Here is a 55,625-nt window from a genome sequence, read left to right as displayed (position 1 = left end):
CAGCACACGCACGCTGCGCCCGCGCCACTGCAGTACGGCGGCGGTGAACGGTGCAGTATCTTCAGTGGCGCCCGGTAGTGTGAACTCCAGGCGATGAATACCGTCGATCTCGTCCACCGCCAGCACCACTGGCCCGCCTGCCGCCGCCAGAATCAACATGCGCGGCATCGCCCGGCTGCTGCGCGCAGGCTCCGGCAAGCGCGCCAGCCCCAGCATTTCGCTCAGCAACAGGCACGGCACCAGTGCGCCACGCACATTGGCTACCCCTTGCAGCACCCTGGAACGCTGATGCGGCAATGAATGTACCGGCTGCACCGGGGCGATCTCGGCCAGGCAGGCGGTCGCCAAGGCCAGCCACTCCTCACCCAGACGAAACAGCAGCAGCGAGCGCCCGACGCTGGACTCGACCTGCGCCGCCTCGTGCAACTGATCGTCCTGAGCCAGTGCATAGCGGTCCAGCAGACGGGTAGCGGCCGCAGCATAGACTTCACAGTTGCGACAATGGATATGCCTTTGCAGCAGCGGGCATTGCTTGTCGCCGTGCACGCCGATCCGGTTCCAGCAATCGTCGATGCGCTCATCGTCCTGGGCGAGCAGCGCAATTGCGTGTTCGACGCTCATCGTTCAGCCCCCCTGCCAGCGCGTGCCGCGCGTTCGTGCAAGCGGCGAGCGCCGGCTTCGTCGCCTTGGGCCGCCAGCAACATGGCCAGGTGCAGCAACGCCTCAGGGTGCTGCGGCTCCAGGTACAGGGCTTTGCGGTAGTGCGTCTGGGCTTGCCGGGCATCGCCTTCGGTATCGCTGAGCAGTCCCAGCCAGTAATACACCTGAGCCTTGGGCTCGAACTGCTGCAGATAGCGCTGGCAATTGGCACGCGCTTGCGTGCCCTCACCCGCGTTGGCCTGCCTCGCGATGAGGGCCAGCAACTCACTTTCGCTCTCGCGCTGCACCACTGTGGGCGGGGCAACCGCAACCGAGCGCAAGGGCCGCGAAATGGGCGCAGGGGCAGGCACGGGGCGGCTCGGTGCGAGTGGCGCCGGCGGGATGAGCCGAGGCTGTGCTGGCGCATCCAACGGCTGGCGAACGTAGGCGAACGACTGGGCAATGCCCAGCGGCCGCATACCCAGCCTTGCCAGAAGGCTGCCCTCGGCCGGCCCGATAAACAGTACGCCATGCTCGTGGGTAAGGCGCTTGAGCACCTCGAACACGCGCTGCTGGGTCGCCACGTCGAAGTAGATCAGCAAATTGCGGCAGAACACGAAGTCGTAATAACCGTCACGGCTGCCCAGCGCCGGGTCGAGCACGTTGCCCACGGCCAGGTTCACCTGTGCACGCACCCGCTCGTTCAGCTCATGGCCTTCGGCGAGCGCGTGGAAGTGGCGCTCGCGAAAGGCCAGATCAACGCCGCGGAACGAGTTGCGACCGTAGACCGCCTGCACGCCCTTGGCCACCGAATTGGGGCTGATGTCGATACCGTCGATGCGAAACGCAGCCGGGTTCATGCCTGAATCGAGCAGTGCCATGGCCAGGGAATAAGGTTCTTCACCCGTGGAGCACGGCAGGCTCAGCAAGCGTAGCGGCCGCTCGCCGGCAAGTTCGGCCAGGCGTTTGTGGGCCAGCCCGACCAGCGCGGTAAACGACTCCCGGTAGCGGAAGAACCAGGTTTCCGGGACGATCACCGCTTCGATAAGCGCCTGTTGCTCATCTGCCGATTGCTGCAAGCACAGCCAATAGTCGTGAAGGTCTTGGGCGTTGACCGCGACACGGCGCTGCTGCAAGGCACGCTCGACCATGGGCGCGCCGACCGATTCGACATCCAGGCCGATGCGCTCTTGCAGAAAGCGGAAAAACCGTTGCTCGCTCATGCCGACACCTGCCCCGACTGTTGTGGGAACAGCAGTTCGCGCACAGTATCAGACAGCAAGTCATCGACCTCGATACGCTGTAGCAGGCCGTTGGCGTCCTGGCGAACCGGGCCCAGGTAACGCGCTTCGGGGTTGTCCAGCCCATACGGCTGAAACTCCTCAGCGAGGCAGCGCAAGGTCTCGGTAGCCTGTTCAAGGATCAGCCCCAACTGATGCTCGCCGCGATAGCGCACCAGCACCAGCCGTGTGCTGGTGCGCGCAGTGGCAGGCTGACCAAAGCTCAGGGCCGACAGGTCGACCACCGGCACCAGCACGCCACGATGGGCAACGATGCCGGCAACCCAGGCCGGCGCCTGGGCGATCGGCTTGAGTGGCAGGCGAGGTAGCACTTCGACCACCTGGCGCACATCCAGGGCGAAACGTTGGTCGTTGAGACGAAATAGCAGGTACAGCTTGCCCTTGGCGCTGGCCGCTGCTGCCGCATGCGTGTGCAGGTCAGTCATGGCGGTCAGACTTTGAAGCGCGATACACCACCGCGCAAGCCCGCGGCCACCTGGCTCAACTCGTCGATGGCGAAGCTGGCCTGGCGCAGCGATTCCACCGTCTGCGTGCTGGCATCGCTGAGCTGGGCCAGTGCCTGGTTGATCTGCTCGGCGCCGGTAGCCTGGGCCTGCATGCCTTCGTTGACCATCAACACCCGCGGCGCCAGCGCCTGTACCTGATGGATGATCTGGCTCAGTTGTTCGCCCACCTGCTGCACTTCGAACATGCCACGGCGCACTTCTTCGGAAAACTTGTCCATGCCCATGACCCCTGCCGATACCGCCGACTGGATTTCCCGAACCATCTGCTCGATGTCGTAGGTGGCCACGGCCGTCTGGTCCGCCAGACGCCGCACCTCGGTGGCCACGACGGCAAAGCCGCGCCCGTACTCACCGGCCTTTTCCGCTTCGATGGCGGCATTGAGCGACAGCAGGTTGGTCTGGTCGGCGACCTTGACGATGGTCACCACCATCTGCGTGATGTTGCTGGCCTTTTCGTTGAGGATCGCCAGCTTGGCATTGACCAGGTCGGCTGCGCCCATGACCTGGTGCATGGTGTCCTCCATGCGCGCCAGGCCCTGCTGGCCGGAACCTGCCAGGCTCGAAGCCTGGTCGGCGGCACTGGTGACTTCGGTCATGGTGCGCACCAGGTCGCGCGAGGTCGCGGCAATCTCACGCGAGGTGGCACCAATCTCGGTGGTGGTCGCAGCGGTTTCGGTGGCGGTGGCCTGCTGTTGCTTGGAGGTGGCCGCAATTTCAGTGACCGATGTGGTCACCTGTACCGAAGAGCGCTGGGCCTGGGACACCAGCTTGGCCAGCGCCTCGGCCATCTCGTTGAAGCCGCTTTCGATGGCGCCGAACTCGTCCTTGCGGTCCAGGCTCAGGCGCATGCTCAAGTCGCCCGAGCGCAGCTTGTCGAGGGCATGCACCACGCGCTGTACGGGGGCGGTGATGGCGCGCATCAGCAGCAGGCCGCAGATACCCGCCGCGACGATTGCCAACAACAGCGAAACGATCATGCTGCCTTTGGCGGTGCTCACGGCACCGACAATCTCGTGGTTAGCGGCGTCGGCGGCTTCGCGGTTGTACTCGATCATCGTGTTGAGATGACTGCGCCCCTGCGACCAGACCGGTGTCAGAACGTCCTTGATCAACCGCTCTGCCTCGGCATAATCCTGCCGTCGATAGGCTTCCATCACCTGGCCGATGACATGGGTGTAGTTTGCCTCCATCTGGAGAAAGGTGTCGAAATGGGCCTGGTCGTCCTTGTCGTGAATGGTGCCTTGGTAGCTGGCCAGGTGTTGCTTGAGGCGTTCGTCGAAGCTTTTGAACAGCTCCATGTCGGCTGCCGTGATCTCGCGGTGGTCGGACAACCCCACCAGCTGCTGGCTGGTGACGTAGCTGTCGACCCAGGCACTGCGGATCATCGAACTGTAGTAGACCCCCGGAATGCTGTCGGTACCTACTGCCTCCTCGGCACTTTCGATCGCCACCAGCCGCGAGTAAGCAGCTACGACCATCAGCAACATGATGGCGATGATCACGGCGAAACTTGCCAGGATCCGTTGGCGCAAGGTCCAGTTCTTCACATTCAGCCCTCAGGAATTCACAACGAGCGGGAAAAATCGCCGAAGTATAGCCCAGGCTTCCTACGCTTATGCGGCTGAATATGCGGGGTTAACCAGGCATCCCTGCCTTATGGTAAGGCCATTTACCCGTCATTGACCTGCGGCAAGTCGGGCCTGGCTCTCCAGTTCCTGGCGCAACGCCGGGTCCAGGCGAAGCTGGCGGGCCAGTTCGTCCAGGTATGCACGCTCCATGAAGTTCTCCTGATCGACCATCATCAGGCTGGCCAGGTACATCTCGGCGGCCATTTCCGGCGTTTGTGCGGCGCGCGCGACTTCGGCCGGGTCCAGTGGCTTGTTCAGCTCGGCGTGCAACCAGTGCTGCAGTTCGCGGTCGCTGTCCAGGCGGGTGAATTCGCCTTCGATCAGCGCGCGCTCGCGCTCGTCGATGTGGCCATCGGATTTGGCCGCCGCCACCAACGCCCGCAATACCGCCTGGCTATGCTGCTCGACCTGGGCCGGCGGCAGGCGATCGAGGGTTTGCGGTTCGGTCCCCTGCCCTGCGCCCTGGCGGGCCTGCCAGTTGCCATAGGCCTTGTAGGCCAGCACGCCGAGCGCGGCGAGGCCGCCGTAGGTGATCACTTTGCCCCCGTACTTGCGCGCCTTCTTGCTGCCCAACAGCAAGCCCAGGGCGCCAGCCCCAAGCGCCCCGCCCCCGGCGCCGGAAAGCAGGCTGCCCAAGCCTCCTGAGCCTGTGGCCGGCTTGCCTGCGCCGGACTGTTTGTTCAACAGTTCCTGGCCGGATTTGAGCAGTTGATCGAGCAGACCCCGAGTATTCATTCGCATGTCTCCACGCAGCGGAAAGTAACGTCCAGAGTAAGGCTTGCAAGGCCAAGGGCCACCCGTGGATTTGCTTCCGGATGTTGCATTGGCAGGCAAAAAGCCAACTAGACTCGAGATCGTCACAAGCACCCCAGGCTGGTAGCAATCGCAACACTGCGGTCTGGATGACTGCCCGACCACGCCCCCAAACGCAGCCGCCCAGGCGCCGGCCGCAGACACAACAGGAGCCCCCGATGCAAACCAACATGCTGATCAACGGTCGCCTGGTCGCAGGCGATGGCCCGGCCTGGACCGTGCTCAACCCCGCTGAAGGCAGTGCCTTGGCACAGATCAACGAAGCCACCGAGGCCCAGGTCGATACGGCGGTGCGTGGCGCCGACCATGCCTTCGACAGCTGGTCGCAGACCAGCCCTAAAGAGCGCTCGCTGGCCCTGCTGGCGCTGGCCGACACGATTGAGGCGCATGCCGATGAACTGGCCAGGCTGGAGTCGCAAAATTGTGGCAAACCCTTCGCTGCGGCCCTGAACGACGAAATACCGGCCATCGCCGATGTGCTGCGCTATTTTGCCGGCGCCGCCCGTTGCCTCGGTGGCTCGGCGGCCGGTGAATACCTGCCAGGGCACACCTCGATGATCCGCCGCGACCCGCTGGGCGTAGTGGCCTCGATCGCACCCTGGAACTATCCAATGATGATGCTGGCGTGGAAGATCGCCCCAGCCTTGGCCGCTGGCAATACCGTGGTCATAAAACCGTCCGAGCTGACCCCGCTGACCGCCCTGCGCCTCGGCGAACTGGCCAAGGACGTACTGCCTGCCGGCGTGCTCAACATCCTCTTCGGCCGCGGCCAGACGGTCGGCAACCCACTGGTTACCCACCCCAAGGTGCGTATGGTCTCGCTGACTGGCTCGATCCCTACCGGCGCGCACATCATCGGCGCCACGGCGGGCAGCGTTAAGCGCATGCACATGGAACTGGGCGGCAAGGCGCCTGTGCTGGTGTTCGACGATGCCGACATCGATGCCGCCATCGACGGTATCCGCACCTTCGGTTTCTACAACGCAGGCCAGGACTGCACCGCGGCCTGCCGCCTGTATGTGCAGGCCGGCATCTACGAACGCTTCGTCGAACGCCTCGGCAAAGCCGTGGCCAGCCTTAAAACCGGCCTGCAGGATGCCGAAGACACCGAACTCGGCCCGCTGATCAGCGCCCAGCACCGTGACAAGGTGGCCGGCCTGGTCGGGCGCGCCATCGCCCAGCCGCACATTCGCCTGGTCACCGGGGGCAAGGCACTACCGGGGGATGGCTTCTTCTTCGAGCCAACGGTGCTGGCCGATGCGCTGCAGGATGACGAGATCGTGCGCCACGAAGTGTTTGGCCCGGTGGTGTCGGTAACGCGCTTCACCGACGAAGCACAGGCGCTGGAATGGGCCAACGACTCGGAGTACGGCCTGGCTTCGTCGGTGTGGACCCGCGACACAGGCCGCGCCCACCGCCTGGCGGCACGGTTGCAGTATGGCTGCACCTGGGTCAATACCCACTTCATGCTGGTCAGCGAAATGCCCCATGGCGGGCAGAAGCATTCAGGGTATGGGAAGGACATGTCGATGTATGGGTTGGAGGATTACACCTGCGTGCGGCACGTGATGATCAAGCATTGAACGTGATGTGAAGCTACCGGCCTCTCCTGAGACAAGTCAGCAAGGAGGCCGGTACAAAGTGGCGATCGTCCTCGCATGAATACCTAGGACCTTTCCTTCAAGCACGGTCCCCTATCTCCTACAGTCCGGCTGTTGTGAAAAAAACGACTGGTATCATAGTCTGATACCATGAATAATCATCAAAGATCGGCCCTTGAAGCCATTTTCAGGAAACCAGTGCCCAAGACCTTGGAATGGGTCCGGCTGGAGTCACTGTTGAGATCAGCTGGCGCAAATGTCATCGAAGGTCGAGGTTCGCGAGTTCGCTTTGAGCTCAATGGGGCCGTTGCCACCTTCCATCGGCCTCACCCGGACAAACATGCCAAAACCTATCAATTGCGCGACGCCCGCCAGTTCCTTGAGCAGGCCGGAGTAACACCATGAATGTCATGACCTACCGCGGCTATGCCGCAAGAATCGAATACAGTGACGAGGACCAGTTGCTGATTGGACACGTTGCGGGCATACGTGACGTGATTGGTTTTCACGGCGAATCGATCAGTGAATTGCGACAAGCATTCGAGGAGGCCGTTGATGACTATCTCGAAACCTGTAAACGCCTTGGCCGTGAGCCGCAAAAGACCTATTCAGGGAAGCTGAGTCTGCGCCTTGAGCCCACCCTTCACGCCAGCGTGGCCGCAAAGGCCGAGCTGGCGGAAAAAAGCATCAATCAGTGGGTCAGCGATATTCTGAGCAAGGCCGCTTACAGCTGAGGTGGTCAATCAGTCCCGCAGATCCGACTCATGTATCGGATTCGCCCGGCTGGTAGCCCGTTGATACTGCGCCGGCCACGTAGCCCTGTTACCGCCCAGGTCATCATCGGCATGCAACGGCCAGTAAGGGTCGCGCAGCAGCTCGCGGGCGAGGAAGATCAGGTCGGCCTGCCCGGTGCGCAGGATGTGTTCAGCCTGGGCCGGTTCGGTGATCATGCCCACCGTACCGGTGGCGATTTCCGATTCCTTGCGTACACGCTCGGCGAAGCGGGTCTGGTAGCCGGGGCCGGTGGGGATTTCGGCATTCATCGAAGTACCGCCGGAGGACACATCGATCAAGTCGACTCCGAGCGCTCGCAGGCGACGGGCCAGTTCTACTGTTTCGTCGGGGTTCCAGCCGTCTTCCACCCAGTCGGTCGCCGACACGCGAACGAACAGCGGCAGTTCCTTCGGCCAGACCTTACGCACCGCCTCGGTCACCTGCAGCGTCAGGCGGATGCGGTTTTCGAAGCAACTGCCATATTCATCGCGGCGCTGATTGCTCAGCGGCGAGAGGAACTGGTGCAGCAGGTAGCCATGGGCGGCGTGGATCTCGACTACCTTGAAGCCCGCTTGCAATGCCCGTTCGGTGGCTTTGACAAACTCGGCTACAACATCCTGGATCTCGTCTTTGCTCAACTCACGCGGCACCGTGTGTTCAGGGTCGAAGGCAATCTTCGACGGCCCCACCGGCTGCCAGCCACCTTCCTCGATCTTGACGCTGCCATGCTTGCCCAGCCACGGGCGATAGGTGCTGGCCTTGCGCCCGGCGTGGGCCAGCTGGATGCCCGGCACGGCGCCCTGCGCGGTGATGAAGCGGGTGATGCGTTGCAGTGGGGCGATCTGTTCATCGTTCCACAGACCAAGGTCCTCGGCAGTGATCCGGCCATCGGCGGTCACAGCGACCGCTTCGGTGATGACCAGCCCGGCACCACCGACGGCGCGGCTACCCAAATGGACAAGGTGCCAGTCGTTGGCCAGGCCATCGACAGCGGAATACTGGCACATCGGCGAGACGGCGATGCGGTTGGGCAACGTCAGCTGACGCAGGGTGTAAGGCTCGAGCAGCAGGCTCATGAGGGCACCTCCCAAGGACTCCAATGGTGATCCGGCCCGGGCATTCAAGTGCACATCCCTGGCCCGGTGCCGGTCATTAATCAGACTAGACCAGATTGGTGGGAGGGAGGTTCGATGGGATTGTTGACTGCTCTGACGCGCGCATCAGATGTTTCCTACACATATGAGCTAGCGATACCTAGATCAGGAAAATATCCTACGAATCCTGTCGACTCGCGGCTGATTGTCCCTGGAAACCCCACCCTTTAGGCTTTTCGTGTCGCTGATGTTTGGCGTCCGGGAGTGGAATCCTGTCAATTACTGAGTTGCTGTCGTCATGGCAGTTGTGCGCGGGAGGCCGCAAAGCCTACCGGGTTTACTCGTAGCCTGGATTCCACACCGCGTACAACTGCCACCCATCCGTGTGGAATCGGACAGGTCGGTCAATCAGTAACCTTACGAGTCGTTCACTATGAAAAAACTAGTCCCCGATCCGCCCCACCATTTCGACCTTCCCTCCGACAAGACCCTGACCAACGCCGTGAGCGATGGCATCGTGCCAATCGATCACGTGTTGATGAACGTCACCCATTACCTGATGCTCGCTTACAACCATTGCCATCGAGTCCTCGATGCCGTCGAAGATGACAGCTCCCGGGAATCGCTTATGAATGGGCTGCGTGCCCTGCAGATTGCCTGGGGCCAAGCGGATGCGCTGTCATTGGCCGTGGAGCGTACTACTACCCTGCATTGAGGTTGGATTCACTGGCCTCTTCGCGGGTAAACCCGCGGCCACAGGGGCATCGCAGACCTCAAAACTTGCAGATGACCTGTGGGAGCTGGCTTGCCCACAAAGAGGCCAGAACAGGCAATCGAGAAACTTCAGGAGGGAATTCGATGACCACAGACGACACCCACTTTACTGTAGGGAAGACCACCTTCTTTCAGGGTGAACACCAGACTCACCCACTGTTCCGCATCGAGCCAGGGATTCCCTGCCGCGATGCCCGTGAGCAGGCCTCGGAATTGATGGGCTATGTACGAGAGCTGACCATCATTGGCCTGATGGATGAAAAACCGATGATGATCTGGGCATCCCATTACCTCAGTGCCATGGCCAAGGCACTGATGGATGATGCAGAGTTAGGCATGACAGGCTAACTTCTTCCTGATGGCTAAAGTGTTAGAGAGCTTAGGTCTTTACCGGTAGGTTTGCGGCGCCAGGGAAACCGAGCGCCGCCCCCGCAAAGACCAAGTCAGGCACTTGTAGTGCTCCTCAGCGCGGCTCCATATGCGCAATCATCAGCTGCACACTTTCATTACCTCGAAACTCATTCACATCCAGCTTGTACGCCAGCTCCACCCAACGCACGGTGGGGTTCGGCCACACCTCGCGGTCGATGCCGAAGGCAATGCCATCCAACCGTACCGAACCACATTCGCTCTTGAGCACCACCTTCAGGTGGCGCTCGCCGACCACGCGCTGTTCGACCAGCTGGAACACACCATGGAACAGCGGTTCGGGGAAGTGTTGCCCCCAAGGCCCGGCATTACGCAGGGCCTTGGCCAGGTCCAGGTGAAATTCCTCCACCGCCAGGCTGCCATCCGAAAGCAGACGGCCGGTCAAATCCTCTTCGCGCAACTGGCGACGGACTTCTTCATCGAACGCTTCGGCGAACGCCGGGAAATGACTTTCGGGCAACGACAGGCCCGCAGCCATGGCATGCCCACCGAACTTGCTGATCAGTTCAGGCTGGCGCGCTGCCACTGCATCCAGCGCATCACGGATGTGAAAGCCCGGTACCGACCGCGCCGAGCCCTTGAGCATGCCGTCACCAGCATCGGCGAAGGCGATGGTAGGCCGGTGGTAACGCTCTTTCAGGCGTGAGGCGAGGATCCCGATCACACCTTGGTGCCATTCGGCATCGAACAGGCATAGGCCGTAAGGCATGGACTCGACCGGCAAATCCTTGAGCTGGGCCAACGCTTCGCGCTGCATGCCCTGCTCGATCGACTTGCGGTCCTGGTTCAGGCCATCGAGCTGCTGTGCCATGTCCTGGGCTAGCGCCTCGTCCTCGCACAACAGGCACTCGATACCCAGGCTCATGTCGTCCAGGCGCCCGGCGGCATTGAGCCGCGGGCCTAGAATGAAACCCAGGTCAGTGGAGGTGATACGCCGGTGATCGCGACGTGCCACCTCCAGAATAGCCTTCAGCCCTGGCCGCGCCCTGCCGGCACGGATGCGCTCCAGGCCCTGATGCACGAGGATGCGGTTGTTGGCATCCAGCGGCACCACGTCGGCTACGCTGCCCAGCGCGACCAGGTCGAGCAGCTCACCGATGTTCGGTTGTGCTTGCGTCTGGTAGCGCCCCAAGCTGCGTAGGCGCGCGCGCAAGGCCATCAGTACGTAGAAGATCACCCCGACGCCGGCCAGCGATTTGCTTGGGAAGTCGCAACCTGGCTGGTTCGGGTTGACGATAGCGTCGGCGTCCGGCAATTGCTGGCCCGGCAGGTGGTGGTCGGTGACCAGCACTTTGAGCCCGGCCGCTTTGGCTGCCGCCACACCCTCGACACTGGAAATGCCGTTGTCGACCGTGATCAGCAATTGCGGCTGGCGCTGCAGCGCCACCTCGACGATCTCCGGGGTCAGGCCATAGCCATATTCAAAACGGTTGGGCACCAGGTAGTCGACATGGGCCGCGCCCAGCAGGCGCAGGCCGAGCACGCCGACAGTACTGGCGGTGGCGCCGTCGGCATCGAAGTCGCCGACGATGATGATGCGCTGGCGCTGGTCGAGCGCTTCGACCAGCAAGTCTACCGCGGCATCGATGCCCTTGAGCTGCTGGTAGGGCAACAGCCGCGCCAGGCTCTTGTCCAGCTCGGCCTCGGACTGCACGCCGCGGGCGGCATACAGGCGGGTCAGCAACGGAGGCAGGTTACCGAGAAACGGCAGGGTCGGCGGCAGCGGGCGGGGTTCGATACGCATGGGTCGGTTGGCTCAGCCACGCTCACCGAGCAGCCACTGCAACTGCACTTCGTGCTGACCACGGTCATCAGTGACGAACACTGTGCCTTCACTGATCATCACATCCCACTTGATGCTGCGCGGCATGTCCGTGGCAAGCACCTCGAGCACCTCTTGCGGCACAGCGGCGATGTTCAGGTTCTTCAGGTTCTTGACCGCGCCAACCACCTTGGTCTCCCATACACGCAGGCTGCCGTAGGCCAGCAGGCTGGTGCGCTCGGTACGGCGCGAACACCAGGTCAGGCGATCAGCGTCCGGCTGGCCCACTTCGATCCAGTGCAGTACGCGGTCGTCCAGGCTCTTTTCCCACAGGGCAGGCTCGTCGACATCCGACAGGCCGCGGCCGAACGACAGATTCTCGTTGTACCAGAGTGCGTAGGCCAACAGCCGCACGGCCATGCGCTCTTCGGTTTCCGAAGGATGACGGGCGATGGTCTGCTTGACGCTTTCGTACACGCCGCGATCGAGATCGGTCAGATTCAGTTCGAATTTGTAGGTGGTGGACGGCTGGGCCATGGTCGAAGGGCTACTTGCGCAAAGAAAAGTCACACAGTCTACCCGATCCTGATCTTCGTTGCGCCGCAGCAGTATCTGCCGCTACCGACCTATGATAAAACCACGGTTCTGCCCAATTGCCACGGATGCCCCATGCCTACGCCCAGCAAACCCCTCGCCGGCCTGAAAGTCATCGAGCTTGGCACCCTGATCGCTGGCCCGTTCGCTTCGCGCATCTGCGCCGAGTTCGGCGCCGAGGTGATCAAGGTCGAGTCGCCCGACGGCGGTGACCCGCTGCGCAAATGGCGCAAGCTGTACGAGGGTACTTCGCTGTGGTGGTTCGTGCAGGCGCGCAACAAGCAGTCACTGACGCTGAACCTCAAGCATCCCGATGGTCGCGAGATCCTCAAGCGGCTGCTGGCCGAGGCCGACATTCTCATCGAGAACTTTCGCCCGGGCGTGCTGGAAAAGCTCGGCCTGGGCTGGGATGTGCTGCATGAGCTCAACCCGAAACTGGTGATGGTGCGCCTGTCAGGCTTCGGCCAGACCGGGCCGATGAAGGATCAGCCAGGCTTCGGCGCCGTAGGCGAGTCGATGGGTGGCCTGCGCTATATCACCGGCTTCGATGACCGCCCACCGGTGCGCACCGGCATCTCCATCGGCGACTCGATCGCTGCATTGTGGGGCGTGATCGGCGCACTGATGGCGCTGCGCCACCGCGAGGTCAACGGCGGCCAGGGCCAGGTGGTGGACGTGGCGCTGTACGAGGCAATCTTCGCCATGATGGAAAGCATGGTCCCCGAGTTCGATGTGTTTGGCTTCATTCGCGAACGCACCGGCAACATCATGCCGGGCATCACGCCCTCTTCCATCCACACCAGCGCCGACGGCAAGCACGTGCAGATCGGTGCCAATGGCGATGCGATATTCAAACGTTTCATGCAGGCCATCGGCCGTAACGACCTGGCCGACGACCCGACGCTGGCCAGCAATGATGGCCGCGATGCGCGGCGTGACGAACTGTACGGGGTGATCGACCGCTGGGCCAACAGCCTGCCCCTGGAGCAGGTGATGCAGGTACTGACAGCCGCCGAAGTGCCGGCAAGCCGAATCTACTCGGCAGAAGACATGTTCAACGACCCGCAGTACCTGGCCCGCGAGATGTTCCTGCAGGCCCGCCTGCCAGACGGTAAAGCGTTCAAGATGCCAGGCATTGTACCCAAGCTGTCCGAAACACCCGGCTCGGCCGAGTGGGTAGGCCCGGCGCTGGGCGAGCACACCGATGCCCTGCTTGGCACCCTGGGTTATGACGCCGCCGCCATCGCCAGCTTGCGCCAGGCAGGCACGGTCTGAGGTCGCCCCCGCCCGTGCGCGCGTTCCTGTCCCTGCTGTGCGGGCTGCTGCTCGCCATGGCCATCGCGCCAGTGCAGGCCAAGGAACGCCTGATATGGCTGGTCCGCGACCTGCCGCCCTTCACCATCCTGGAGGGTGCGGCCAAGGGCCAAGGTGCGATCGACCGGATGCTGGCGCTGCTGATCGAACAGATGCCCGAGTACGACCACGACATCGTACGGGTCACTCGGGCGCGCGGCATACAGATGCTGCAGGACCCTACCAGCTTCACCTGCGATCCGACCATGCTGTGGACACCGGAGCGTGCGAAGTTCGTGCATTTCTCCGAACCGGTGCTGGGGGCGATGAGCGGTGGCCTGGTCGTACGCAAGCAAGCCGGATCTCTGCTGGCACCGTTTCTGGATGGTGCGCAGGTTGACCTCAAACGCTTGTTGAGCGACACGCAACTGCAGCTTGGCATCGTCGCCGGACGCAGCTACAACACACAGATCGACGAGATCCTGCACCAGCTCCCCGACGCAGTCCTCAGCCGCCACTATGGTAACGATGCCACTGCCAATCTGCTGCAGATGCAGCGCCTGGGGCGCCTGCAACTGGTGCTCGGCTACTGGCCGGAAGTGCGCTACCTGATCCAGCAGCAAGGCGGCTCGCTCGATGAGTACCAGTTTCACCCGATACAAGGGGTGAACCGCTACCAGTTCCTGCATGTGGGCTGCTCCGATTCCCCCTTGGGGCACGCAGCGGTCGCGCATATAGACCAACTGCTGCCCCCGCTACGCCGGGATACTCTGCCCGCGCTTTACGCCAAATGGCTGGATCCGGAGCTGCAAGAAGAATATCTGGAACAGAGCAGGCATTTTTTCGAAGGGCGGTAAAAAAGAAACCCCGGGACGCTGGGGAGGACGCCCGGGGCCAATCGAAAGTCCTCATGGACTTCCCGCGACAACCCGCCATCACCGGAGCTGTGTGCTGGCTGGCTGCCCTACTGTCTCTGATGCGCCACTCAGGCAAAGGTTCCTTGAGGATGCTGACGTTGCTGCAACGCGGCGATGACACAGGGCTGCAGGCGCCCCTCGGCTATCTGCAGGTCACGGTGAAGGCCATCGACCAGGTCGATCAGCAGGCTTTGCTCCTGCAACTGGCGCTGGCTGACCGTTCGGCGCAAGGTAATGCCACCGAGGCTGTCGAAAACGGTGAGTTGCCGGTTGCCAATGGCATCGGCGGTGCCTAGCTGGGTCTGATAGGGGCTCAGGGCGTCATTAAGCAGTCTGCAGATTCTTTCCATCCGGATCACTCGCTGCGTGGTGGTATATGAAGGAACTGACCAGCAAGCGCAGCGGAAAGTTCGTTGCGCTGCAGCTGTTTCAGTGAGCATGCGTGGGTGATGTGACCGTTTGAATACGCTGCAAGGCCTGCTGCCAACGCCGCACCGGTAGCGGCCAGGGCAGGTCGGCCAGCACCCAGAGGCCACGCTCGCGAGCTTGCTCGGCAAGGTTGGGCCGGTGCTTGCTGGCACAGCCGACGAAAAGCAAAGCGCGTGAACAGCGGTTGCGCTCCAGGCGTTCGAGCAGGGCCTGGCCGCCTTTCATCGCATGGTCGAGGATAAGCAGATCGGCACCGCGCTTGCGTGCCAGGCAGGCATTGAGGTCAACCAGATCATGGGTGATGCGCACATCGAAAACGCCCAGGGCATTGCACGCCTGATGCAGGAGAATCTGGTGGGAAGGCCGAGCCTGGTGAATCAACACGTAGGGCTGATGCATGAGCCGCTCCTGAGGGAAGGACGGGCCACTGTATGCAGCGCTCAACGCGTTTTACATAGGAAAAGTCTGAATGAAACCGGGGAAAAATCTAAAAAAGGGGCCGCGCAGCGGCCCCTCTCATCACGATTAAAGCGGCTTGCCGCGATTACCGTGCTGGCTGACGAAGGCCTGGACTGCCTTGAGGTCGTTGGCCAGCACCGTGCAGCGCTCCTCACGGCCGAACAGGTCGCTCAGGTGCGCAGGCAGCTCCAGCGCCTTGCCGACGCCCGCTTTCTCCACAGCCTCCGGGAACTTGACCGGGTGCGCAGTGCCCAGCACCACCATAGGGGTATCCAGGCTGCGACGGCATTCGCGCGCGGCCTTTACGCCAATCGCGGTATGCGGGTCGAGCACTTCACCTGTGCTGGCGAAGACCTCGGCGATGGTCTCGCAAGTCTGCTCGTCGCTCACTGCCAGCGAGTCGAACAGCTTGCGCGCCTCTGTCCAGCGGTCCTGGTCGACGCTGAAACCGCCGCCCTGCTTGAAGTTGGCCATCAGTTCGCCGATAGCGGCACCGTTGCGACCGTGGAGGTCGAACAACAAGCGCTCGAAGTTGGACGAAACCATGATGTCCATCGACGGCGACAAGGTCGCGTGCAGGGTTTCCTTGACGTACTGGTTGCCGCTCATGAAGCGGTGCAGGATGTCGTTGCGGTTGGTGGCAACCACCAGCTGGCTGACCGGCAGGCCCATGTTGCGTGCCAGGTAGCCGGCGAAGATGTCGCCAAAGTTGCCGGTCGGCACCGAGAACGCCACCGAACGCGCCGGGCCACCGAGCTGCAGGGCAGCGTGGAAGTAGTAGACGATCTGGGCCATGATCCGCGCCCAGTTGATCGAGTTGACTGCGACCAGGCGGGTGCCTTTGAGGAACGACTGGTCGGCGAAGCTGGCCTTGACCATCTCCTGGCAGTCATCGAAGTTGCCTTCGATGGCGATGTTGTGGATGTTGTCGCCGAAGATGGTGGTCATCTGACGGCGCTGAACTTCCGACACACGCTGATGCGGATGAAGGATGAAGATGTCGACGTTGTCGCAGCGACGGCAGCCTTCGATGGCGGCCGAGCCGGTGTCGCCACTGGTGGCGCCAATGATCACCACGCGCTCGTTGCGCTTGGCCAGTACGTGGTCGAGCAGACGCCCGAGCAGCTGCAGGGCGAAGTCCTTGAAGGCCAGCGTCGGGCCGTGGAACAGCTCAAGAACCCACTCGTTGCTGTTCAGCTGGCGCAGCGGAGCGACCGCAGCGTGGGCGAACTCGCCGTAGGTCTCTTCCAGGATTTTCTTGAAATCGGCGTCGGCAATGCTGCCCTCGACGAACGGGCGCATCACACGGAAGGCCAGTTCGTGATACGGCAGGCCTGCCCAGGAAGCGATTTCTTCCTGGGTGAAGCGTGGGAGGTTCTCTGGCACGTACAGGCCGCCATCGCTGGCCAGGCCAGCCAGCAGGACGTCTTCGAAATTCAGGGCCGGTGCCTGGCCGCGGGTGCTGATATAGCGCATATGCAAACCTTCGGTTCGAGCGGCAAGTTGCAAGCTGCAAGCGCCAAGAAAAAGCTGTTCGGCATTTTTCTTACGCGCTGCACTGCCCTTGCCGCAAATTTAAACTGTTAGAAGCCCCAACACCGAACTGCTTTTTCTTGCAGCTTGCAGCTTGAAGCTTGCCGCTTAGTTGAGCTGTTCGACGCGGATGCGCACGACCTTGCCGACCACGTCCTGCAAGGCTTCCAGAGCAACGATGGCGTCGTTGATGCTCTGCTCGACCACACGGTGGGTCAGCAGGATCATCGGCACCAGGCCGTCCTGTTCCTCGACTTCTTTCTGCATGATCGACTCGATGTTGATGCCGCGCTCCGACAGGATGCTCGCCACCTGAGCCAGCACGCCCGGGTGGTCCTTGGCATGGATGCGCAGGTAGTAGGCGCTCTGGCAAGCTTCGATCGGCAGAATCGGGTGCGCCGACAGCGAGTCCGGCTGGAAGGCCAGGTGCGGCACGCGGTTTTCCGGGTCGCAGGTCATGGCGCGGACCACGTCAACCAGGTCGGCGACCACCGAGGAAGCCGTGGGCTCCATGCCGGCGCCGGCACCGTAATACAAGGTCGAGCCGGCCGCATCGCCATTGACCATCACGGCGTTCATCACGCCGTTTACGTTGGCGATCAGGCGATCGCTCGGGATCAGCGTCGGGTGCACGCGCAGCTCGATGCCTTCGGCAGTGCGGCGGGCTACACCCAGGTGCTTGATGCGGTAGCCCAGGGCTTCGGCGTAGTTCACGTCGGCAGTGGTCAGCTGGGTGATGCCTTCGGTGTAGGCCTTGTCGAACTGCAGCGGGATGCCAAAGGCGATGGACGCCAGGATGGTCAGCTTGTGCGCAGCATCGATACCTTCCACGTCAAAGGTCGGGTCGGCTTCGGCATAACCCAGCGCCTGCGCTTCGGCCAGCACGTCGGGGAAGGCGCGGCCTTTTTCACGCATCTCGGTGAGGATGAAGTTGCCGGTGCCGTTGATGATCCCGGCCAGCCAGTTGATGCGGTTGGCCGACAGGCCTTCGCGGATCGCCTTGATCACCGGGATGCCACCGGCCACTGCGGCTTCGAACGCAACGATCACGCCCTTCTCACGGGCTTTGGCGAAAATTTCGTTGCCGTGAACGGCGATCAGCGCCTTGTTGGCAGTCACCACGTGCTTGCCGTTTTCGATGGCCTTGAGCACCAGGTCGCGGGCGATGGTGTAGCCACCGATCAGCTCGATGACAACGTCGATCTCCGGGTTGCTCGCAACGTCGAACACATCAGCGGTAATGGGGGTACCGGTAATCTGGCAGTTCGGGTTCGGCGAGCGCATGGCGATCTGTGCCACTTCAATACCGCGCCCGGCACGGCGGGCAATCTCCTCGGCGTTGCGCTGAAGTACATTGAAGGTTCCGCCACCGACGGTCCCCAACCCACAGATGCCTACTTTGACCGGTTTCACTGTGAACTCCCCATTGAACGGCCGGCACCTGCGCCGACCGTGAAACATGCCGTCACCCCATGACGACGGCGTACTGAATGATTTACTTGGCGGCCTGCTGCTGGCCGGCCAGGGCCAGTTTGGCCACTTGCGGTGCCGGTTGATAACCTGGAATCACCTGGCCGTTTTCGAGCACGATCGCCGGCGTGCCGTTGACGCCGATCGACTGGCCCAGCTGGAACTGCTTGCCGACCGGGTTGGCGCATTTGGCAGCCTTGATTTCCTTGCCGTCGATCATCTTGTCCAGCGCTGCGCGGCGGTCACTGGAGCACCACACGGCCTGCAACTGCTCGTCACCCGGCGAGCCGAGGCCCTGGCGCGGGAAGGCGACATAGCGCACTTCGATACCGCGACGGTTGAGCTCCGGCACTTCGGCGTGCAGCTTGTGGCAATACGGGCAGGTGGTGTCGGTGAACACGGTGATGTGCGACTTGGTCTGGCCCTTGGCAGGATAAACCACCATCTCGGCGGCTGGAATGCCATTGATGAGCTTGGCTACGCCTTGGCGCTCGGTCTTCTCGGTCAGGTTGACCGGCTTGCCGTCCTGGATCTGGTACAGGTAGCCCTGCATGACGAACTGGCCATCGGCGCTGGCGTACAGCACACGGCCGCCCTGCAGCTTGACTTCATACAGGCCGTTGAGCGGGCTGCTGGCCACGCTCTCGACCGGCACTTCCAGCTCAAGGTTCTGCAACGACTTGCGAATCGCCTGCTCGGCAGCGGCATTGCTGTCGGTCGCCGCGGCAACGGCAAAGGTACTGGCCAGCGCCAACGCGGCGGCGGCGAAAATCTGGGTCACGCGCATGGGAACTCCTGAGGGCGGACAGGGGCCGGAGGGCGTCACCTGCGCAAAAACGCGGCGACCGTGCGGCCCTTGGTGCAAACCGCCCAAGCCTACCACAACACGCTACCGGTGAAGGGGTCTGCGAGTACCGGCCGGCGGAACATGAAAATCATTCATCCACGCGGGTGGTGCTGTGCGTGCAGTTGCTGCAGGCGTGCCTTGGCCACGTGGGTATAGATTTGTGTGGTCGACAGGTCGCTGTGCCCCAGCAGCATCTGCACCACGCGCAGGTCGGCACCATGATTGAGCAGATGGGTGGCGAAGGCGTGCCGCAAGGTGTGCGGCGACAGCGGCTTGTCGATGCCGGCAATCCGGGCGTGATGCTTGATGCGGTGCCAGAAGGTCTGACGGGTCATCTGTTCACCCCGCAGGCTGGGGAACAGCACATCGCTCGGGCGCCCGTTGAGCAGCTCGACGCGGCCGTCGCGCAGGTAGCGCTCCAGCCACAGCACCGCCTCTTCGCCCATCGGCACCAAGCGCTCCTTGCTGCCCTTGCCCATCACCCGCAGCACGCCCTGGCGCAGGTTCACCTGGTCCAGGGCAAGGCTGACCAGTTCGGTAACGCGCAGACCACAGGCGTACAGGACTTCAAGCATGGCACGGTCGCGCTGGCCAATGGCTTCGCCAAGGTCCGGGGCCTGCAACAGGGCCTCGACGTCGGCTTCTGACAACGACTTGGGCAAGGGTTTGCCCAGCTGAGGCATCTCTATTTGCAGGGTTGGATCGACGGCAATGAGCTTTTCCCGCAGCAAGTAGCGAAAAAAGCCACGCAGACCTGAGAGAAAACGCGCAGTGGAACGCGGCTTGTAGCCTTGATCCAGACGCCAGGCCAGGTGATCGAGGATCAGCTCTCGACCGGCGGCAGGCAAGGCCAGGCCGTGATCCTGCAGCCAGCCATTGAACAGCGCCAGGTCACTGCGATAAGAGACGCGAGTGTTGTCTGAAAGGCCTTTTTCCAGCCACAGGGCATCAAGGAACTGGTCGATCAAGGGGTGGTCAAGGGCTGGCATGAAAACTCGGTGGCAAACGACGAAATGACGCTTAGTCTTTCATAACAACGCCGGCATAGGGAGCCCGCATGAACGAACAGCAGATCCTACTCAGTGTGGGCGGTATCGGTGCCGCCGCCCTCGCCTGCCAGTGGCTGGCCTGGCGCCTGAAGCTGCCAGCGATTCTCTTCCTGCTGCTGGCCGGGATAATGGTCGGCCCGTTGCTCGGCTGGCTCGACCCGCAAGCGCTGTTCGGCCCGCTGCTGATGCCGCTGGTGTCACTGGCGGTGGCACTGATCCTGTTCGAAGGCAGCCTGACCCTGCACCTCTCGCAATGGCGGGACATCGGCAGCGTGGTGCACCGCCTGGTCACCGTCGGCGCTCTGTCGACCTGGCTGGTGATCGCCCTGGCAACACACTGGCTGCTGGGTTTCGACTGGCCGCTGGCGATCCTGTTCGGCACCTTGACCCTGGTGACAGGCCCTACGGTCATCGTGCCCATGCTGCGCGTGGTACGGCCGAAGGCGACCATTGCCAACATCCTGCGCTGGGAAGGCATCGTCATCGACCCGATCGGTGCCCTGCTCGCCGTCGTGGTGTACAGCTTCATCATCGCCAGCGCCGATGGCGATGGCCTGAGCCAGAGCCTGGGGACCTTTGCCGGGGTGATCTTCTGCGGCAGCGCCCTGGGCGCCGCCGGTGGCTGGTTACTGGGGCAAATCATGCGCGAGCAATGGCTGCCGGAATACCTGCACAACCTGGCGTCGCTGGCCGCCGTACTGGGTATTTTCATCGCCGCCAACCAGATCGTTCACGAGTCCGGGCTGCTGGCGGTGACGGTAATGGGCATGTGGCTTGCCAACATGCGTGGCGTCGATGTACGGCAGATCCTGCACTTCAAGGAGAACCTCAGCGTACTGCTGATCTCCGGCCTGTTCATCCTGCTTGCCGCGCGGCTCGATCTGCATGCCCTGTTGGGGTTGGGCCCGGCCGTACTGGCACTGCTGCTGGTGATCCAGCTGGTGGCGCGGCCGCTGAATGTCTTGCTGTCAACGCTGGGGTCCTCGCTGAACTGGCGGGAACGGGCCCTGCTGGCCTGGATCGCACCACGCGGCATCGTTGCCGCCGCAGTGTCGGCGATATTCGCCATCCGCCTGCATGAGGCCGGGCATCAGGACGCACTGCTGCTGGTGCCACTCACCTTTGCCGTGATCATCGGCACTGTCGTGCTGCAGAGCGCTACGGCGCGCCCCCTGGCGCGCCTGCTCAAGGTGGCCGAGCCGGCGCCCAGCGGCTTTCTCATCGTCGGCGCCAACCAACCCGCACGCGCCATCGGCAAGGCCCTGCAGCAACTGGGCTGCCGTGTGTTGCTGACCGATTCGAGCTGGGAAAACATTCGTGCGGCACGCATGGAGGGGCTGCCGACCTACTTTGGCAACCCGGCTTCGCAGCATGCCGACGCACACCTGGACCTGGTAGGCCTCGGCCACCTGCTGGGGCTGTCGCCTGCCGGGGAGATCAACGCCTTGGCCAGTGCGCGCTTTCGTCATGACTTCGGCCACGGCCGCCTGTATGTGCTGGCCAGCGGCCTGGAGAAGCAGCGCAGCGACAAGCACCGGGCCAGCGAAGAGCACCGTGGCCAACTGCTGGGCTCAAGCCCGATGACCTACCAACAAATGGCCAATCGCCTGCATCATGGCGCGGAACTGTACAGCACCAACCTTACCGAGGGCTTCGACTGGGACAATTACCAGGCATTGCATGGCGAGCGCGCACATCTGTTGTTTGCCCGGGATGCCCAGGGCTGGGTGCATGTATCAAGCCCCGAGAACCCGCTTGCGCCGCAACCTGGCTGGACCCTGGTGGCGCTGGTGGAACCGGCCCCCATCACCGAGAGCACTGCCGCGCCGGGTTGAGCCTTCAAGCTTGTGGCAACACCGGCACCGGGCGCTTGTCCTCGTCGATGGCGACAAAGCTGAACACACCATGGATTGCCCGCTCGCGCCCATCCAGATACATGTTCTCGACGAATACGTCCACTTGAACCTGCAAACTGGTGTTGCCGACCTTGATCACCGTTCCCACCAGCTCGACGATCGAGCCTGCCGGGATCGGGTGTTTGAAATCGATACGGTCTGTGGACACGGTCACCAGCGGCAGCCGGCAGAAGCGCGTAGCGGCGATGAACGACACTTCGTCCATCCAGGCCAGCGCAGTGCCGCCGAACAAGGTGTTGTGGTGGTTGGTGGTGTTGGGGAACACCGCTTTGGTCACGCGGGTCACCGACAACTCGGTGCGGCGCTGAATTTCCTGGTCTCGGCTGGTCATGTCCGTCACTTCTTTCGGGTTTCAAAACGCAAAAAAGCAGCCCGAAGGCTGCTTTTTTCTCGCTAGGCGGCCAGGGCCACCGGGCAAACTGTACTCAGGACAGTTTTTCCTTGATGCGAGCGGCTTTGCCGGACAGGTCGCGCAGGTAGTACAGCTTGGCTTTACGCACGTCACCACGACGTTTCACGGCCAGGCTGTCGATCTGCGGGCTGTAGGTCTGGAAGGTACGCTCAACGCCAACGCCGCTGGAGATTTTGCGCACGGTGAAAGCGCTGTTCAGGCCGCGGTTACGCTTGGCGATAACAACGCCTTCGAACGCCTGCAGACGGGAACGCTCACCTTCCTTCACTTTAACCTGAACGACGATGGTGTCGCCTGGTGCGAAGGTCGGGATTTCCTTGCTCATCTGCTCGGCTTCGAGCTGCTGGATGATCTTGTTGGTCATGCTGTGCTCCTAAGATGGATACGTGATCCACCATCGATACGTTTAACTATCGTCCCGCTCGCGGAGATATTCCTCGAGCAGCTTCTTCTCTTCTCCAGAAAGCGAGCGACTTTCCAGAAGATCGGCGCGTCGTTCGAAGGTCCTACCAAGGGACTGCTTCATTCTCCAACGCCGGATGTGTGCATGGTTGCCACTTAGCAACACGTCGGGAACACGCTGATCCGCATACACCTCAGGTCGGGTGTAGTGCGGGCAATCGAGCAGACCGTCGGTGAAGGAGTCTTCCTCCGCCGAGTCCACATGCCCTAAAGCTCCGGGCAGCAGCCGTGTAACCGCATCGATCAGTACCATGGCCGGCAGCTCGCCACCGGAAAGCACATAGTCGCCAATCGACCACTCCTCATCGACATGAGCCTCGATAAAGCGCTCGTCGATGCCTTCATAACGACCGGCGATCAGGATCAGCGATTCCTGTTCGGCCAGGCCTTTGACCGCTTGCTGAGTCAGCTTGCGGCCTTGCGGCGAAAGGTAGATCACCTTTGCCGATGCTCCGGTCGCTTGCCTGGCGCTAACCAGGGCGTCTTCCAGAGGCTTGATTTTCATCACCATGCCCGGGCCACCGCCAAACGGCCGATCATCCACTGTGTGGTGGCGATCTGTGGTGTAGTCCCGCGGGTTCCAGCAGGTCACCTGAAGCAACCCCTGTTTTACCGCGCGGCTGGTAATGCCGTACTCAGTGATGGCCGAGAACATCTCGGGGAACAACGTGATGACGTCTACGCGAAGGTTACCCATCGTTTAGAAGTCCGCGTCCCATTCAACCCGCATCACGCCTGCTTCCAGGTCGATTGCCAGCACACATTGCGCCGTATAGGGCAACAGACGCTCGCGATCATCCAGGCTGCCTGCGCAGGGCTTGACCACCATTACATCGTTCGCACCGGTCTCCAACAGGTGATCGACCTTGCCGAACAGCTGTTCGTCCTGGTTGATGACCTTCAGGCCCTGCAGTTGGTACCAGTAGTACTCGTCTGCGGCCAGGTTGGGCAAAAGGCTCCGCGGGATGCAGATTTCGAAGCCGCTCAGAAGACGCGCTTCATCACGATCATCGAGGCCTTTCAGTTTAACGACCAGGCCCTTTTGGGAGCCACGACCGCTGACCAGCTCGACCTGCTTTACCTTGCCTTCGTGCCGAAGCGTCCAGCGTGGATAATCCAACAGGTTTTCAATCGGATCGGTAAAGGAATACACCTTCACCTCGCCGCGAACGCCGTGAACCGAAAAAATCTTGCCAACGACGATGAGGTCGTCAGCCTTTTCTGGCGTCGCGTTCATATTGCTCAGGCAGCGGCCTTGGCAGCGTCCTTCAGCAGCTGAGCAACACGCTCAGACGGCTGTGCGCCTTGGCTCAGCCAGTAGCTGACGCGCTCCTGGTTGACCGACAGCTTGACTTCAGCGCCAGCAGCGATCGGGTTGAAGAAACCTACGCGCTCAACGAAACGGCCGTCACGGGCGTTACGCGAGTTGGTCACGGTCAGGTGGTAGAAAGGGCGCTTTTTCGAGCCGCCACGGGCAAGACGGATGGTTACCATGTGAACATCGTTCCTATAGTCGGTGCTGCAAATCTGAATGCCAAATAGGCACACGGGTGCCCAAAAGGCCGCATATTCTCGGGGAATACACGGACATTTGCAAATGACTTTTTCGACAAGGCCTCGCCCTGCCGTCCAGATTTGCCGGTTGAGCCACGGATTGCGTGGCCATTGCCCCGCCGCAGCGGGGGTTCTGAGCGCTCATTCTTCAAAAGACAAGCGCCCGGAATAAGGGTTACAGCTTCGGCATGCCGCCGCCAGGCAACATCCCGCCCAGGCCGCGCATCATCTTGGCCATGCCGCCCTTGGCGGAGAATTTCTTCATCATCTTCTGCATCTGCTTGTGCTGCTTGATCAGCCGCCCGATGTCCTGCACCTGGGTACCGGAACCCAGGGCGATCCGGCGCTTGCGCGAACCGCTGATCAGGTCAGGATCGCGACGCTCGGCCGGGGTCATGGAGTTGATGATCGCCTCCATCTGCTTGAACTGTTTCTCGGCTGCGCCCTGGGCATTGCCCATCTGCGACAGGTTGACCCCGCCGATGCTCGGCAGCTTGTCCATCAGGCCGCCCAGGCCACCCATGTTCTTCATCTGTTGCAGCTGGTCGCGGAAGTCCTCGAGATCGAAGCCCTTGCCCTTCTTCAGCTTCTTGGCCAGCTTGTCGGCTTTGGCCTTGTCGATGGTCTGTTCGGCCTGCTCGATCAGGCTGAGCACGTCGCCCATGCCGAGGATGCGCGACGCCACACGGTCCGGGTGGAAGGGCTCGAGAGCCTCGGTTTTCTCACCCATACCGATGAACTTGATCGGCTTGCCGGTGATGGCACGTACCGAAAGCGCGGCACCGCCACGGGCATCACCGTCGACCTTGGTCAGCACCACGCCGGTCAGCGGCAGGGCTTCACCGAAGGCCTTGGCGGTATTGGCGGCGTCCTGGCCGGTCATGGCATCGACCACGAACAGGGTTTCAACCGGCTTGACCGCGGCATGCAGCGCCTTGATTTCGTCCATCATGTCGGCGTCGATGTGCAGACGGCCGGCGGTGTCGACAATGACCACGTCGATGAACTTGAGCTTGGCCTCGCGAATCGCCGCTTCGGCAATGGCCACAGGCTTCTGGCTGATATCGGACGGGAAGAAGGTCACGCCAATGTCGTTGGCCAGCGTTTCCAGCTGCTTGATCGCAGCCGGGCGGTAGACGTCGGCCGAAACCACCATCACGCTCTTCTTCTTGCGCTCCTTGAGGAAGCGCGCCAGCTTACCGGCGGTGGTGGTCTTGCCCGCGCCCTGCAAACCGGCCATCAGCACCACGGCAGGCGGGGCGGCATTGAGCGCGAGGTCTTCGTTGGCCGCACCCATCAGGCTTTCCAGCTCGGCCTGGACGATCTTCACGAACGCCTGGCCCGGGGTCAGGCTGCGCGACACCTCGGTGCCGACCGCACGCTCCTTGACGCTGTTGACGAAATCCTTGACCACCGGCAGGGCAACGTCGGCCTCGAGCAGGGCCATGCGCACTTCGCGCAACGTATCCTTGATGTTGTCTTCAGTCAGCTTGGCCTTGCCGGTGACATGGCGCAGCGTCTGTGACAGGCGGTCGGTCAGGTTTTCGAACATGGTGATCCTTTCAGGCCAAGTAAAAGCCGAGGTTTGTCAGGCGCCCAGGTGAATATGCACACGCGCTGGGCACAGCAAGGCGGCGATTATAGCGAAGAGCGGCGGCGGCGCACACCTCGGCTTCCCGGCGGCAACTTTCAAGCTGCAAGCCTCAAGCCGCAAACCATCAGAAAATCCCGCCCCCCGTACGAATCTGCCTTCGCTTGCAGCTTGCAGCTTGCAGCTTGCAGCTTGCAGCCTGAAGCTTGCAGCTCACTAGCCCCCCCAGCGCGATCTATGCCAAACTCCGTCTCTTTAAGGCTTGCCCACCAGGACTTATGGTCTCCTCACCCAGCCTCATCCCCAACCTGATCGCCGCCGGCCTATATATAGCGGCGACCGTTTATCAGGGTTCGCGCCTGGCCCAGTCGAGCAAAGCCGACAAACGGCTGCTCGGCCTGCTCGGCGCCCTCGCCGTGATCGCCCAGAGCGGCGCGCTGTTCTTTCAGCTGATCACCCCGCTGGGCCTGAGCCTGGACTTCTTCAGCGCCGCCAGCCTGATCGCCGTGGCGGTGATCACCCTGACCCTGCTGGCCTGCCTGCGCATACCGGTGGAAAACCTGCTGGTGCTGCTGTTCCCGCTCGGCGCCATCACGGCCCTGCTGGCCCAGTTCGCCCCACCCGGCACCGTTCCGCTGATCGATGAAGAGCCGGGGATCCTCGCTCATATCCTGCTATCGATCCTGGCCTATGGGCTGTTCACCATTGCGGTGTTCCAGTCGCTGCTCCTGCTACTGCAGGACCACCAGCTGAAAAACAAGCACCCTTCCGGGCTGATCCGCAACTTCCCACCGTTGCAGACCATGGAAAGCCTGCTGTTCGGCTTCCTTTGGGCGGGCTGGTGCCTGTTGTCGCTGTCGCTGATCTCTGGCTGGCTGTTCCTGGACAACCTGTTTGCCCAGCACCTGGTACACAAAACCCTGCTGGCCTGCGTGGCCTGGATCGTCTTCAGCGTACTGCTGTGGGGCCGCACCCGCCTGGGCTGGCGTGGGCACAAGGCGATCCGCTGGACACTGGCCGGTTTCTGCCTGCTGATGCTGGCCTATTTCGGCAGCAAGCTGGTCCGCGAATTCATCCTGCATATCTGACGGTCGCCCATGGACACCCTGCCGTACGCTCCGCTACTCGGCACTTTGGCACTGGCGCTGCTCTGGTCGGCGCTGTTCACCGCGGTGGATGCCGCCCGCCTGCAACTCAACGGCTCGTTGCGCCCCGGCGATGACGGGCAACCGGTACTGCCAGCCCAGGCCCTGGTGCTGTGCGCCAGCCTGGGCAAGCTTCTGGTATTGGGCCTGGCCTGCCTGATCGGCCAACGCCTCAACGGCGAGCACGGTTTCTGGCTGGCCGGCCTGGCCGCCACCTCTGGCCTGCTGGTGTTCGCCGAATACCTGCCGCGGCGCCTGGCTCGGCGCAACCCGCTGGCCTTCATCAGCCTGGGCGCCAGCCTGCTGAAGCTCCCATTGGCACTGGTGCAACCCTTGGCTTGCCTGCTGGACGGCTGCGCCAAGCTGATGTTGCGGCCGTTTCGCGTACCGCCCACCGCAGTGGCCCTGCACCCGCAGGCAGATGACGACTTTACCGAGGATGAAGACCACGACATGCCGCGCCACGGCCTGCTCGATGGCCTGCACTCGCTGGACAAGGTCACCGTCAACGACATTCTGGTGCCGCGCAACGAGGTCGATGGCATCAACCTGGATGAGCCGATCGAGCGCATCATCGAGCAACTGATCCTCAGCCGCCACACGCGCCTGCCGGTCTACCACAACGACATCAACCAGGTAGAAGCCATCCTCAACACCAAGCTGATCAGCCACCTGCTGCCCAAGGCCGAGCTGACGCTGGAGAAGCTCCACAGCGCCTGCTACGAGCCTTACTTCGTCCCCGAAAGCACCCCACTGCAATTGCAACTGCTGAACTTCCACAAGCAGCAGCGCCGGCTGGGCGTGGTGGTGGACGAATACGGTGAGGTACTGGGCATCGTCACGCTGGAGGACATACTCGAGGAGATCGTCGGCGAGTTCGAGGAAGAGCACAGCCTCGACAACCCCCATGTACACCCCCAGTCCGACGGCACCTTCGTCATCGATGGCGCCGCTTCCCTGCGCGAAATCAACCGCACCCTCGGCTGGCACCTGCCCAGCGACGGCGGGCCGAAGACCCTGAACGGGCTGGTCACCGAGGCCCTGGAAAGCATCCCGGAAAGCGCTGTTTGCCTGAAGATCGGCCGCTATCGCCTGGAAATCCTCGAAACAGAAGACAATTGCGCCAGCAAGGTACTGGTGTGGACCGTGACCCGCTAGCTATACTCGGGTCACGCTTACCCAGCCCTGCCGTCCCGCCCGCTATCCGCACCCGGCGCCACACGGCCAGCGCGCTCCACTGACGCGCCCTGCGGTCCTGCTTCAACACCCCGAACAGTGCCCGCTCCCGCCCCTATCCCCCTTGGGCTATCGTCAGTCGGGCGAACAAAAGAACAATACGCTCCGGCGTCCGCGAACCGTACCTGCCCTTCGCTGGCCAGTGCATACCGTCGCGGGCCAAGCCCATGGAGCACGACCAGACTGTTAGGGACCTACTTAATGACAACCAGCAGCACTTATGCCCAAGCGCCTGCCGCGCCGGTCAACTCACCCGCGCGGGTGGCCACCGCCAGCTTCATCGGCACGGCCATCGAGTTCTACGATTTCTACGTGTATGCCACTGCCGCCGCGCTGGTGATCGGCCCCGTATTCTTCCCTTCAGGGTCAGGCACCGCGCAGATGCTGGCGGCCTTCCTTACCTTCGGCATCGCCTTCCTCGCCCGCCCGCTGGGTTCAGCACTGTTCGGACACTTCGGTGACCGTATCGGGCGCAAGTCGACGCTGGTTGCCTCGCTGCTGCTGATGGGGGTGTCCACCACGCTGATCGGTGTATTGCCAGGCTACGACAGCATCGGCATGTGGGCACCGATCATTCTTTGCCTGCTGCGCTTCGGCCAGGGCCTTGGCCTGGGCGGTGAATGGGGTGGCGCGGCGTTGCTGGCCACCGAGAACGCCCCGGCGGGCAAGCGTGCCTGGTTCGGGATGTTCCCGCAGCTAGGCCCTTCGATCGGCTTCCTGGCGGCCAACGGCCTGTTCCTGACCCTGGCCCTGCTGCTCAGCGACGAGCAGTTCCGTGAGTGGGGCTGGCGCATTCCGTTCCTGCTCAGTGCCGCGCTGGTGCTGGTAGGCCTGTACGTACGCCTGAAGCTTGAAGAAAGCCCGGTGTTCGCCAAGGCCGTGGCCCGCCACGAGCGGGTCAAAATGCCGGTGGTCGACCTGTTCAGCAAGTACTGGCTGCCGACCCTGCTGGGCGCCGCCGCCATGGTGGTGTGCTATGCGTTGTTCTACATCTCGACGGTGTTCTCGCTGAGCTACGGTGTCACTACGTTGGGCTACAGCCGCGAAACCTTCCTTGGCCTGCTGTGCTTCGCCGTGGTCTTCATGGCCCTGGCCACGCCGCTGTCGGCCTGGCTCAGCGACCGTTACGGGCGCAAGCCGGTGCTGATCGTCGGCGGCCTGCTGGCGGTGGCCTCGGGCTTCACCATGGAGCCTTTGCTGACCTCCGGCTCGACCACGGGTGTTGCGTTGTTCCTGGCCATCGAGCTGTTTTTGATGGGCGTGACTTTCGCACCGATGGGCGCGCTGCTGCCAGAGCTGTTCCCTACTCACGTGCGTTATACCGGGGCGTCTGCGGCGTATAACCTGGGCGGCATCGTCGGGGCTTCGGCGGCGCCGTTCTTTGCCCAGAAACTGGTGAGCATGGGCGGTTTGAGCTGGGTGGGTGGGTATGTATCGGTGGCGGCGGTGATCAGCCTGATTGCAGTGCTGTGCCTGAAAGAGACCCGCAATACAGAGCTGTGATCCTTGAGCTGCAAGCTTCAAGCTGCAAGAAAAGGCATCCCTTAGCAGCTTGTAGCTTGTAGCTTGTAGCTTGTAGCTTGAGCTTAGAACTCGACCTTGACCGCCTGCGCCGCACGGGTCGCCTTGGCCCGCGCCGCTTCGATCGATTCATCACGTGCCAGGCACACGCCCATGCGGCGCTGGCCGTTGATTTCCGGTTTGCCGAACAGGCGGATCGCGGTATCCGGCTCGCTCAACGCTGCGCCGAGGTTGGCGAAGCTGGTCTGCTGCGACTGGCCTTCAGGCAGGATCACCGCCGACGCAGACGGGCCGAACTGGCGCACCACCGGGATCGGCAGGCCCAGAATGGCACGGGCATGCAGCGCGAACTGCGACAGGTCCTGGGAAATCAGCGTGACCAGGCCGGTATCGTGCGGGCGCGGCGAGACTTCGCTGAACCACACCTGATCGCCCTTGACGAACAACTCGACGCCGAACAAACCACGGCCGCCCAGTGCATCGGTGACAGCCTTCGCCACACGCTGCGACTCGGCCAAGGCTTTCGGGCTCATCGCCTGGGGCTGCCACGACTCCTGGTAGTCGCCTTTCTCCTGGCGGTGACCGACCGGCTCCAGATACGTGGTGCCACCAACATGGCGCACGGTCAGCAAGGTGATCTCGTAGTCGAAATCGATGAAGCCTTCGATGATCACGCGGCCCTTGCCGGCGCGGCCACCCTCCTGGGCGTAGTCCCACGACTTCTGCAGGTCGGCATCGCTGCGCAGCAGGCTCTGGCCCTTGCCGGACGAGCTCATCACCGGTTTGACCACACACGGGTAACCGACATCGGCCACAGCCTTTGCATAATCTTCAAAGGTATCGGCGAAGTGGTACGGCGAGGTCGGCAGGTCCAGCTCTTCGGCCGCCAGGCGGCGAATGCCCTCGCGGTTCATGGTCAGCTGCGTGGCGCGGGCGGTCGGCACGACGGTGAAACCTTCGTTCTCCAGCTCGACCAGCGTAGCGGTGGCGATGGCTTCGATTTCGGGGACGATGTAATGCGGTTTTTCAGCCTCGATCACCGCGCGCAGGGCGACACCATCGAGCATGTTGACCACGTGGCTGCGGTGCGCGACCTGCATGGCCGGCGCATTGGCGTAGCGGTCCACGGCGATCACTTCGACGCCCAGGCGCTGCAGCTCGATCACCACTTCCTTGCCCAGCTCGCCACAGCCGCAGAGCAGTACACGGGTCGCGGTAGGCGACAATGGGGTTCCGATACGGGTCATTTCAGGTCCTCGAAGGCGTCCGGGGCCGCGCCAGTCTTAGCGCCGCCCGCTGAAAAAGGACCCGTATTCTACACCATCAGCCAGCCACGGCAGCCCGCCGCGCACGAAATGCCATGGCCAGCCACACCGCAGTCACGCCTGCGAACTTGGAGGCCATCGCGGTGCCGATCACGGCCGGGGTCAGGGCACCGATCATGCCGAAGAAAATGAAGGTGTCCACCGGGATGCTCAGTGCCGAGCTCAACCACAAGCGGTCACGCAAGGGGCGCCGGGTGATGCTGAACACCAGCCAGTCGATCAGCTCGGAAACGAAGAACGCCGTGGCACTGGCCAGGGCAATGGCCGGCTCGGAAGTGACATACGACAGCACCAGCGCCAGCAGCATGGCGATCAGCGCGCCATGGCCGTAGCGGGTCTGCACCATGTCACGCAGGATGAACACCAGCCCACCCCAGGCCGACCAGATCACGTCCAGATGCGGGGCGCTGGAAAAGGCAAAGTTGATCAGTACAACGCTGCTGATGTAAACGATTAGAAAGAACATGGGCAGTGACCGTCCGACAAGCGGCACAGATTACCTGATTTTCGAGTCAACCGCAGCGCTTACAAGATCAATCCGGCCGCCACCGCCCGCTCATGGCACAGCTTGAGCACCGCCCGGCGTTCGGTATTGTCCATCCGCCCCCAACGGCCGATCTCCGCTACGGTGCGCTGGCACCCGGTGCAGACATCCTGCTCGTCCAGCGCGCAGATGCTCACGCAGGGTGAAGCGACCGGGCGTTCGGTAGCGATCACCTCACTCATCGTCCACCACCAGGTCCCGCGCATAACGCTGGGCGTTGTGAACATAGTGCGCGGCGCTGGCCTCGAGCATGCGCTTCTGCTGCTCGGTCAGCTCACGCACCACCTTGCCGGGCGACCCCATTACCAGCGAACCATCGGGGATTTCCTTGCCTTCGGGGATCAGTGCATTGGCGCCGATGATGCAGTGTTTGCCGATGCGCGCACCGTTGAGGATCACCGCATTGATGCCGACCAGGCTGTAATCGCCAACCGTGCAACCGTGCAGCATGGCGTTGTGGCCCACGGTCACGCCTTTGCCCAATGTCAGCGGCGAACCCATGTCGGTATGCATCACGGTACCGTCCTGGACGTTGCTGTCCTCGCCGATATCGATCAGCTCGTTGTCGCCGCGCAGCACCGCGCCGAACCACACACTGGCGCGCGCCTGCAGGCGTACCTTGCCAATCAGCATGGCATTGGGTGCGGCCCAACTGGTGGCATGGCTCTCGACCCGCAGGTCGCCCAAGCGGTATTTCATTCTCGCTCCTCAGGTATCAGCGGCGACGGGGTGTGCCCCGTTCAGATCTCTATATAACGCTCGGGGGGCTGATGCAGGCTGATGCCTGCGTCGTACAGCAAGTTGACCAGTTCGACGATCATGATCGCCGACAGCCCCCAGATCTTGTATTCGCCATAACGATAGCTGGGCACATACCAACTGCGGCCCTGGTAATCGATACGGTGGGTGTGGTCGCGCGGGTCCTGGCGGAAAAATTCGAGCGGCACGCTGAATACTGCCGCGATCTCCGCATCATTGGCGCGGTATTCGACGAAATCAGGGATCACCCCGACGAATGGCGTCACTTTCAGCCCATGCAGGGAAATCAGCGGGCTCAGCGGGCCGAGCACTTCCACCAGGCCTGGCGGCAGGCCGATTTCTTCTTCGGCCTCGCGCAGCGCGGTGAATATCAAGTCGGGGTCTTCCGGGTCGCGCCTGCCACCGGGGAAGGCGACTTCACCGCCATGGGTGGAAAGCCCTTTGGCACGCAGGGTCAAGACCAGTTCGGGCGCTTCGCTGCGAGTAATGGGCAAAAGTACCGCCGCCTCGGGGAACCGTCGGTCGGTTTCCAGTGAAGCTGGTTGGTGGTTGCTCATTCGGCGAAGTAGCTCGTCCAGCATTGCGCACTCTCGTTTCCAAGGCCTGCCCTGCATGATGCACCAAAGCCGCGAAGCACCCAAGCCCTGTACGCTTGCGGCAGGCCTGCCTGGCACGCCAAGATAGCGTGGGCTCAAGGGAAGAACAGCATGAAATTCTGCAGCGCGTGCGGCCAGCCGGTCATTCAGCGGATACCCGAAGGCGACAGCCGCCTGCGGTATGTCTGCAATCATTGCCAGACCATTCACTACCAGAACCCGAACATCGTTGCCGGGGTGCTGCCGGTCTGGGGCAGCCAGGTGCTGCTTTGCCGGCGAGCCATCGAGCCTCGCCGCGGCTTCTGGACCTTGCCCGCCGGCTTCATGGAGAACGGCGAAACACTGGACCAGGCCGCCCGCCGTGAAACTGTCGAAGAAGCCTGCGCCCGGGTCGGCACGATGGCCCTGTACCAGTTGTTCGACCTGCCGCACATCAACCAGGTGCATGTGTTCTTCCGCGCCGAACTGGCCGACCTGGACTTCGACATCGGCGTCGAGAGCCTGGAGGTGCGGCTGTTCGACGAACACGAGATACCGTGGGGCGAGCTGGCTTTCCGGACCGTCACACGCACACTAGAATGCTATTATCGCGACCGCATCGGGCAGCATTACCCCATAGGCCATGAGTACCTGCCACCGATGAGCGTTTCGCCCACCACTTAAGTTTGCAGGTACCGCTTCATGCGCTGGTTGTTCGCCCTTTTCTGCCTTTGCGTTACCTCGGTGTCCCAGGCGGCCTTCACCGAGACCATCATTCGCAAGCCACAGCCGCCTTTGCCGGCACAATCGCAATCGCAGGCGGCCATGCAGCCACTGATCGACAAGGTGCTGGTGATCAAGTCCGAGCGCCGCCTACAGTTGATCAGCCGTGGCGAACCGCTGAAAACCTACCGCATCTCGCTGGGCAAGCAGCCCAAGGGCGCCAAGCAGCGCGAAGGCGACAAGAAGACCCCCGAGGGCCTGTACTGGCTGGACTGGCGCAAGCAAAGCGACCGTTTCAACCTGTCCATGCACATCACCTACCCGAACATCAGCGATGCAGCCCGGGCCACACGCGAGGGCTGGAGTGCCGGCAGCATGATCATGATCCACGGCACCCCGATCAACGACGAGTATCCCGAATGGTATTTCCATACGCTTGACTGGACCGACGGCTGTATCGCCATGCGCAACTCGGACATGCGCGAGGTCTGGGACCTGGTGCCGGACGGCACATTGATCGAGATTCGGCCCTGATAGTCCGGCATTCCAATTGAGGCTGTAGGAACCTTCCCACTTCAATTAAACATCTGCCCTACTGCCGTGTAGGCAGCAGACTGCATCCAATCGACTGGCAAAGTTTTTAGCATCCACGCAAACGAGTACTCAGGCCGTACGCCATTTGCGGGGTTCTTCCATGCCAGCCCGATACCGCCACATCGCCAGCAGGCTGCTTGCCTGCTGCATGACGACCTTGCTGGCCATGCCGCAGGCATGGGCGGACGACCCTGCCAGCCAGCAACTGCGTGATCAACAGCGAACCTTGCGCCAGCTCGAGCAGCAACAGCGGCTGCAGCGCTGGCAGCGCCCTCCAGCGGCGCAACACAGCGACGCCCTCGCACCGAACCCACCCAGCGACAGCCGCTGCTGGGAGATAGCCGGCGTTCGCCTGGCCGGCAACCGGCAGCTTTCGGCACAGGCGCTTGAGCCGGCCATCCAGGCGCTGATAAAGCCCTGCATGGGCATCGCCGACATCAACCACCTGCTCAAGGCCATCACCCAGCGCTACGTGCACGCCGGTTACCCGGCCAGCCGCCCCTATCTGCGCCAAGCGCCAGCGCATGACGCGCCGCTGGACATCGTCATCATCGAAGGCTTCGTCGAGTCGATCGAGCTGGCTGCCGAGCTGCCGCTCTCCCTGAACAGCGCATTCCCCCATCTGCTGGGCAACCCCCTGTACCTGCCAGACCTTGAGCAGGGGCTGGACCAGCTCAACCGCCTGCGGGCCTTCGAGCTCAGTGCCGACCTGTTGCCAGGCGAACTGCAGGGCGGCACCCGGGTGCTGCTGCAGCCTCGCCAAGTGGCTTCACGCTGGCACCTGGACAGCCGCTTCGATAACCGAGGCAGCCCGCTGACCGGGCGTCACCGCCTGAACCTCGGCATCGGCCTGGACAGCCCCTTGGGCCTGAACGACGACCTGCGCCTGTCACTGTCGACAACGGTCATCGATGCTCCGGGGCGCAGCCAGGGCGTCACCCTGTACTACAGCATCCCCTACGGCCCATGGAGTTTCACGCTCAATGTCGGCCAACTGCGCTACAACGCGCCGATTCCGCAAGGGCGGTACGACAGCAACGGCAACAGTAGCTACCAGAGCGTCAGCGCCGAGCGCATGCTCTGGCGCAACCAGTACGGCATGCTCAGCGCCAGCGCCCGGCTGGACCGCAAACAACTGATCAACCGCACCGGCTCTGCAGTCATCGGCCTGCAGAGCCCCACCCTGACCAGCGTGGAGGCCGGGCTCAACCTGCTCTGGCTGGACCACGGCCTGTGGAACGCCTACATCGGCGTCGCCCAGGGCACTCACTGGCTGGGCGCCGAGCAACCCGCCCAGCACGCAGCTGCGCCGCAGCTCGACTTTAGAAAGTACCGCGCCAGCCTGCTGCACCTGCGCCAAGGGCCAGCGAACTGGCCGTGGCGCTGGCAAAGCGAACTTGGCCTGCAGTACAGCACCGATGTCTTGCCGGCCGTCGAGCAAATGTTGTTGAGCGACGATTCGGCGGTGCGTGGCTTTCGCCTGCGTACCTACAGTGGCGCCAGCGCCGCCACCTGGCGCAATACCTTCAGCCAACCGCTGGCATTGCCCTGGACCACACTGGCTACGGTGCGCCCCTACCTGGGCCTGGACCTGGGCTGGGAGCGGCTGGCGCAAGGCGCTTCGCCGCGCCGGCTGGCAGGTGCCACGGCGGGTATCGAAGTGAGCCTGCCGCACAGCCGCCTGCGCCTGGACTATCAGCGCGCCCTCTATGCCAGCGACCTGCAGCGCCCGCTGCTCGAACCCGGATTCTGGGTACTTGAATGGGCCCTGAACATCTGATTCACCCACAACAAAGAGAACGAGAACATGCAGACACTCTCGCAGATACCCGCAATCCGCCCCGATACCTTGCGCTGGGCCATTTTCCTCGCCCTGCTCGCCTCCACCAGCGCGCTGGCCGAACACGGCCTGGAGGCAGCCACCGGCCCTGGGGGTACGCCGCTCATCAGCAACAATCATGGCGTACCTGTTATCGACATCGTCGCGCCCAACGCCAGCGGCCTGTCGCACAACCAGTTCCTGGACTACAACGTCGCCCGCCCCGGCGTGGTACTGAACAACGCCCTCCAGGCCGGGCAGTCGCAACTGGCCGGCGCGCTGGCGGCCAACCCCCAGTTCCAGGGCCAGGCGGCCTCGACCATCCTCAACGAGGTGATCAGCCGCAACGCCTCGCTGATCGAAGGCCCACAGGAAATCTTCGGCCGCCCGGCCGACTACATCCTGGCCAACCCGAACGGCATCACCCTCAATGGCGGGACCTTCATCAACACCACCCGGGCCGGTTTCCTGGTAGGTACACCGGAGCTGCAGGACGAACAGCTCAAATACCTCAACACCCTAAATGCCAGTGGCACCCTGCAAGTGCTCACAGGCGGCCAGCACAATGCCGAGGGCGCGCTGGACCTGATCGCGCCGAAACTCGACAGCAAGGGCGTGCTCTCGGCCAGTGGCGATCTCACCGTGACCGTTGGCCGCAACCGCATGCGTCACGACGACGGGCAGGTCATCGAGCATCTGCCGGGCACGCCGTCCAGCATCGACGCCAACCTGTTCGGCGCCATGCGTGCCGGGCGCATTCGTGTGGTCAGCACTGCCGAGGGCGCGGGTGTGCGGGTGGGGCCGGTGCAGATCAAGGCCGACCAGGGCATCACCCTTCAATCTGCCGGCGCGCTGCAGGTCAGCGGGCATGAAAACCGGCCCGGGGAACTGCTCAGCGAACACGGCGCATTGCAACTCACCGCTGCCGATGACCTGCGCCTTGGCGCCGTCGACGGCAAAGCCGAGCGTATCGAGATAAAGGCTGGAAAGAAGCTCACTCTGGATGCCGAAAGCCGCCAGAGCATCGCCCGCGAGCAGGAAAGCTGGAACAAAAAGTTCCTCTTCGTTACCCGCGAGACCTACCAGCGCGAACGTACCACCACCGCCGACCAACTGCGCGGGGCGCAGCTGCAAGCCAGTGACAGCGTGCTGTTGCAGTCCGGCGCCGACATGCGCCTGTTGGCAGCCAATGTGGATGCGGGCGGCGACCTGACACTCGACAGCGCTGCCAACCTGGATATCAGTGCAGGCACCAACAGCCAACGTATCGAGGAGCAGGTACGCCACCGCAAAGACCTGTGGCGCGGCGACAGTGATACCAGCCAGTACAAGGAATCAGCACAAGGCAGCACGCTCAATGCCGCACGCATGACGGTCAAGGCCAATGACACGCTCACCGTCCAAGGCAGCAAGCTGCACAGCCGCGCCGGCCTGGACATCAACGCCAGCAACGTCGAAATCGGCACAACGGCGCTGCAGGAACAGGGCACACGCCGCAACTACCGTGGCGACCTGGTATCGGGCACCTTCTTTGGTGACCGCAAAGGCAACGATACCCAAGGTAAGCGCGTAGCCGGCAGCGCCGTTACAGCCGATGGCAAGCTGAACGTTGCGGCTGAACAGGTGAGCATCAAGGGCAGCACCGTCCACGGCGCCCAAGACGCGGTGTTGTACAGCGAAAAAGGCGCCCTGGCGATCGAGGCAGACCACGCCAGCACTGTGGCCACCGACCGCGACAGCAGCAGCAAGCTGTTCGGCCTGATCGGCAACGATCGCGAGCGCACGCAGCGCAAGCAGCAGGTGCTGAGCAGTGACGTCAGCTCTGCCAGCAACCTGCGGCTGGCCAGTGCTGAAGAATTGCGCATCCAGGGTTCGAAGGTGACGGCCGGCGGGCATCTGCAGGTCGAGGCCAAGGGCGACCTGTTGATCGGTAGCACACAGTCAAGCGATGAGAGCGAAACACGCAGCCAGCAGCGCGGTTTCACGGCCAGCGCCAAACAGACCGCAGAAGCCGAAGACGGCAAGCCCGAGTCGCGCCAGTACGCCGCCGGCGTTGCTTACGAGGTGGTCACCAGCACAGGCCAACAACGCGAAACGTCGCAGGTGGCCAGCGAATTGACGGGCGCTACGGTTGGCCTGGACAGCGGCGCGCAGCTACAGGTCAACGGTTCCAGCGTACAGGCCAATGCGGGCGACCTGAACGTGCAGGCCAAACAGGTGAGCCTTGGCGTCACACGCAACGAGCGCGTGTCGTCCGGCAGCTCTACCCAAAGCGGTGGTGGCCTGACGGTGACCGGCGGTATGGATCGGCTGGGCAGCCTGTTCGAAGGCCATCGCAACAACGAAGTCACCACCGAACGCGACAGCAAGACGCAACGCACCGGGCTGCAGGCCAGCGGCGACCTGAAGCTCAGCGCCGACGAGTTGATCACCGAAGCTGCACGCGTCAACGCAGGCGACACCCTTCAGGTAACTGCCAAGCGCATTGAGAACCGTGCCGTGCAGGACACCCATGAACGTGAAGTGCAGCGCAATGACTGGTCAGGCAGCATCGGCGCCAGCCTGGAGTACCGTGACGTGACCCGGCCGATCGAACGCTTGGTACAGGGCGAAGAAGCGGCGCGCTTCCAGCAAGCCTCGCCCGAAGACGCAATGGTGGCACCGAGCGTTGGCGGCGACATGACCCTGGACCACCTCAAACGCTTGGAAAACCAGCGCCGCGGCTTTGCCCAGGTGAGCGAACTGGCAGGGGGGCACGTGAAGGTCAAGGCCGATACCCTCGATGACCAGGGCACCACCTGGCGTGCCAACGCCGGCGCCCTGCAGGTCGACGCCCAGCAGCACCACCTGCGCGCCGCCGAAAACACCCGGGAAGATAACGTGCAGCGCCTGGCCTACGGCGGTGACCTGCGCGTGGATACCAGTTCGGGGAGCGACCTGAACGTCCGCGCTTCCGGCAAGGGCGGCTCGCAGGGCAAGCAGGATACCGCCAGCACCGCAGTGCCGGGCAGCCTTTATGGGCAACAGGGCATTCAGGTGCAGTTGGGTAGCGACGGCCGCTACGAAGGCACGCGCATCGATGGCGGTGAAGGCGACGTAGTGATCCAGAGTGGCACTACACTGTCGCTGGCCCAGGCCACCGACCACGCTCAACAGCGCGCTCGCCAGCTCGATGGCAACGCCTGGGCCAAGGTCGGCAACCGCCCGGGCAGCACCGGCGTCGACGGCCGAGGCTATCTCGACCATGCCCAGCAGCAGGCTACACAAAACAATGCCCAGGTGGCGCAGGTCGACGCCAAAGGCCAAGTGCGCCTGACCAGCGGGGGCGACATGCTGCTCGAAGGCACGCGTATTGGCAGCCGCGAGGCCAAGGTCGGCGATACGCGCCTGCAAAGCGATGGCCGCCTGCAGGTCAAAGCTGCGAGCAATACCCGACAGGCCACTGGCGGGAACCTGGGCGGCGGCCTGGAGCTGGCCGTGAAGACCGGCACCACCCAAGGTGGCGCCATCGGGGGCCATTTCAACCATGGCAAGAAGAACGAGGACGCCCGCCAGGCAATCGATGCGCAGTTCCAAAGCGCAGGCAAACTGACCCTCGACAGCCGCGCTCGCGAGGACCTCGCCGTGCATCTGCAGGGCCTGCAGGCATCGGCCGAGCACATCGGCATCAATGCCGCCAAGGGCGGCATGCTGATCGAAGCGTCATCCAACGTCGAGCGGCGCGACAACCTGGACATCACCGCCGGCGCCGGCTTCAACACATCCAAGGGCGGCACCGACACCCTTGGGCTGCACGGCCGTGTTCAGGTCAACCTCGACAAGCGCGACAACCTCATCTGGAACGCCGGCAACCTGCGCGCCGAGCGTATCGACCTGCAAAGCCGCGGCGACACCCGCATCGAAGGCGTAAGCCTGGAAGCCGGGCGCATCAGCGGCGCAATCGACGGCGATCTGCGCATCGCCAGCCGCAAGGACAGCGTCGATACCCTGACCGTAAAAGGTGATGCACGGCTGAGCAAAGAGAAAAACCCGCAAGGCTATGTGAACGCTGCCACGGCCGTCGCAGGGCCGCTGGGAAGCAAGGTCAGCGAAAAAGCAGGTTCCGCCCTGGCCAAGGCCGACCCGGGCGTTTCGCCAACCTTCAGGCTCGATGTGTCGCATGTTCAGCGTGATGGCGTAGCCCAGCAGACGGCGCTCAAGGGCAGCGATGGGGTAGACCTGACGGTTGGCGGTGACGCTCACCTGACGGGCGCCCGCCTGCACTCGGCCAAGGGTGAGGTAAAACTCACCGCCAACGCGGTGACCAAGGAAACGCTGAGCGGCAATGATTACCGCCGGGATGTGTCGATCGATGCGTCGAACTCGCCGGTAGACCTGGGTACCGCCATTGCCCAGATCAGCAAAGGCAAAGGTGCCGCAGACGGCGAGAATGCACTGGACCTTGGCTTGCTGCGCACCAGTGGGCATAGCCGAAGTGAGCAGTGGGCATCGGGGATTGAAGGGAAAGCCAACTGATCCACAGGCCCTGTCGTCGGCAAACCGGCGATAGGGCCATGAACGTCACGTCAACCGCTGCTTACCAACGCCACTCCCCCTGCCCCGTCAATGCCTGTGGCCCCAGCAACCGAGCAGCGCGCAGCAGCGGTGTAAGCGCCGCGTCCGGCTGCAGTTCGGCCGCCACCACTGCGTGACGCCCCAGAAGGTCTGCATCCAGCGCCAACTGATGCTCGCCCTGTTGTATCAGTTGCCCATGCAGGCGCCAGCCTGTGCGGCAATCCATTTCTACCCAGCCCTGCCCCAACCCCAGCGACCAAGGTTCACTCAAGGCGAGGTCGGTGACCGCGATGCGGCCTTCGCTGGTTCGGCACTGCCCCCCCGCGCCTTGCAGGCGCAGCGTGCCCTGCCACTGCCCGGCCAGCCGATAGGCCGTCTGCACACTCGCCTGGGGAGCCTGTGCAGTGACGTCCAACCGCCAGCGCCATGGCCAGCCTTCGGCATGCAACTGCCAGCCCTGGCCCTGAAAGCCCAGCTGTGCGTTGGCCTGCAAGCGCCAAGGCTGCAAGGCCCAGCGTACGGGGCCGGCAGGCCCGAACTGCTGCGCCTGCCCCTGCCACAGGCTGCCGCTGACCGCATGCATCGGCAGGCCCAAGCCCTTTGCAACCCAGGACGCCGGCAACTGCACCAGCAAGGTCAGGCTGAACACCAGCCCGGCCCACAGCAGCCCACGGCGGCTCATGGCTGCACCACCAGGTCGAAACGCAGGCCCTTGGCATCCTGTTCCAGGGCCCACTGCAGCGGTTGCGCACCCTCTGCGCGCAAGGCCTGCAGCCAGCGCTGCAAAACCTGCTCATCGGCCACCTGGCCGCGCAGTTGCCACACCTTGCCTTGCACCTCGACCTCGGCAACTTCGACCCGCCGCGCCTGGGCAGACTGACGCAGCCGCTCCAGGCTCACGCCTGGCCCGCTGGGGAAGGCGGCGGCCTGCACTGCCAGCCCATGCCACTGACTGAGCTCGCGCCATTGCGACACGCCTTGGCGCAGTGCCAGCAACGCCAGCAGAAAGCCGATCAGGCACCAGGCGAGCAACAATCGATGACGCTGAAACCACGCTCGGGTCATGTTGGCGCTCCCAGATCGAAAACCACGTGCGCCGCTGGCGCAGCGCTCAGTACCTGCACCGCCGCTCCGGCGGCGCTTGCCATTTCTTGCCAGGGCGGCTCGCTCCCCTCGCCCTGCAGGCGCAGGTGCCAACGCTGGCCGTCGAAGCGCACCGCTTGCAGACGCCAGCCTGGGTGCTCATGCAGCCACACCTGCAGGTGTGCCTGCAGGTCTTGAAGCTGACGCTCCCGCAGTTGCTGTTGCAGTTCGCTTTCGCGCAGGCGCTTGAGGGCCTGCGACGCTTGCCGAGGGCTGGCCTGGGTGCCGGTCACGGCCAGCACCTGCGTGCGCCAGGTTTGTACCTGCCGCCACTGCTGGCCCGCCCATAACCCGCACCACACCACGGCCAGCACCAAACAGGTGACAACCAGCGCGCGCGGCAGGGCCGGCACACGGGGCGCCGAGCGGGCCTGACGGGTTCGCTCGAACAGGCTTGGCAGCGTGTCGAGCGACGCCAGCGTTCCCGGCCAGCGCCCGACCTGGGTGGCTTTGCGCAGGCTATCCCAGGGCTGCTGCGGTACCTCACCCAGCGCGTCAGGCCAGGCCAGCCAATGGGCTTTCCCCTCTTCGCTGCGCCCCAGGTACAGGCACAGGCCAGGCGCGCGCTGCCACTGCCAGCCCGTCCCGGGCTCAGGCGTGGGCAACAATTGGAACTCGGCCCAACAGCGCTCGATCTGCAGCCCCCATTCGCTGCACTGGCCACGCCATTCGTCCAGCGCCTGGCGGGCTACCGCCAGCAGGCGCAACTGCCCTGCCTGGCGAGCGAGGCAAGCGCACTGCACCTGTTCGGCGTTCTGCAGCAAGTGGTCTTCCAGCAGCAAGGGCCACTCATCACGCTTGAGGCCCGGCGGTGCAGCCAGCTCGAACTGGCTGCACCGCTCGCCCGGGATGATCAGCGCTACCTTTGCGTCCAGGTTCGCCGGTGGCTCGCCCTGGCCTTCCCGTTGGGCCACACCGTTTTCAACCAACAGCCAGTCCCAGATCACGCCCGGGCGCAGCAGCAACCAAGACCGCGCCGGCGCACGGCGCCGCCATTCAAGCTTCATGAACGCCCCCAAGGGAGCGTGAAGGTGCAGACATAGGGGGCTCCATCACGCTGCAGTTGCACGCGCACACCACGGCCGGGGTGCGCGGGTTGGTCGGAAGGCCAGGGCAGCCATCGGCCTCCCTGGTGATAAAGAACATTCAGCGCACTGACCTGCTGCAGCTGCTCGCGCACGACCCAACGGGGTTCGCTGGCGGCGTACAGGTCTGCCGAGGTTTCCAGCATCAGGCGTTGTTCGCGGGGGTCGAAACGCAGGCGTTGGCGCTGCAGCCGTGAGCCACCCTCGGCCTCTGGCACAGCCGTGGCTGCCACCCACAGCAACTGCTGGCGATCGGGCTGCCAGTCGAGCCAGCGGCTGGCCAGTGGCAGGCGCTGCTCATACACCCGGCGCAGTACCGGGCTGTCAAAGCGCCGCTCCAGCGCAAGGCAGAACTCCAGCACACTGTTCTCCTGGCGGGTTACCTGCAGCCGCTCGCGGACCTTGAGCCAGCCATTGACCAGCGCCGCGAGCATGACCCCCAGCAGCGCGGTCAAGGCCATGGCCACCATCAGTTCGATCAGGGTCAAGCCTGCCTGGCGCCGCTTCATGGACGCTCCAGAAAAACCGTGTACTGGCCCAACGGCAGGCGCTGATCGCGGTCGGCATACAGTTGCATCTCGCCGCGACGCAGGTCGCGCACGCCGGTACGGCGCAGCTGCATCTGCCAGTGGCACGCCTGCCCGCCCTGGTTCAACACCCCACTGGGCTGGTTGCTGGCCGGCCAGTACCGTTCCACGGCAAAGCGCGCCTGCAGCTCGCGAGCGCACAGCACGCCAAGGCGATGCTGTTGCACGCTGTCCTGCACTGCCAGGCGCTGGCGCAGAACCTGGCTGGTGATCACCGCCAGCACAGCAGCAATCGCCAGGGCCACGGTCACCTCCAGCAGGGTGAACCCCTGTTGCGTGCGCTTCATGGTGACAACCCCACTCGCAACTGGCCGTCACGCCCCCACGCCCAGCGCTGGCTGCCACCTGCCCAGTGCCAGCGCACCGAACCCGGCTGGGCCCACCCTTGCGGCGTGAACTGCAGATGCGGCTGCAGGCTGGCCGGCCAGTCGGGGCGCAGCCCTTTGGGCCAGTCCCCAAAGCTGACCGGTTCGGCCACCCAGCCCTCGCGCTCACGCCGCACGAACTCCGGGTGTTGGCCGGTCCAGCGCAGCCCGCGCAATTGCCCGGCATGCCGGGCCAGTGCAGCCTGGGTGTGGACGTGCGCCGCCAGCCGCTGCAACGCCTGATCGACGCTGGCCTTGCCGCTGTCCAGCCAGGCCACCGCAAGCCCGGTCATGAGGCCGGCGATGGCCAGCACCACCAGCAATTCGAGCAGGCTGAAACCGCGCTGTGGGCGCATCGCTCACAGCGCCCAGTTACCCAGGTCGGCGTCCTGGCCTTCGCCGCCCTGTACACCATCGGCGCCCAACGAATACACATCGACCCGGCCATGCTCGCCAGGCATGCGGTACTGGTACGGGGTGCCCCACGGGTCCTCCGGCAGGCGGCGTACATAACCATCGCTGCGCCAGGCACGCGGCAGCGGCTCCTGGGTCGGTTTTTTCACCAGCGCAGCCAGGCCTTGCTCATTGCTGGGAAAGCGCAGGTTGTCCAGCCGGTACATGTCCAGCGCCTGCTCGAGCGTGCTCAGGTCGGCCATGACCTTCTGCCGCATGGCCTTGTCCTGGTTGCCGAGCACGCTGGGCGCGACCACGGCGATCAGCAGGCCGATGATGAAAATCACCACCATGATTTCCATCAGGGTGAAGCCGTGTTGGCGCTTGCGTCGATGCTGCATGGGGTTGCTCCTTGTCATCTACAGTTGCAGGCCCTGGTTGAGCTGCATGATCGGCAGCAGCACCGCCAGCACGATGAACAGCACTACGGCGCCCATCACCAGGATCATCAGGGGTTCGAAAAGCGCCATGGCCGTATCCACCTGGCGGGCAAAGCCACGCTCCTGGTCGTCGGCCACGCGCTCGAGCATGTCGGCCAGGGTGCCGCTGGCCTCGCCACTGCCGACCATGTTCACCAGCAACGGCGGGAACTGCTGGCAACCATCCAGCGCCCGGTGCAGGCTGGTGCCGCCCTGCACCTGCTGGCGCACCTGCTCCATGGCCAGGCGGATACGCCGGTTGCCGACGGTTTCAGTGGCCACCTGCAAGGCTTCGAGCAAGGCAACACCGCTGCTGGTGAGGATCGCCAGGCTGCGCGCCAGGCGGGCACTCTCCAGCACCTGTAACAGCCCCCCCACGCGTGGCAGGCGCAACAGCAGGTCGTCGCGGCGCAGGCACCAGTGCGGCTTGCGCAGCAACCAACTGGCCAGCAGCGACGTGAGGATGGCCAGCCCCAGTAGCCAGGGGCCGGCGTGCACCAGGCCTTGGCTCAGGCCGATCAGCAATGAGGTGATCAGCGGCAGGCTCTGCCCGGCATGGGCAAACTGTTCGGTGAGCTTGGGTACGACGAAGGTCATCAGGCCGATCACCACCGCCAGTGACACGCCCATCAGCACGCAGGGGTAGATCAGTGCCGTACGCGCCTTGTGCTGCTGGCGCTGCACCTGTTCCAGGTGGTCTGCCAGCCGGGTAAGCACCTGGGCCAACCGCCCGGAGCGCTCACCGGCTTCGACCAGCGCGCAGTACAGACCGGTGAACGGCGCGCCCTGGCGGGCCAGGCTACGAGCCAGGCCCAGGCCCTCGGCGAGCGAGCCACGCAGAGCCACCAGCACCCCGTGCAGGGCTGGCTGGCGCAACTGGCGCTCAAGCGTCGCCAAGGCATCGACCAGCGGGATGCCCGCGCCGGTCAAGGTCGCCAGCTGGCGTGTCAGCTCACACAGCTGGGCACGGCTCAGGCGTTGTCGGCGCGGCTGCCGGGCACCGCTTTCGAAGCGCTGCAACTGGCGGGGGAACAAGCCCTGCTCGCGCAGCAACTGGCGTGCGTGGCGTTCGGTATCGGCCTGCAGGCTGGCTTTGTGGGTCTTGCCGGCTAGATCAACGGCCTGGTAGCGAAAGGTCGGCATGGGTCAGCCCTGCACCACACGCAGTACTTCGGCCAGGCTGGTCTCGCCGCGGGCCAGGCAATCACTGGCCATCGCCACCAGGCTCTGGCGGCGCTCGGCCAGGTAGTCGTGCATGGCCAGTTCACTGGCGCCGTCATACAGCAGGCCGATCAGGCCAGCGTCCAGTTCGATGAATTCGTACAGCCCCAAACGACCGATATAGCCAGTGCCCTGGCATTGCTCGCAGCCCACCGCGTGGTAGCTGCTGCCCAGCGCCGCCAGCTCAGGCCACAGCGCCCGTTCGGCCGGCTGCAGTGGCTGCGCCACCGCGCAATGGCACAGCCGCCGCACCAGGCGCTGGGCCAGCACGCCACGCAGGCATGAGGCGATCAGGAACGGCTCGACGCCCATGTCACGCAAGCGGGTGACCGCGCCCACTGCGCTGTTGGTATGCAACGTAGACAGTACCAAGTGGCCGGTGAGGCTGGCCTGCACGGCGATCTGCGCGGTTTCCTGGTCGCGGATTTCACCGAGCATGATCACGTCCGGGTCCTGGCGCAGGATGGCGCGCAGGCCAGTGGCAAAGGTCAGCCCGGCGCGCGGATTGATGGCCGTCTGGCCAATGCCGGCGATGGCGTATTCCACCGGGTCCTCGACGGTGAGGATGTTGCGGCTGCCGTCATTGAGGCTGTTGAGGCTGGCGTACAGGGTGGTGGTCTTGCCCGAGCCGGTCGGCCCGGTCGACAGCACGATACCGTTGGGCCTTGTCAGGCAACTGCGCAGGCCGTGCAGCACTGCGTTGGGCATGCCCAGGTTGCCCAACGCCAGCAAGCTGGCCTGCTTGTCGAGCACGCGCATCACCACGCGCTCGCCATGGATACCGGGCAAGGTCGAGACGCGCACGTCCACCTCACGCCCGGCGGCGCGCAAGGTGATGCGACCGTCCTGGGGCTGACGCTTCTCGGCGATGTCCAGGCGCGCCATGACCTTGATCCGCGACACCAGCATGGCCGACAACGCGCGCGGCGGGCGCAACACCTCGCGCAGGTGGCCATCGACACGCAGGCGCACCACCAGGCTCTGCTCAAAGGTCTCGATATGAATGTCCGAAGCGCGCAGGCGCAGGGCCTGGCCGAACAGGCCGTTGATCAGGCGGATCACCGGGGCCTCATCATCGCTTTCGAGCAGGTCCTCGATGCGCGGCATTTCGCTCATCAGGCTGTCCAGATCAACCTGTTCGCCGATGCCTTCGATCAGTGCTTCGGTGGCAGCATCCCCGGCCTGATACAACTGGCCGAGGCGTTCGTCGAACGGCGCAGCTTCCAGGTAGTGCAGTGCCACGGGCTGGCCATGCACACGCAGCAGTTCCTGCAGTTGGTTACTGTCGGCATCGCGGCGCAGCCACAACTGCCAGCCGGTATCCGCCGGGGCCATGGCCAGCCCGGCCTGACGCGCAAGGCGATAGGGCAGCATCACCAGTCGCCCCCGTCCAGGCGCGCGCGGCTGGCCGGGAATACCCGCAGCAGCTGGCCGTCCTGCGCAAGGCCTGGCAGCTTGAGCGGCGTGGTCTGCTGCAGGGTGCGGTACTTGTCTTCGCTCAAACCCGCCAGGCTCGGCCCGTCACGCAGGATGCGCGGGCGGATGAAGACCATCAGGTTCTGCTTGGTGTTCTTGCTGGCCTCGGAACGGAACAGCCGGCCCAGCCCCGGAATATCCCCCAGAAACGGTACGCGTTGATCGCTGGTGCTCAGCTCATCGCTGATCAGGCCGCCAAGAATCACCAGGCCATTGTCCTCGACCATGACCTTGGTCTTGATCTCGCGCTTGTTGGTGATCACATCGCTGGCGGCGCTGGAGTCGGCGATCGACGAGACTTCCTGAACGATATCCAGGCGTACGCTGTTGTCGATGTTGATTTGCGGCTTGATACGCAGCTTCACCCCGACTTCCTTGCGCTCGATGGTCTGGTAGGGGTTGGCGTTGTTCTGCGTCACGGAGCCGGTGACGAAGGGCACTTCCTGGCCGACCAGGATCGATGCCTCGGCGTTGTCCAGGGTCAGCAGGGTCGGCGTGGACAGCAGGTTGAAGCCGCTCTTGCCCTTCAGTGCGTTGATCAGCATGGCGAAGTTGAAGCCACCGCCGAAGTGGCCGATGCCGGCAGTCACGCCCGTGGTGGCCGACAGCAGGTCGCCCAGCGCTTCGTTGTCGCCGCTGGCGGCGGCGCCCGCGATGTTGGCGATGTTCACCCCGTTGCTGCCGAAGTTGACGATGCCGGCGCCGAACTTTTCGTCGGCGAACAGCCACTGCACACCAAGCTCCTGGGCACGGCTGTCGGACACTTCGGCGATGATGGCCTCGACCACTACCTGGGCGCGGCGGATGTCCAGCTGCTCGACGATGGAGCGGTAGGCGGCCAGCTCGCTGTCGGGGCCGACCATGACCACGGCGTTGGTGCCCTCCTCGTACTCCAGGCGTATGCCCGAATCGCTGGCGGCGGCCATCACCGGCTTGTCCTTGGCCTCGCCTTCGCCTGCTCCCTCGCTGGGCACACCGCCTTCCTGGCTCAACCCGCGCAGCACCTTCACCACTTCGCCTGCATTGGCATGGCGCAGGTAGATCACCTGCGTGTTGCTGCTGTGCCGGTTCTCACTGGGCTGATCGAGCTGGCCCAACAGGGCTCGCACACGGTCGGTGCTGCCACGTACCAGCAAGGCATTGCTGCGCGGGTCAGCCACCACCTGGGTGCTGTCGGCGCCCTGCTCTCGGGCCAACAGGCGGGTCAGCAACTGCGCGGTGTCGGCGGCGCTGGCATGGCGCAGGGGCATGACCTTCAGGGGTTCGTCACTGACCTGGTCAAGCTGGCGCAACAGGCTGTCGATGCGTTCGAGGTTGCTGCGCCAATCGGTGACCACCAGCAGGTTGGCCGCAGGATAAGGGGTGATCACACCAACACGCGGGTCGATCAGCGGCTTGAGAATACCGAGCATCTGCTCGCTGGCGGCGTTACGCACATTGAATACGCGGGTGGCCACGCCATCACTGCCTTCGCTGTGCTTGCCGGCGGCTTCAACTGGCACCGGCTCCAGGCGCGCGGCCTGGTCGGGGACGATCTTCACACTGCCATTGGGCAGATCGACCGCGGCATAGCCTTGGGCACGCAGCTGGGCGAGAAAGATGTCGTAGATGGCATCGGCATCGTGGCGGTCGACGGTACGCACCGTGACCTTGCCTTTGACCCGCGGGTCGACGATGAAGGTGGTGCCGGTGATGCGCGACACGCTGTCGATGAATTTGCCCAGCTCGGTGTCGACGAAGTTCACCTCGTAAAGCGGGGTGCCGTTATCATCGAAGGTTTCCGGTTCTTCTGCCCAGGCCGCAGCAAGAGCCAGGGTCAAGGCAGCGGCCACGCAATATTTCACCAGCATTGTTCATCCTTGCCGCTTGAAGCCGGTCACGGCGGGGCGTGGCGGCCAGGGCAAGCGTTCACGCCGCCCCTGGTTGTCGAAAATCAGGCCATCGGCGTCGATGTCCTGCAACACGATCCCCGGTGCCAGGCGCTGGCCGCGGCCCAAGGTGCGCACCTGCTGGCCGTAGCGCAGCACCACGACGCTGGCCGACAACGGCTTGGCCTTGAGGCCGCCCAGGTACTGCAATGGCAACCGGGTGAGCGCAATCGAGCCGTCGTCGCCTGGCGCTTGCCAATGGCCGACCAGCAACCCCGGCAGCGGGGCGTCGACGGTAACCGGGGCGCTGGCCGGTTGCGGCTGGCGCGCCAGTTGCAGCACGCATTGAGCGGCAAGCCACCCGGCCAGCGTCAGCAGGCCACCGGTCATCAGGCGAGCGGCGAATGTCATGACATCAGCTGCCGTGGGTGCCAGCCTGGGTGGCCTTGCACGTAGCGCACCTGCGGCACTTGCAAGGCCGCCAGTTGCCAACCCGGCTGCTGCCGCCCGAGCCAGGCCTCGACCCGTTGCCACAATGGCTCACCGGCTTGGGGCTCGAATTGCAGACCAAAGGTGCGGCACAGGCCCTGCACCGGATCCAGGCCAGTGATGCGCTTGCCTTGCGGGCTGTAGCTCACCTGCCAGGCCTGGCCCTGCCAGCGTGGCAGGTCCTGGCTGTTGTCCAGCAGCAAGGGGTCACCGAACAGTTGCTCGGCGGCGTTTTCCAGCACCTGCTCGACCTGCCGGGCCGGCGCCTCGACCACCGGTGCCGGGTAGCCGCCGGTGAGGCTGATCAGGTGCTCGCGCGTGATGGCCTCGCCAGCGGCCAATGGGTAGTCATAGCGCAGGCCCGGCAACAGCACCGGCATGCTGCTGTCATCGGCCAGGGCCTGGTGCAGCAAACGGTCCCAACTGCCGCCACGCGTGTCGCGACGCCACAGCGCCTGTGGCGCAACCGCCAGCGGCTGGTCGAGCCACGCTGCATGGCCTGCGCGCTGCTGGCGCAACTCGGCCTGCAACTGGCTGGCGCGCAAATGCGCTGCGGGTGAGAGTTGCTGGGCCAATGCAGGAAAGAAGCGCCCATCGAACTGCCATTGCCCGGCAACCTGTTGGCAACGCAGGCGAAACGCACCACTGCCCCGGCAACCGGCAAACAACACCGGGATGCGCCGGCCACTGGCCTGGGTCGCCTGCACAGGTGTGGGCCACAGGTCCTGGCCACGTGCGCAGAGCAGCACGTCGATCTGCGCCACGCGCTCGGCCAGCCACAGGCCCGGGCCGGTACCGACATCCGCCAGCGCCACCACCAGGTCCGCTTCGCGGCGGGCCTGCTCGAAGGTCGGCAGCAGCGATTGGTACCACTGTTTGAGCGAGGCTTTCTGGTCCTGGGCGTAAGGGTCGGTGACGCCCACCACGGCGATGCGTGCACCGCCGCGCTCGAAAATGTGCAGAGGCTCCAGGCCCAAGGTTTTGCGTTGTCCGTCGGCAATACCCGCAGCAAGGGTCATCGCTGAAGACTGGTGGTAAAGGGCGGCACTGCGCTGTGGCCAAAGCACGCGTTCATCACTGCTCACACGGGCTTCGCTGCCCAACAGCCGGCTGCCCTGCACACCGCTCTCGCCCTGGGTCAGATAGGCCAGGCCACTGCCGTTCCAGCCCTGGCCATTTTCGAGAGTCAGGCTATTGCCCGGCCCCACCTCAGCGCGCAGTTGTTCCAACAGGGCCGCGAGCACGGCATAGCCACCCAATTGCACGCCGGCCGCCTGGCTGGCATCGAGCAAAGGCGCGAGTTGAGGGTGAGCCACGCTGGCGCTGTGGCCAGTCATCCAAGGAGCACGGCCCAGGTGGCTGACCGGGCCCAGGCGGGTCGCCGGCACCACGGGCTGGCCGGGCTGGCGCGCATCGAGGGTGTCGGCGACGTACAACAGGTCCAGGCTGGCATTGCCGCCGCGCTGGCCCGGGAATGCAGAACAGGCACCGAGCAACGGTGCCAGGGCACCGACACCCATCCATCTGATCATTTCGCGCCTGTACACACTGCTTGCCATCGGGCCCGCCATCCTTATCCGAGTTCTCTTTGGGCCCCGGATGTTGCGGCGTTGGCATTACAGTTTGATGGCAGAAATCCGACAACCATTCCAGATTGTTCTGTCTGGCACAGTGATAAGAACTTAATGTTTTAAAGCGACGTTAATATTTCTGCCAAAGAATCATCATCTTTGCGCACTAAAGTCGCGGTTTCCTCCAACTCAGCCAATACAAGGACACCCTGATGAGTCGAGAAACCGGCGACAACCTGGACCGCAACCACAGTGGCAACCTGCCGATGGCCAGCGTCATGGACGCCTACCTTAGCCGTCGCAGCGTGATGCGCGGCAGCCTGGGTGCCGCTATCGCCATGATTGCCGGTACCGGCCTGACCGGCTGCTTCGACAGTGGTGGCGGTTCCGACAACGATGACCCGGCCACCGAGCCGCCGGTTACCGAACCTGAAGTACCGAAACTGGCGCTGGGCTTCCAGTCCATCGCGGGTTCACGCACCGACGCCTGTGTCGTCGCCGCCGGCTACAGTGCCTACGTGCTGGCACCGTGGGGCACGCCGATCAACAGCAACGCCAACCCCTGGAAACCGGACGGCAGCAATACCTCCAGCGACCAGGCCAATGCCATGGGCATGCACCATGACGGCATGCACTTCTTCCCCATCAATGGCAGTTCCGAAGACGGCCTGCTGGCGATCAACTTCGAATACATCGATGCCGCCGCCCTGCACCCCAACGGCCCGACCACCGACGCCAGCGGCAATCGCCCGGCCGAAGAAGTGCGCAAGGAAATCAACGCCCACGGTGCCGGCGTGGTGCGCCTGCAGAAGCTCAACGGGCGCTGGCAGGTGGTCGACAACGACCCGCTCAACCGCCGTTTCACCACCGCCTCACGCATGGAAATCACTGGCCCGCTGCGTGGCACCGACCACGTCAAGACCAAGTATTCGGCTGACGGCACGCACTGCCGCGGCACCAACAACAACTGCGGCAACGGCTACACCCCGTGGGGCACTTACCTGACCTGCGAAGAGAACTGGCCTGGCATTTTCGTCAACAAGGACACCCGTCCGGAGGACCAGCGACGCATCGGCGTAGGCACCTCCAGCGGCCAGTACAAGTGGGAGACCGCTGCTGGTGACAGCACCGAAGAAAACGATGAGTTCGCCCGCTTCGACGTGACCATCAAAGGTGCCAGCGCCACCGACGACTACCGCAACGAAGCCAGCACCTATGGCTACATCGTCGAGATCGACCCGTACAACAGCAGCACCCTGGCCACCAAGCGCACCGCACTCGGCCGCTTCCGCCACGAAGGCTGCTGCCCGGGCCTGCCGGTGGCCGGTAAACCGCTGGTCTGGTACATGGGCGACGACTCCAACAACGAGTACCTGTACAAGTTCGTCTCCACCGCGGTGTGGGATGCCGCCGACGCAAGCCCGGCCGACCGCCTGGCCACCGGCGCCAAGTACATGGACCAGGGCAAGCTTTACGTGGCCCGCTTCAATGCAGACGGCACGGGCGAGTGGATCCTGCTCGACGTGACCACCGCCACCACTGCCGGCAGCACCCTCGGGGCGCTGTACGGTGACCTGGCAGGCATCATCCTCAACACCCGTGGTGCAGGCGATGCAGTGGGTGCAACGCCGATGGACCGCCCGGAATGGACAGCGGTAAACCCGCTCAATGGCGACGTCTACCTGACCCTGACCAACAACAGCGCGCGCACCCCGGAAAAAGTCGATGCGGCCAACCCGCGTGGCCCTAACCGCCACGGCCACATCATCCGCTGGCACGACAGCGACGATCACGTGAGCTTCACCTGGGATATCTTCGTGTTCGGTGCCAACGCCGCCGGCACCGCAGACATCAACCGCTCGGGCCTGACCGAACTCAACCAGTTCGCCAGCCCCGACGGCATGAGCTTCGATAGCCGTGGCGTGTTGTGGTTCGAGACTGACAACGGCGAGAGCACGGTCACCGATTACACCAACGATCAGTTGCTGGCGGTGATCCCTACCGACCTGGTGGATGCCGCTGGCAACCAAATACCGGTCAATGCCCAGAACCAGGTGGACTTGCGCCGCTTCTTCGTCGGGCCGAACGGCAGCGAGGTGACCGGGATTGCCTTCAGCCCGGACAACAAGTCGATGTTCGTCAATATCCAGCACCCGGAAAACTGGCCTTACACCGACAAGGCCACCGATGTGACCCCAGCGGGGACCACGGTACGGCCGAGGGCTTCGACCGTGGTGATCCAGCGCGATGATGGCGGGGAGATCGGGACCGTCTGATCCGTTTTTGCATCAGGGCCGCTGCGCGGCCCAATCGCCGGCAAGCCGGCTCCTACAGGTATGGGAGCCGGTTTGCCGGCGATTGGGCTGCACGGCAGCCCTTGAACATGATCACCAGGCCATTGGTGCCCGACTCTTCACCCGCACCTGCTGCGCCGGCACCCGCGCATGCCACTGCACCACCCCCAACGCCTCCAGCTCAAACGCGCTGCGTATCGTCCTGCCCTGTTCTTCGAACGAAAGCTGCAACTGAAAATGCCCACTGTTGAGCAGCAACCCTTCGCTCAACCGCTCAAACGTTTCGTCATCCACCGCCCCCAGCGCCTGACGCAACGCTGCGGCATCTACATAGCCCGACGCCGGCCGACCACTGACGATGCGGCTGAGCAACGAGCGGGGATACCGCCCTTCATAAAGCGCCTCCAGCAATGGCAGATGCTCCAGGCCTACAGCATTGGCATTCAGGCGCCAGCCGGTCGTCTGCGGCAAAGCACACAACATCGGATAACGGCGCTGGCGCGAGGCATCCGCTTCGAGCAGCAGGTTCAACTCACTGGTGTCCAGCATCGGCTGGTTGGCCGCCAGACGAGGCGGCTGCTGGCGCAGATACTGGGCACTTTCGGCGCCCTGCAGGCGCGCATCGCTGTCGCTGTCGAGCCAGTCTGCCAAGGCGTCGACCAGACGTTGCGCGGCCATGTTGTCACCCAGCAAACGCCGTAGCTGGCGCTCGGCACGTTCACCGTCATCCCCCAGCAGCGCATTGACGTTGAAACAGGTGTGCTGGTCGTACACCCGCAGTTGTGCCTGGCCGGCGCCAAAATCGTACGTCAACGGTTGCCCCCGCAGCGCCTGCCAGAACAGCGGGCTAAGCCGCCAGGCGGGGTCACGCAAGGCCTGCTCGGCATAGGCCAGGCCAGCCTGCTCCATGGCCCGCACCTGTACCCGTTGGCGCAGCAGCTGTACGTCATCGACCTGACGCCGCCCGTCCTCCACCAGCCAGGCCATACCCGCTGCGAGCATCGCCAGTACCACCAACACCATCAGCAGCGCGGCGCCCTGCTGTCGCTTGCCACCCATGGCGCAGCACTCCTCTTATCGAACAAGGCGCCAGTCAACAGGGGAGTTGTTGCAGGCAGATTGCAAATACCTTGCAGTCATGTTCGCGTCATCTACGCGAGGCAGGATTGGCCTTTCTTTTCATGGCCTTACAGGAGTGGTCGTAATGGGTGGCATCGGAATCTGGCAGCTGGTGATCGTACTGATGATCGTGTTTCTGCTGTTTGGCACCAAACGCCTCAAGGGTCTGGGCAGTGATGTTGGCGAAGCGATCCAGGGCTTTCGCAAGTCCATGGGGGGCGACAGCGATGCCAGCACCCAAACTGCAGCACCGCAGGTACAACAGGAGCCACTGACCCGTTCGCCTGCGCCACAGCCGCACGCGGATCGGCAGGCCTGATGTTCGAGGTAGGCTTCAGCGAGATGCTGCTGGTGGGCATCGTCGCGCTGCTGGTGCTTGGCCCGGAACGCTTGCCCGTCGCGGCGCGTACGCTGGGCCGTGGCCTGGGCCAGGCGCGCCGGGCAATGCAGGGTTTGCGCGCGCAGATGGAACGCGAAATCGACATGCCCAACCTCGACAGCGCGCCATTGCAACGCCTCGAGCAGGAGCTGCGCCAGGGCATCAGCCTCAAGGCGGAACCGGCCACTGACGCTGCAACGGCCACGGTCATTCGGGAGACCACCTCATGAGTATCGCCCTGGACCCGGCGGCACACATGCCGCTCACCGGTCACCTGCGCGACCTGCGCAAGCGCCTGGTGCGCTGCCTGCTACTGGTCGCGCTGGTGTTCGCCGGCCTGTTCCCCTTCGCCCAGCAGCTCTACACACTGATTTCTGAACCGCTGCGCCGCTTCCTTCCGGAAGGCGCCAGCATGATCGCCACCAGTGTCACCTCGCCCTTTCTCACACCGTTCAAGCTGACCGCGATGTGCGCGCTGTTCGTGGCCATGCCGCTGCTGCTGCATCAGGCCTGG

At 63.7% G+C, this 55,625-nt stretch carries 57 protein-coding genes (2 of these 57 running past the window's edge); 19 read left to right on the top strand and 38 right to left on the bottom strand.

The annotated features are described in order from the left end of the window. The 5 genes from ACMGGN_RS02355 to ACMGGN_RS02335 all read right to left on the bottom strand — a co-directional run. Positions 1-621, bottom strand: partial view of a chemotaxis protein CheW gene (locus tag ACMGGN_RS02355; protein WP_119687685.1) — the 5' portion only. 45 nt of this gene lie to the left of the window's left edge; the window shows 621 of its 666 coding nt (coding positions 1-621); the start codon lies at positions 619-621; the stop codon falls past the left edge of the window. Next, positions 618-1,862 (bottom strand): CheR family methyltransferase, encoded by a 1,245-nt coding sequence (locus ACMGGN_RS02350; RefSeq protein ID WP_115274011.1) that lies wholly within the window; start codon positions 1,860-1,862, stop codon positions 618-620. The genes ACMGGN_RS02355 and ACMGGN_RS02350 overlap by 4 nt, the downstream gene beginning before the upstream one ends. Further along, positions 1,859-2,365: a chemotaxis protein CheW gene (locus ACMGGN_RS02345; protein ID WP_115274010.1), complete on the bottom strand. Its 507-nt coding sequence runs from the start codon at positions 2,363-2,365 to the stop codon at positions 1,859-1,861. Before ACMGGN_RS02345 ends, ACMGGN_RS02350 begins: the two co-directional genes overlap by 4 nt. A 5-nt stretch (positions 2,366-2,370) precedes the next feature. Continuing rightward, positions 2,371-3,933, bottom strand: a complete 1,563-nt coding sequence (locus ACMGGN_RS02340; RefSeq protein ID WP_414156821.1) for a methyl-accepting chemotaxis protein — start codon at positions 3,931-3,933, stop codon at positions 2,371-2,373. 189 nt (positions 3,934-4,122) lie between these two features. Further along, a complete protein-coding gene (locus ACMGGN_RS02335) occupies positions 4,123-4,809 on the bottom strand; it encodes a tellurite resistance TerB family protein (protein WP_115274009.1) in 687 nt (228 codons plus the stop codon). A 236-nt stretch (positions 4,810-5,045) separates the two neighbouring features. On the opposite strand from ACMGGN_RS02335, the gene ACMGGN_RS02330 reads away from it, so the two are divergent. The 3 genes from ACMGGN_RS02330 to ACMGGN_RS02320 all read left to right on the top strand — a co-directional run bounded on the left by ACMGGN_RS02330 (position 5,046) and on the right by ACMGGN_RS02320 (position 7,222). Then, positions 5,046-6,470 carry a gamma-aminobutyraldehyde dehydrogenase gene (locus ACMGGN_RS02330; protein WP_414156439.1) on the top strand — a complete coding sequence of 475 codons (1,425 nt, stop codon included), beginning with the start codon at positions 5,046-5,048 and terminating at the stop codon, positions 6,468-6,470. Between the two features lie 168 nt (positions 6,471-6,638). Continuing rightward, positions 6,639-6,893, top strand: a complete 255-nt coding sequence (locus ACMGGN_RS02325; protein WP_115274007.1) for a type II toxin-antitoxin system HicA family toxin — start codon at positions 6,639-6,641, stop codon at positions 6,891-6,893. Next, positions 6,890-7,222 carry a type II toxin-antitoxin system HicB family antitoxin gene (locus ACMGGN_RS02320; protein ID WP_012315954.1) on the top strand — a complete coding sequence of 111 codons (333 nt, stop codon included), beginning with the start codon at positions 6,890-6,892 and terminating at the stop codon, positions 7,220-7,222. Before ACMGGN_RS02325 ends, ACMGGN_RS02320 begins: the two co-directional genes overlap by 4 nt. Before the next feature lie 9 nt (positions 7,223-7,231). Here the strand turns inward: ACMGGN_RS02320 and ACMGGN_RS02315 are convergent, their stop codons facing one another. Beyond that, positions 7,232-8,338, bottom strand: coding sequence for an NADH:flavin oxidoreductase/NADH oxidase (locus tag ACMGGN_RS02315; protein ID WP_414156438.1), 1,107 nt, complete (start codon positions 8,336-8,338; stop codon positions 7,232-7,234). Between the two features lie 451 nt (positions 8,339-8,789). On the opposite strand from ACMGGN_RS02315, the gene ACMGGN_RS02310 reads away from it, so the two are divergent. Continuing rightward, complete coding sequence (locus ACMGGN_RS02310; RefSeq protein ID WP_414156437.1) at positions 8,790-9,071, top strand: hypothetical protein; 282 nt, start codon at positions 8,790-8,792, stop codon at positions 9,069-9,071. 143 nt (positions 9,072-9,214) lie between these two features. Beyond that, positions 9,215-9,478: a DUF3077 domain-containing protein gene (locus tag ACMGGN_RS02305; protein ID WP_115274004.1), complete on the top strand. Its 264-nt coding sequence runs from the start codon at positions 9,215-9,217 to the stop codon at positions 9,476-9,478. A gap of 115 nt (positions 9,479-9,593) precedes the next feature. Here the strand turns inward: ACMGGN_RS02305 and recJ are convergent, their stop codons facing one another. Further along, entirely contained in the window at positions 9,594-11,303 is a 1,710-nt protein-coding gene (gene recJ, locus ACMGGN_RS02300; protein WP_414156436.1) for a single-stranded-DNA-specific exonuclease RecJ, read from the bottom strand. Positions 11,304-11,315: 12 nt separating this feature from the next. After that, complete coding sequence (locus ACMGGN_RS02295) at positions 11,316-11,858, bottom strand: YaeQ family protein (RefSeq protein WP_012315959.1); 543 nt, start codon at positions 11,856-11,858, stop codon at positions 11,316-11,318. A gap of 132 nt (positions 11,859-11,990) precedes the next feature. Between ACMGGN_RS02295 and ACMGGN_RS02290 the strand changes: the two genes are divergently transcribed. Then, positions 11,991-13,190 (top strand): CaiB/BaiF CoA transferase family protein, encoded by a 1,200-nt coding sequence (locus ACMGGN_RS02290; protein ID WP_046784362.1) that lies wholly within the window; start codon positions 11,991-11,993, stop codon positions 13,188-13,190. Between the two features lie 14 nt (positions 13,191-13,204). Then, the gene (locus tag ACMGGN_RS02285) at positions 13,205-14,065 is read left to right on the top strand and encodes a TIGR02285 family protein (RefSeq protein ID WP_414156435.1); all 861 of its coding nucleotides are present in this window, start codon (positions 13,205-13,207) and stop codon (positions 14,063-14,065) included. 128 nt (positions 14,066-14,193) lie between these two features. On the opposite strand, the gene ACMGGN_RS02280 is transcribed toward ACMGGN_RS02285, so the two are convergent. The 6 genes from ACMGGN_RS02280 to xerD form a co-directional block, all read right to left on the bottom strand. Continuing rightward, positions 14,194-14,475, bottom strand: a complete 282-nt coding sequence (locus tag ACMGGN_RS02280; protein WP_080765825.1) for a DUF3509 domain-containing protein — start codon at positions 14,473-14,475, stop codon at positions 14,194-14,196. A 79-nt stretch (positions 14,476-14,554) separates the two neighbouring features. Further along, complete coding sequence (locus ACMGGN_RS02275; RefSeq protein ID WP_012315963.1) at positions 14,555-14,953, bottom strand: histidine kinase; 399 nt, start codon at positions 14,951-14,953, stop codon at positions 14,555-14,557. A 126-nt stretch (positions 14,954-15,079) separates the two neighbouring features. Next, positions 15,080-16,489 (bottom strand): threonine synthase, encoded by a 1,410-nt coding sequence (gene thrC, locus ACMGGN_RS02270; protein ID WP_046784365.1) that lies wholly within the window; start codon positions 16,487-16,489, stop codon positions 15,080-15,082. Positions 16,490-16,654: 165 nt separating this feature from the next. After that, on the bottom strand, positions 16,655-17,959 hold the full coding sequence (locus ACMGGN_RS02265; protein ID WP_046784366.1) for a homoserine dehydrogenase: 1,305 nt from the start codon (positions 17,957-17,959) through the stop codon (positions 16,655-16,657). Between the two features lie 82 nt (positions 17,960-18,041). Next, positions 18,042-18,803, bottom strand: coding sequence for a bifunctional protein-disulfide isomerase/oxidoreductase DsbC (dsbC, locus tag ACMGGN_RS02260; RefSeq protein WP_012315966.1), 762 nt, complete (start codon positions 18,801-18,803; stop codon positions 18,042-18,044). Positions 18,804-18,955: 152 nt separating this feature from the next. After that, positions 18,956-19,852: a site-specific tyrosine recombinase XerD gene (gene xerD / locus ACMGGN_RS02255; RefSeq protein WP_414156434.1), complete on the bottom strand. Its 897-nt coding sequence runs from the start codon at positions 19,850-19,852 to the stop codon at positions 18,956-18,958. 68 nt (positions 19,853-19,920) lie between these two features. Here xerD and ACMGGN_RS02250 point away from each other — a divergent pair, with 68 nt between their 5' ends. Continuing rightward, the gene (locus tag ACMGGN_RS02250) at positions 19,921-21,747 is read left to right on the top strand and encodes a cation:proton antiporter (RefSeq protein ID WP_414156433.1); all 1,827 of its coding nucleotides are present in this window, start codon (positions 19,921-19,923) and stop codon (positions 21,745-21,747) included. Between the two features lie 4 nt (positions 21,748-21,751). Here the strand turns inward: ACMGGN_RS02250 and ACMGGN_RS02245 are convergent, their stop codons facing one another. From ACMGGN_RS02245 to ffh, 6 genes are all read right to left on the bottom strand, one after another. After that, positions 21,752-22,159: an acyl-CoA thioesterase gene (locus ACMGGN_RS02245; RefSeq protein ID WP_012315969.1), complete on the bottom strand. Its 408-nt coding sequence runs from the start codon at positions 22,157-22,159 to the stop codon at positions 21,752-21,754. Positions 22,160-22,253: 94 nt separating this feature from the next. Continuing rightward, positions 22,254-22,604, bottom strand: a complete 351-nt coding sequence (gene rplS / locus ACMGGN_RS02240; RefSeq protein ID WP_008094487.1) for a 50S ribosomal protein L19 — start codon at positions 22,602-22,604, stop codon at positions 22,254-22,256. 42 nt (positions 22,605-22,646) lie between these two features. Then, positions 22,647-23,399, bottom strand: a complete 753-nt coding sequence (gene trmD, locus ACMGGN_RS02235; RefSeq protein WP_008094486.1) for a tRNA (guanosine(37)-N1)-methyltransferase TrmD — start codon at positions 23,397-23,399, stop codon at positions 22,647-22,649. 3 nt (positions 23,400-23,402) lie between these two features. Continuing rightward, positions 23,403-23,939 carry a ribosome maturation factor RimM gene (rimM, locus tag ACMGGN_RS02230; protein ID WP_012315970.1) on the bottom strand — a complete coding sequence of 179 codons (537 nt, stop codon included), beginning with the start codon at positions 23,937-23,939 and terminating at the stop codon, positions 23,403-23,405. Between the two features lie 5 nt (positions 23,940-23,944). Next, positions 23,945-24,196 carry a 30S ribosomal protein S16 gene (gene rpsP, locus ACMGGN_RS02225; protein WP_012315971.1) on the bottom strand — a complete coding sequence of 84 codons (252 nt, stop codon included), beginning with the start codon at positions 24,194-24,196 and terminating at the stop codon, positions 23,945-23,947. A gap of 235 nt (positions 24,197-24,431) precedes the next feature. Continuing rightward, on the bottom strand, positions 24,432-25,808 hold the full coding sequence (gene ffh / locus ACMGGN_RS02220) for a signal recognition particle protein (protein ID WP_046784370.1): 1,377 nt from the start codon (positions 25,806-25,808) through the stop codon (positions 24,432-24,434). A 317-nt stretch (positions 25,809-26,125) separates the two neighbouring features. Between ffh and ACMGGN_RS02215 the strand changes: the two genes are divergently transcribed. The 3 genes from ACMGGN_RS02215 to ACMGGN_RS02205 all read left to right on the top strand — a co-directional run bounded on the left by ACMGGN_RS02215 (position 26,126) and on the right by ACMGGN_RS02205 (position 29,731). Then, a complete protein-coding gene (locus tag ACMGGN_RS02215; protein WP_012315973.1) occupies positions 26,126-26,935 on the top strand; it encodes an inner membrane protein YpjD in 810 nt (269 codons plus the stop codon). Positions 26,936-26,944: 9 nt separating this feature from the next. Further along, entirely contained in the window at positions 26,945-28,150 is a 1,206-nt protein-coding gene (locus ACMGGN_RS02210) for a transporter associated domain-containing protein (RefSeq protein ID WP_046784371.1), read from the top strand. Between the two features lie 279 nt (positions 28,151-28,429). Next, on the top strand, positions 28,430-29,731 hold the full coding sequence (locus ACMGGN_RS02205) for an MFS transporter (protein ID WP_196996957.1): 1,302 nt from the start codon (positions 28,430-28,432) through the stop codon (positions 29,729-29,731). An 83-nt stretch (positions 29,732-29,814) separates the two neighbouring features. Here the strand turns inward: ACMGGN_RS02205 and purT are convergent, their stop codons facing one another. From purT to ACMGGN_RS02180, 5 genes are all read right to left on the bottom strand, one after another. After that, positions 29,815-30,996 carry a formate-dependent phosphoribosylglycinamide formyltransferase gene (gene purT / locus ACMGGN_RS02200; RefSeq protein WP_115273998.1) on the bottom strand — a complete coding sequence of 394 codons (1,182 nt, stop codon included), beginning with the start codon at positions 30,994-30,996 and terminating at the stop codon, positions 29,815-29,817. Positions 30,997-31,072: 76 nt separating this feature from the next. Then, positions 31,073-31,540, bottom strand: a complete 468-nt coding sequence (locus ACMGGN_RS02195; RefSeq protein WP_115273997.1) for a VUT family protein — start codon at positions 31,538-31,540, stop codon at positions 31,073-31,075. Positions 31,541-31,599: 59 nt separating this feature from the next. Continuing rightward, on the bottom strand, positions 31,600-31,800 hold the full coding sequence (locus ACMGGN_RS02190) for a DUF1289 domain-containing protein (RefSeq protein WP_039602028.1): 201 nt from the start codon (positions 31,798-31,800) through the stop codon (positions 31,600-31,602). Further along, a complete protein-coding gene (locus ACMGGN_RS02185; RefSeq protein ID WP_039602029.1) occupies positions 31,793-32,317 on the bottom strand; it encodes a gamma carbonic anhydrase family protein in 525 nt (174 codons plus the stop codon). The genes ACMGGN_RS02190 and ACMGGN_RS02185 overlap by 8 nt, the downstream gene beginning before the upstream one ends. Positions 32,318-32,358: 41 nt before the next feature. Beyond that, a complete protein-coding gene (locus tag ACMGGN_RS02180) occupies positions 32,359-32,958 on the bottom strand; it encodes a CoA pyrophosphatase (RefSeq protein WP_046784375.1) in 600 nt (199 codons plus the stop codon). Positions 32,959-33,084: 126 nt separating this feature from the next. Between ACMGGN_RS02180 and ACMGGN_RS02175 the strand changes: the two genes are divergently transcribed. From ACMGGN_RS02175 to ACMGGN_RS02160, 4 genes are all read left to right on the top strand, one after another. Continuing rightward, positions 33,085-33,636, top strand: coding sequence for an NUDIX hydrolase (locus ACMGGN_RS02175; protein WP_046784376.1), 552 nt, complete (start codon positions 33,085-33,087; stop codon positions 33,634-33,636). Positions 33,637-33,654: 18 nt separating this feature from the next. Further along, complete coding sequence (locus ACMGGN_RS02170) at positions 33,655-34,209, top strand: L,D-transpeptidase family protein (RefSeq protein ID WP_012315982.1); 555 nt, start codon at positions 33,655-33,657, stop codon at positions 34,207-34,209. Between the two features lie 160 nt (positions 34,210-34,369). After that, positions 34,370-36,049 (top strand): ShlB/FhaC/HecB family hemolysin secretion/activation protein, encoded by a 1,680-nt coding sequence (locus ACMGGN_RS02165; RefSeq protein ID WP_115273995.1) that lies wholly within the window; start codon positions 34,370-34,372, stop codon positions 36,047-36,049. 27 nt (positions 36,050-36,076) lie between these two features. Beyond that, positions 36,077-40,603: a hemagglutinin repeat-containing protein gene (locus tag ACMGGN_RS02160; protein ID WP_414156432.1), complete on the top strand. Its 4,527-nt coding sequence runs from the start codon at positions 36,077-36,079 to the stop codon at positions 40,601-40,603. A gap of 61 nt (positions 40,604-40,664) precedes the next feature. On the opposite strand, the gene ACMGGN_RS02155 is transcribed toward ACMGGN_RS02160, so the two are convergent. Genes ACMGGN_RS02155 through ACMGGN_RS02100 form a run of 12 tightly spaced genes read right to left on the bottom strand, consistent with a single transcriptional unit; the run spans position 40,665 to position 51,307 of the window. Beyond that, positions 40,665-41,324, bottom strand: a complete 660-nt coding sequence (locus ACMGGN_RS02155) for a hypothetical protein (RefSeq protein ID WP_414156431.1) — start codon at positions 41,322-41,324, stop codon at positions 40,665-40,667. Then, positions 41,321-41,707, bottom strand: a complete 387-nt coding sequence (gene gspM, locus ACMGGN_RS02150; protein ID WP_046784380.1) for a type II secretion system protein GspM — start codon at positions 41,705-41,707, stop codon at positions 41,321-41,323. The genes ACMGGN_RS02155 and gspM overlap by 4 nt, the downstream gene beginning before the upstream one ends. Beyond that, the gene (locus ACMGGN_RS02145) at positions 41,704-42,792 is read right to left on the bottom strand and encodes a GspL/Epsl periplasmic domain-containing protein (RefSeq protein WP_414156430.1); all 1,089 of its coding nucleotides are present in this window, start codon (positions 42,790-42,792) and stop codon (positions 41,704-41,706) included. The genes gspM and ACMGGN_RS02145 overlap by 4 nt, the downstream gene beginning before the upstream one ends. Beyond that, entirely contained in the window at positions 42,789-43,379 is a 591-nt protein-coding gene (locus ACMGGN_RS02140) for a type II secretion system protein (protein ID WP_046784381.1), read from the bottom strand. Before ACMGGN_RS02140 ends, ACMGGN_RS02145 begins: the two co-directional genes overlap by 4 nt. Beyond that, positions 43,376-43,744 carry a type II secretion system protein GspI gene (locus ACMGGN_RS02135; protein ID WP_046784382.1) on the bottom strand — a complete coding sequence of 123 codons (369 nt, stop codon included), beginning with the start codon at positions 43,742-43,744 and terminating at the stop codon, positions 43,376-43,378. The genes ACMGGN_RS02140 and ACMGGN_RS02135 overlap by 4 nt, the downstream gene beginning before the upstream one ends. Then, positions 43,741-44,178 (bottom strand): type II secretion system minor pseudopilin GspH, encoded by a 438-nt coding sequence (gene gspH / locus ACMGGN_RS02130; protein ID WP_046784383.1) that lies wholly within the window; start codon positions 44,176-44,178, stop codon positions 43,741-43,743. The genes ACMGGN_RS02135 and gspH overlap by 4 nt, the downstream gene beginning before the upstream one ends. A gap of 3 nt (positions 44,179-44,181) precedes the next feature. Continuing rightward, positions 44,182-44,616 carry a type II secretion system major pseudopilin GspG gene (gspG, locus tag ACMGGN_RS02125; protein ID WP_046784384.1) on the bottom strand — a complete coding sequence of 145 codons (435 nt, stop codon included), beginning with the start codon at positions 44,614-44,616 and terminating at the stop codon, positions 44,182-44,184. Positions 44,617-44,634: 18 nt separating this feature from the next. Next, positions 44,635-45,837 (bottom strand): type II secretion system inner membrane protein GspF, encoded by a 1,203-nt coding sequence (gene gspF, locus ACMGGN_RS02120; protein ID WP_012315992.1) that lies wholly within the window; start codon positions 45,835-45,837, stop codon positions 44,635-44,637. 3 nt (positions 45,838-45,840) lie between these two features. Further along, a complete protein-coding gene (locus ACMGGN_RS02115; protein ID WP_237860099.1) occupies positions 45,841-47,289 on the bottom strand; it encodes a GspE/PulE family protein in 1,449 nt (482 codons plus the stop codon). Continuing rightward, positions 47,289-49,223, bottom strand: a complete 1,935-nt coding sequence (gene gspD / locus ACMGGN_RS02110; protein WP_414156820.1) for a type II secretion system secretin GspD — start codon at positions 49,221-49,223, stop codon at positions 47,289-47,291. The genes ACMGGN_RS02115 and gspD overlap by 1 nt, the downstream gene beginning before the upstream one ends. A gap of 21 nt (positions 49,224-49,244) precedes the next feature. Beyond that, positions 49,245-49,670: a pilus assembly protein PilZ gene (locus tag ACMGGN_RS02105; RefSeq protein WP_115273988.1), complete on the bottom strand. Its 426-nt coding sequence runs from the start codon at positions 49,668-49,670 to the stop codon at positions 49,245-49,247. Next, positions 49,667-51,307: a lipoprotein UxpA gene (locus ACMGGN_RS02100; RefSeq protein WP_414156429.1), complete on the bottom strand. Its 1,641-nt coding sequence runs from the start codon at positions 51,305-51,307 to the stop codon at positions 49,667-49,669. Before ACMGGN_RS02100 ends, ACMGGN_RS02105 begins: the two co-directional genes overlap by 4 nt. 224 nt (positions 51,308-51,531) lie before the next feature. On the opposite strand from ACMGGN_RS02100, the gene ACMGGN_RS02095 reads away from it, so the two are divergent. Beyond that, a complete protein-coding gene (locus tag ACMGGN_RS02095; RefSeq protein WP_237860105.1) occupies positions 51,532-53,595 on the top strand; it encodes a PhoX family protein in 2,064 nt (687 codons plus the stop codon). 111 nt (positions 53,596-53,706) lie between these two features. Here the strand turns inward: ACMGGN_RS02095 and gspK are convergent, their stop codons facing one another. Then, the gene (gspK, locus tag ACMGGN_RS02090) at positions 53,707-54,672 is read right to left on the bottom strand and encodes a type II secretion system minor pseudopilin GspK (RefSeq protein WP_115273985.1); all 966 of its coding nucleotides are present in this window, start codon (positions 54,670-54,672) and stop codon (positions 53,707-53,709) included. A 145-nt stretch (positions 54,673-54,817) separates the two neighbouring features. Here gspK and tatA point away from each other — a divergent pair, with 145 nt between their 5' ends. The 3 genes in view from tatA to tatC are tightly spaced (each overlapping or abutting the next) and all read left to right on the top strand, a layout consistent with a single transcriptional unit that may run on beyond the window. Continuing rightward, positions 54,818-55,051 carry a twin-arginine translocase TatA/TatE family subunit gene (gene tatA / locus ACMGGN_RS02085; RefSeq protein ID WP_046784392.1) on the top strand — a complete coding sequence of 78 codons (234 nt, stop codon included), beginning with the start codon at positions 54,818-54,820 and terminating at the stop codon, positions 55,049-55,051. Further along, entirely contained in the window at positions 55,051-55,341 is a 291-nt protein-coding gene (gene tatB / locus ACMGGN_RS02080; RefSeq protein WP_046784393.1) for a Sec-independent protein translocase protein TatB, read from the top strand. The genes tatA and tatB overlap by 1 nt, the downstream gene beginning before the upstream one ends. Next, positions 55,338-55,625 carry the 5' end (the start) of a twin-arginine translocase subunit TatC gene (gene tatC, locus ACMGGN_RS02075; protein WP_115273984.1) on the top strand. 471 nt of this gene lie beyond the right edge of the window, so the window shows 288 of its 759 coding nt (coding positions 1-288); it begins with the start codon at positions 55,338-55,340; its stop codon lies beyond the right edge, outside the window. Before tatB ends, tatC begins: the two co-directional genes overlap by 4 nt.

The organism is Pseudomonas sp. BNK-30, from assembly GCF_047456185.1.
Lineage (GTDB): Bacteria > Pseudomonadota > Gammaproteobacteria > Pseudomonadales > Pseudomonadaceae > Aquipseudomonas > Aquipseudomonas putida_E.
This window is presented reverse-complemented; position numbering and strand designations above follow the sequence as displayed.

Coding starts and splice junctions, on each gene's coding strand:
- ACMGGN_RS02350 (WP_115274011.1), bottom strand. CDS start 1,862: ATGAGCGAGCAACGGTTTTTCCGCTTTCTGCAAGAGCGCATCGGCCTG.
- ACMGGN_RS02345 (WP_115274010.1), bottom strand. CDS start 2,365: ATGACTGACCTGCACACGCATGCGGCAGCAGCGGCCAGCGCCAAGGGC.
- ACMGGN_RS02340 (WP_414156821.1), bottom strand. CDS start 3,933: ATGTTGCTGATGGTCGTAGCTGCTTACTCGCGGCTGGTGGCGATCGAA.
- ACMGGN_RS02335 (WP_115274009.1), bottom strand. CDS start 4,809: ATGAATACTCGGGGTCTGCTCGATCAACTGCTCAAATCCGGCCAGGAA.
- ACMGGN_RS02330 (WP_414156439.1), top strand. CDS start 5,046: ATGCAAACCAACATGCTGATCAACGGTCGCCTGGTCGCAGGCGATGGC.
- ACMGGN_RS02325 (WP_115274007.1), top strand. CDS start 6,639: ATGAATAATCATCAAAGATCGGCCCTTGAAGCCATTTTCAGGAAACCA.
- ACMGGN_RS02320 (WP_012315954.1), top strand. CDS start 6,890: ATGAATGTCATGACCTACCGCGGCTATGCCGCAAGAATCGAATACAGT.
- ACMGGN_RS02315 (WP_414156438.1), bottom strand. CDS start 8,338: ATGAGCCTGCTGCTCGAGCCTTACACCCTGCGTCAGCTGACGTTGCCC.
- ACMGGN_RS02310 (WP_414156437.1), top strand. CDS start 8,790: ATGAAAAAACTAGTCCCCGATCCGCCCCACCATTTCGACCTTCCCTCC.
- ACMGGN_RS02305 (WP_115274004.1), top strand. CDS start 9,215: ATGACCACAGACGACACCCACTTTACTGTAGGGAAGACCACCTTCTTT.
- recJ (WP_414156436.1), bottom strand. CDS start 11,303: ATGCGTATCGAACCCCGCCCGCTGCCGCCGACCCTGCCGTTTCTCGGT.
- ACMGGN_RS02295 (WP_012315959.1), bottom strand. CDS start 11,858: ATGGCCCAGCCGTCCACCACCTACAAATTCGAACTGAATCTGACCGAT.
- ACMGGN_RS02290 (WP_046784362.1), top strand. CDS start 11,991: ATGCCTACGCCCAGCAAACCCCTCGCCGGCCTGAAAGTCATCGAGCTT.
- ACMGGN_RS02280 (WP_080765825.1), bottom strand. CDS start 14,475: ATGGAAAGAATCTGCAGACTGCTTAATGACGCCCTGAGCCCCTATCAG.
- ACMGGN_RS02275 (WP_012315963.1), bottom strand. CDS start 14,953: ATGCATCAGCCCTACGTGTTGATTCACCAGGCTCGGCCTTCCCACCAG.
- thrC (WP_046784365.1), bottom strand. CDS start 16,489: ATGCGCTATATCAGCACCCGCGGCCAGGCACCGGCCCTGAATTTCGAA.
- dsbC (WP_012315966.1), bottom strand. CDS start 18,803: ATGCGCGTGACCCAGATTTTCGCCGCCGCCGCGTTGGCGCTGGCCAGT.
- xerD (WP_414156434.1), bottom strand. CDS start 19,852: ATGCCAGCCCTTGACCACCCCTTGATCGACCAGTTCCTTGATGCCCTG.
- ACMGGN_RS02250 (WP_414156433.1), top strand. CDS start 19,921: ATGAACGAACAGCAGATCCTACTCAGTGTGGGCGGTATCGGTGCCGCC.
- ACMGGN_RS02245 (WP_012315969.1), bottom strand. CDS start 22,159: ATGACCAGCCGAGACCAGGAAATTCAGCGCCGCACCGAGTTGTCGGTG.
- rplS (WP_008094487.1), bottom strand. CDS start 22,604: ATGACCAACAAGATCATCCAGCAGCTCGAAGCCGAGCAGATGAGCAAG.
- trmD (WP_008094486.1), bottom strand. CDS start 23,399: ATGGGTAACCTTCGCGTAGACGTCATCACGTTGTTCCCCGAGATGTTC.
- rimM (WP_012315970.1), bottom strand. CDS start 23,939: ATGAACGCGACGCCAGAAAAGGCTGACGACCTCATCGTCGTTGGCAAG.
- rpsP (WP_012315971.1), bottom strand. CDS start 24,196: ATGGTAACCATCCGTCTTGCCCGTGGCGGCTCGAAAAAGCGCCCTTTC.
- ffh (WP_046784370.1), bottom strand. CDS start 25,808: ATGTTCGAAAACCTGACCGACCGCCTGTCACAGACGCTGCGCCATGTC.
- ACMGGN_RS02215 (WP_012315973.1), top strand. CDS start 26,126: ATGGTCTCCTCACCCAGCCTCATCCCCAACCTGATCGCCGCCGGCCTA.
- ACMGGN_RS02210 (WP_046784371.1), top strand. CDS start 26,945: ATGGACACCCTGCCGTACGCTCCGCTACTCGGCACTTTGGCACTGGCG.
- ACMGGN_RS02205 (WP_196996957.1), top strand. CDS start 28,430: ATGACAACCAGCAGCACTTATGCCCAAGCGCCTGCCGCGCCGGTCAAC.
- purT (WP_115273998.1), bottom strand. CDS start 30,996: ATGACCCGTATCGGAACCCCATTGTCGCCTACCGCGACCCGTGTACTG.
- ACMGGN_RS02195 (WP_115273997.1), bottom strand. CDS start 31,540: ATGTTCTTTCTAATCGTTTACATCAGCAGCGTTGTACTGATCAACTTT.
- ACMGGN_RS02190 (WP_039602028.1), bottom strand. CDS start 31,800: ATGAGTGAGGTGATCGCTACCGAACGCCCGGTCGCTTCACCCTGCGTG.
- ACMGGN_RS02185 (WP_039602029.1), bottom strand. CDS start 32,317: ATGAAATACCGCTTGGGCGACCTGCGGGTCGAGAGCCATGCCACCAGT.
- ACMGGN_RS02180 (WP_046784375.1), bottom strand. CDS start 32,958: ATGCTGGACGAGCTACTTCGCCGAATGAGCAACCACCAACCAGCTTCA.
- ACMGGN_RS02175 (WP_046784376.1), top strand. CDS start 33,085: ATGAAATTCTGCAGCGCGTGCGGCCAGCCGGTCATTCAGCGGATACCC.
- ACMGGN_RS02170 (WP_012315982.1), top strand. CDS start 33,655: ATGCGCTGGTTGTTCGCCCTTTTCTGCCTTTGCGTTACCTCGGTGTCC.
- ACMGGN_RS02165 (WP_115273995.1), top strand. CDS start 34,370: ATGCCAGCCCGATACCGCCACATCGCCAGCAGGCTGCTTGCCTGCTGC.
- ACMGGN_RS02160 (WP_414156432.1), top strand. CDS start 36,077: ATGCAGACACTCTCGCAGATACCCGCAATCCGCCCCGATACCTTGCGC.
- ACMGGN_RS02155 (WP_414156431.1), bottom strand. CDS start 41,324: ATGAGCCGCCGTGGGCTGCTGTGGGCCGGGCTGGTGTTCAGCCTGACC.
- gspM (WP_046784380.1), bottom strand. CDS start 41,707: ATGACCCGAGCGTGGTTTCAGCGTCATCGATTGTTGCTCGCCTGGTGC.
- ACMGGN_RS02145 (WP_414156430.1), bottom strand. CDS start 42,792: ATGAAGCTTGAATGGCGGCGCCGTGCGCCGGCGCGGTCTTGGTTGCTG.
- ACMGGN_RS02140 (WP_046784381.1), bottom strand. CDS start 43,379: ATGAAGCGGCGCCAGGCAGGCTTGACCCTGATCGAACTGATGGTGGCC.
- ACMGGN_RS02135 (WP_046784382.1), bottom strand. CDS start 43,744: ATGAAGCGCACGCAACAGGGGTTCACCCTGCTGGAGGTGACCGTGGCC.
- gspH (WP_046784383.1), bottom strand. CDS start 44,178: ATGCGCCCACAGCGCGGTTTCAGCCTGCTCGAATTGCTGGTGGTGCTG.
- gspG (WP_046784384.1), bottom strand. CDS start 44,616: ATGCAGCATCGACGCAAGCGCCAACACGGCTTCACCCTGATGGAAATC.
- gspF (WP_012315992.1), bottom strand. CDS start 45,837: ATGCCGACCTTTCGCTACCAGGCCGTTGATCTAGCCGGCAAGACCCAC.
- ACMGGN_RS02115 (WP_237860099.1), bottom strand. CDS start 47,289: ATGCTGCCCTATCGCCTTGCGCGTCAGGCCGGGCTGGCCATGGCCCCG.
- ACMGGN_RS02105 (WP_115273988.1), bottom strand. CDS start 49,670: ATGACATTCGCCGCTCGCCTGATGACCGGTGGCCTGCTGACGCTGGCC.
- ACMGGN_RS02100 (WP_414156429.1), bottom strand. CDS start 51,307: ATGGCAAGCAGTGTGTACAGGCGCGAAATGATCAGATGGATGGGTGTC.
- ACMGGN_RS02095 (WP_237860105.1), top strand. CDS start 51,532: ATGAGTCGAGAAACCGGCGACAACCTGGACCGCAACCACAGTGGCAAC.
- gspK (WP_115273985.1), bottom strand. CDS start 54,672: ATGGGTGGCAAGCGACAGCAGGGCGCCGCGCTGCTGATGGTGTTGGTG.
- tatA (WP_046784392.1), top strand. CDS start 54,818: ATGGGTGGCATCGGAATCTGGCAGCTGGTGATCGTACTGATGATCGTG.
- tatB (WP_046784393.1), top strand. CDS start 55,051: ATGTTCGAGGTAGGCTTCAGCGAGATGCTGCTGGTGGGCATCGTCGCG.